General features: G+C 67.9%; 55 protein-coding genes (2 of these 55 running past the window's edge). 28 read left to right on the top strand and 27 right to left on the bottom strand.

What is annotated here, in order from left to right:
* The 5 genes from ACYQML_RS19825 to ACYQML_RS19805 all read right to left on the bottom strand — a co-directional run.
* Positions 1-7: the 5' portion of an HlyD family secretion protein gene (locus ACYQML_RS19825; protein WP_461233790.1), read on the bottom strand. Its footprint begins 1,229 nt before the window's first position; 7 of the gene's 1,236 nt are visible here — the first part of the coding sequence; the start codon lies at positions 5-7; the stop codon falls past the left edge of the window.
* 3 nt (positions 8-10) lie between these two features.
* Positions 11-400 carry a hypothetical protein gene (locus tag ACYQML_RS19820; protein ID WP_461233789.1) on the bottom strand — a complete coding sequence of 130 codons (390 nt, stop codon included), beginning with the start codon at positions 398-400 and terminating at the stop codon, positions 11-13.
* A 597-nt stretch (positions 401-997) separates the two neighbouring features.
* On the bottom strand, positions 998-2,122 hold the full coding sequence (locus ACYQML_RS19815; RefSeq protein WP_461233788.1) for a metallophosphoesterase: 1,125 nt from the start codon (positions 2,120-2,122) through the stop codon (positions 998-1,000).
* Positions 2,123-2,402: 280 nt separating this feature from the next.
* Complete coding sequence (locus tag ACYQML_RS19810) at positions 2,403-4,034, bottom strand: phospholipase D-like domain-containing protein (RefSeq protein ID WP_461233787.1); 1,632 nt, start codon at positions 4,032-4,034, stop codon at positions 2,403-2,405.
* 66 nt (positions 4,035-4,100) lie between these two features.
* Positions 4,101-4,751 (bottom strand): TVP38/TMEM64 family protein, encoded by a 651-nt coding sequence (locus ACYQML_RS19805; protein ID WP_461233786.1) that lies wholly within the window; start codon positions 4,749-4,751, stop codon positions 4,101-4,103.
* A 424-nt stretch (positions 4,752-5,175) separates the two neighbouring features.
* Between ACYQML_RS19805 and ACYQML_RS19800 the strand changes: the two genes are divergently transcribed.
* From ACYQML_RS19800 to ACYQML_RS19765, 8 genes are all read left to right on the top strand, one after another.
* Positions 5,176-5,388, top strand: a complete 213-nt coding sequence (locus ACYQML_RS19800) for a DUF2934 domain-containing protein (RefSeq protein ID WP_461233785.1) — start codon at positions 5,176-5,178, stop codon at positions 5,386-5,388.
* Between the two features lie 259 nt (positions 5,389-5,647).
* A complete protein-coding gene (locus tag ACYQML_RS19795) occupies positions 5,648-7,333 on the top strand; it encodes a methyl-accepting chemotaxis protein (protein WP_461227645.1) in 1,686 nt (561 codons plus the stop codon).
* 228 nt (positions 7,334-7,561) lie between these two features.
* Positions 7,562-8,812, top strand: coding sequence for an urea ABC transporter substrate-binding protein (locus ACYQML_RS19790; protein ID WP_461233784.1), 1,251 nt, complete (start codon positions 7,562-7,564; stop codon positions 8,810-8,812).
* Positions 8,813-8,823: 11 nt separating this feature from the next.
* Positions 8,824-9,690 (top strand): ABC transporter permease subunit, encoded by an 867-nt coding sequence (locus ACYQML_RS19785; RefSeq protein WP_311273805.1) that lies wholly within the window; start codon positions 8,824-8,826, stop codon positions 9,688-9,690.
* Positions 9,687-10,760: a branched-chain amino acid ABC transporter permease gene (locus tag ACYQML_RS19780; protein ID WP_461227643.1), complete on the top strand. Its 1,074-nt coding sequence runs from the start codon at positions 9,687-9,689 to the stop codon at positions 10,758-10,760. Before ACYQML_RS19785 ends, ACYQML_RS19780 begins: the two co-directional genes overlap by 4 nt.
* Entirely contained in the window at positions 10,757-11,524 is a 768-nt protein-coding gene (locus tag ACYQML_RS19775; protein ID WP_056425434.1) for an ATP-binding cassette domain-containing protein, read from the top strand. Before ACYQML_RS19780 ends, ACYQML_RS19775 begins: the two co-directional genes overlap by 4 nt.
* Before the next feature lie 8 nt (positions 11,525-11,532).
* Positions 11,533-12,300 carry an ABC transporter ATP-binding protein gene (locus ACYQML_RS19770; RefSeq protein ID WP_244477995.1) on the top strand — a complete coding sequence of 256 codons (768 nt, stop codon included), beginning with the start codon at positions 11,533-11,535 and terminating at the stop codon, positions 12,298-12,300.
* Positions 12,301-12,356: 56 nt separating this feature from the next.
* Entirely contained in the window at positions 12,357-13,913 is a 1,557-nt protein-coding gene (locus tag ACYQML_RS19765) for an amidase (protein WP_056425437.1), read from the top strand.
* A 200-nt stretch (positions 13,914-14,113) separates the two neighbouring features.
* Here ACYQML_RS19765 and ACYQML_RS19760 read toward each other — a convergent pair whose 3' ends face one another.
* Complete coding sequence (locus ACYQML_RS19760) at positions 14,114-14,887, bottom strand: MOSC domain-containing protein (RefSeq protein WP_056453071.1); 774 nt, start codon at positions 14,885-14,887, stop codon at positions 14,114-14,116.
* Positions 14,888-15,063: 176 nt separating this feature from the next.
* Complete coding sequence (locus ACYQML_RS19755; RefSeq protein WP_461229838.1) at positions 15,064-16,434, bottom strand: carbohydrate porin; 1,371 nt, start codon at positions 16,432-16,434, stop codon at positions 15,064-15,066.
* A gap of 814 nt (positions 16,435-17,248) precedes the next feature.
* Between ACYQML_RS19755 and ACYQML_RS19750 the strand changes: the two genes are divergently transcribed.
* From ACYQML_RS19750 to ACYQML_RS19715, 8 genes are all read left to right on the top strand, one after another.
* Positions 17,249-18,001, top strand: coding sequence for a DeoR/GlpR family DNA-binding transcription regulator (locus ACYQML_RS19750; protein WP_056427119.1), 753 nt, complete (start codon positions 17,249-17,251; stop codon positions 17,999-18,001).
* Positions 17,976-19,298, top strand: a complete 1,323-nt coding sequence (locus ACYQML_RS19745) for an allantoate amidohydrolase (RefSeq protein WP_461227642.1) — start codon at positions 17,976-17,978, stop codon at positions 19,296-19,298. The genes ACYQML_RS19750 and ACYQML_RS19745 overlap by 26 nt, the downstream gene beginning before the upstream one ends.
* On the top strand, positions 19,295-20,245 hold the full coding sequence (locus tag ACYQML_RS19740; protein ID WP_461233783.1) for a phosphotransferase family protein: 951 nt from the start codon (positions 19,295-19,297) through the stop codon (positions 20,243-20,245). The genes ACYQML_RS19745 and ACYQML_RS19740 overlap by 4 nt, the downstream gene beginning before the upstream one ends.
* 34 nt (positions 20,246-20,279) lie before the next feature.
* Positions 20,280-21,218: a phosphotransferase gene (locus ACYQML_RS19735; RefSeq protein WP_311273797.1), complete on the top strand. Its 939-nt coding sequence runs from the start codon at positions 20,280-20,282 to the stop codon at positions 21,216-21,218.
* Complete coding sequence (gene hisN / locus ACYQML_RS19730; RefSeq protein ID WP_311273796.1) at positions 21,218-22,018, top strand: histidinol-phosphatase; 801 nt, start codon at positions 21,218-21,220, stop codon at positions 22,016-22,018. The genes ACYQML_RS19735 and hisN overlap by 1 nt, the downstream gene beginning before the upstream one ends.
* Positions 22,019-22,085: 67 nt before the next feature.
* A complete protein-coding gene (locus ACYQML_RS19725; RefSeq protein WP_311273795.1) occupies positions 22,086-23,012 on the top strand; it encodes a histone deacetylase family protein in 927 nt (308 codons plus the stop codon).
* A gap of 402 nt (positions 23,013-23,414) precedes the next feature.
* Positions 23,415-25,613, top strand: a complete 2,199-nt coding sequence (locus ACYQML_RS19720; RefSeq protein WP_311273794.1) for a histidine kinase dimerization/phosphoacceptor domain -containing protein — start codon at positions 23,415-23,417, stop codon at positions 25,611-25,613.
* Positions 25,610-26,251 (top strand): biliverdin-producing heme oxygenase, encoded by a 642-nt coding sequence (locus tag ACYQML_RS19715; RefSeq protein WP_311273793.1) that lies wholly within the window; start codon positions 25,610-25,612, stop codon positions 26,249-26,251. Before ACYQML_RS19720 ends, ACYQML_RS19715 begins: the two co-directional genes overlap by 4 nt.
* 34 nt (positions 26,252-26,285) lie before the next feature.
* Here ACYQML_RS19715 and ACYQML_RS19710 read toward each other — a convergent pair whose 3' ends face one another.
* Positions 26,286-26,591, bottom strand: a complete 306-nt coding sequence (locus tag ACYQML_RS19710; protein ID WP_056427333.1) for a hypothetical protein — start codon at positions 26,589-26,591, stop codon at positions 26,286-26,288.
* A gap of 274 nt (positions 26,592-26,865) precedes the next feature.
* Between ACYQML_RS19710 and ACYQML_RS19705 the strand changes: the two genes are divergently transcribed.
* On the top strand, positions 26,866-27,045 hold the full coding sequence (locus ACYQML_RS19705; protein WP_056427336.1) for a hypothetical protein: 180 nt from the start codon (positions 26,866-26,868) through the stop codon (positions 27,043-27,045).
* A 58-nt stretch (positions 27,046-27,103) separates the two neighbouring features.
* Entirely contained in the window at positions 27,104-27,478 is a 375-nt protein-coding gene (locus ACYQML_RS19700; protein ID WP_056427136.1) for a hypothetical protein, read from the top strand.
* A gap of 13 nt (positions 27,479-27,491) precedes the next feature.
* On the opposite strand, the gene ACYQML_RS19695 is transcribed toward ACYQML_RS19700, so the two are convergent.
* From ACYQML_RS19695 to ACYQML_RS19675, 5 genes are all read right to left on the bottom strand, one after another.
* On the bottom strand, positions 27,492-29,102 hold the full coding sequence (locus ACYQML_RS19695) for an ABC transporter ATP-binding protein (RefSeq protein WP_461227638.1): 1,611 nt from the start codon (positions 29,100-29,102) through the stop codon (positions 27,492-27,494).
* Between the two features lie 2 nt (positions 29,103-29,104).
* Entirely contained in the window at positions 29,105-30,526 is a 1,422-nt protein-coding gene (locus ACYQML_RS19690) for a M20 family metallopeptidase (protein WP_461227637.1), read from the bottom strand.
* Positions 30,527-30,570: 44 nt separating this feature from the next.
* The gene (locus tag ACYQML_RS19685) at positions 30,571-31,536 is read right to left on the bottom strand and encodes an ABC transporter permease (RefSeq protein WP_419953683.1); all 966 of its coding nucleotides are present in this window, start codon (positions 31,534-31,536) and stop codon (positions 30,571-30,573) included.
* Positions 31,533-32,447, bottom strand: coding sequence for an ABC transporter permease (locus tag ACYQML_RS19680; RefSeq protein WP_461227636.1), 915 nt, complete (start codon positions 32,445-32,447; stop codon positions 31,533-31,535). The genes ACYQML_RS19685 and ACYQML_RS19680 overlap by 4 nt, the downstream gene beginning before the upstream one ends.
* 297 nt (positions 32,448-32,744) lie before the next feature.
* Entirely contained in the window at positions 32,745-34,280 is a 1,536-nt protein-coding gene (locus ACYQML_RS19675; RefSeq protein ID WP_461233782.1) for an ABC transporter substrate-binding protein, read from the bottom strand.
* Between the two features lie 143 nt (positions 34,281-34,423).
* Here ACYQML_RS19675 and ACYQML_RS19670 point away from each other — a divergent pair, with 143 nt between their 5' ends.
* On the top strand, positions 34,424-35,332 hold the full coding sequence (locus tag ACYQML_RS19670) for a LysR family transcriptional regulator (RefSeq protein WP_056427151.1): 909 nt from the start codon (positions 34,424-34,426) through the stop codon (positions 35,330-35,332).
* A gap of 10 nt (positions 35,333-35,342) precedes the next feature.
* On the opposite strand, the gene ACYQML_RS19665 is transcribed toward ACYQML_RS19670, so the two are convergent.
* Complete coding sequence (locus ACYQML_RS19665) at positions 35,343-36,353, bottom strand: 1-aminocyclopropane-1-carboxylate deaminase (protein WP_461227634.1); 1,011 nt, start codon at positions 36,351-36,353, stop codon at positions 35,343-35,345.
* A gap of 160 nt (positions 36,354-36,513) precedes the next feature.
* On the opposite strand from ACYQML_RS19665, the gene ACYQML_RS19660 reads away from it, so the two are divergent.
* Both ACYQML_RS19660 and ACYQML_RS19655 read left to right on the top strand, forming a co-directional pair.
* A complete protein-coding gene (locus ACYQML_RS19660; RefSeq protein ID WP_056146793.1) occupies positions 36,514-36,978 on the top strand; it encodes an Lrp/AsnC family transcriptional regulator in 465 nt (154 codons plus the stop codon).
* 58 nt (positions 36,979-37,036) lie between these two features.
* Positions 37,037-38,317, top strand: coding sequence for a D-serine ammonia-lyase (locus tag ACYQML_RS19655; protein WP_461233781.1), 1,281 nt, complete (start codon positions 37,037-37,039; stop codon positions 38,315-38,317).
* A gap of 64 nt (positions 38,318-38,381) precedes the next feature.
* Here the strand turns inward: ACYQML_RS19655 and ACYQML_RS19650 are convergent, their stop codons facing one another.
* Positions 38,382-39,554: a zinc-dependent alcohol dehydrogenase gene (locus tag ACYQML_RS19650; RefSeq protein WP_207411930.1), complete on the bottom strand. Its 1,173-nt coding sequence runs from the start codon at positions 39,552-39,554 to the stop codon at positions 38,382-38,384.
* A gap of 441 nt (positions 39,555-39,995) precedes the next feature.
* Between ACYQML_RS19650 and ACYQML_RS19645 the strand changes: the two genes are divergently transcribed.
* On the top strand, positions 39,996-40,322 hold the full coding sequence (locus ACYQML_RS19645; protein ID WP_461233780.1) for a four-helix bundle copper-binding protein: 327 nt from the start codon (positions 39,996-39,998) through the stop codon (positions 40,320-40,322).
* Positions 40,323-40,339: 17 nt separating this feature from the next.
* On the opposite strand, the gene ACYQML_RS19640 is transcribed toward ACYQML_RS19645, so the two are convergent.
* Both ACYQML_RS19640 and ACYQML_RS19635 read right to left on the bottom strand, forming a co-directional pair.
* The gene (locus ACYQML_RS19640) at positions 40,340-41,428 is read right to left on the bottom strand and encodes a DUF2778 domain-containing protein (RefSeq protein ID WP_461227631.1); all 1,089 of its coding nucleotides are present in this window, start codon (positions 41,426-41,428) and stop codon (positions 40,340-40,342) included.
* A 325-nt stretch (positions 41,429-41,753) separates the two neighbouring features.
* Complete coding sequence (locus ACYQML_RS19635) at positions 41,754-42,053, bottom strand: hypothetical protein (RefSeq protein ID WP_056427171.1); 300 nt, start codon at positions 42,051-42,053, stop codon at positions 41,754-41,756.
* Positions 42,054-42,311: 258 nt separating this feature from the next.
* On the opposite strand from ACYQML_RS19635, the gene ACYQML_RS19630 reads away from it, so the two are divergent.
* A complete protein-coding gene (locus ACYQML_RS19630; RefSeq protein WP_461233779.1) occupies positions 42,312-43,301 on the top strand; it encodes an Ldh family oxidoreductase in 990 nt (329 codons plus the stop codon).
* 87 nt (positions 43,302-43,388) lie between these two features.
* Positions 43,389-44,582 carry an App1 family protein gene (locus tag ACYQML_RS19625; protein WP_461233778.1) on the top strand — a complete coding sequence of 398 codons (1,194 nt, stop codon included), beginning with the start codon at positions 43,389-43,391 and terminating at the stop codon, positions 44,580-44,582.
* An 18-nt stretch (positions 44,583-44,600) separates the two neighbouring features.
* Here the strand turns inward: ACYQML_RS19625 and ACYQML_RS19620 are convergent, their stop codons facing one another.
* From ACYQML_RS19620 to mdcA, 10 genes are all read right to left on the bottom strand, one after another.
* A complete protein-coding gene (locus ACYQML_RS19620) occupies positions 44,601-44,894 on the bottom strand; it encodes a hypothetical protein (RefSeq protein WP_056427179.1) in 294 nt (97 codons plus the stop codon).
* Between the two features lie 78 nt (positions 44,895-44,972).
* Positions 44,973-45,422 carry a GNAT family N-acetyltransferase gene (locus tag ACYQML_RS19615; protein ID WP_461227628.1) on the bottom strand — a complete coding sequence of 150 codons (450 nt, stop codon included), beginning with the start codon at positions 45,420-45,422 and terminating at the stop codon, positions 44,973-44,975.
* A 236-nt stretch (positions 45,423-45,658) separates the two neighbouring features.
* The gene (locus ACYQML_RS19610; RefSeq protein ID WP_311276803.1) at positions 45,659-45,910 is read right to left on the bottom strand and encodes a hypothetical protein; all 252 of its coding nucleotides are present in this window, start codon (positions 45,908-45,910) and stop codon (positions 45,659-45,661) included.
* A 91-nt stretch (positions 45,911-46,001) separates the two neighbouring features.
* Entirely contained in the window at positions 46,002-46,949 is a 948-nt protein-coding gene (locus ACYQML_RS19605) for an ACP S-malonyltransferase (protein WP_461233777.1), read from the bottom strand.
* Positions 46,946-47,809 carry a triphosphoribosyl-dephospho-CoA synthase MdcB gene (gene mdcB / locus ACYQML_RS19600; RefSeq protein ID WP_461233776.1) on the bottom strand — a complete coding sequence of 288 codons (864 nt, stop codon included), beginning with the start codon at positions 47,807-47,809 and terminating at the stop codon, positions 46,946-46,948. Before mdcB ends, ACYQML_RS19605 begins: the two co-directional genes overlap by 4 nt.
* A complete protein-coding gene (mdcG, locus tag ACYQML_RS19595; protein ID WP_461233775.1) occupies positions 47,806-48,477 on the bottom strand; it encodes a malonate decarboxylase holo-[acyl-carrier-protein] synthase in 672 nt (223 codons plus the stop codon). Before mdcG ends, mdcB begins: the two co-directional genes overlap by 4 nt.
* Positions 48,470-49,201, bottom strand: coding sequence for a biotin-independent malonate decarboxylase subunit gamma (gene mdcE, locus ACYQML_RS19590; protein WP_461233774.1), 732 nt, complete (start codon positions 49,199-49,201; stop codon positions 48,470-48,472). Before mdcE ends, mdcG begins: the two co-directional genes overlap by 8 nt.
* A complete protein-coding gene (locus ACYQML_RS19585) occupies positions 49,188-50,120 on the bottom strand; it encodes a biotin-independent malonate decarboxylase subunit beta (RefSeq protein ID WP_461233773.1) in 933 nt (310 codons plus the stop codon). The genes mdcE and ACYQML_RS19585 overlap by 14 nt, the downstream gene beginning before the upstream one ends.
* Positions 50,120-50,431: a malonate decarboxylase acyl carrier protein gene (gene mdcC, locus ACYQML_RS19580; RefSeq protein ID WP_056427204.1), complete on the bottom strand. Its 312-nt coding sequence runs from the start codon at positions 50,429-50,431 to the stop codon at positions 50,120-50,122. The genes ACYQML_RS19585 and mdcC overlap by 1 nt, the downstream gene beginning before the upstream one ends.
* Positions 50,432-50,443: 12 nt before the next feature.
* Positions 50,444-52,090: a malonate decarboxylase subunit alpha gene (gene mdcA / locus ACYQML_RS19575; protein WP_207411943.1), complete on the bottom strand. Its 1,647-nt coding sequence runs from the start codon at positions 52,088-52,090 to the stop codon at positions 50,444-50,446.
* A gap of 299 nt (positions 52,091-52,389) precedes the next feature.
* On the opposite strand from mdcA, the gene ACYQML_RS19570 reads away from it, so the two are divergent.
* The 4 genes from ACYQML_RS19570 to ACYQML_RS19555 form a co-directional block, all read left to right on the top strand.
* Entirely contained in the window at positions 52,390-53,058 is a 669-nt protein-coding gene (locus tag ACYQML_RS19570) for a GntR family transcriptional regulator (RefSeq protein ID WP_207411974.1), read from the top strand.
* Between the two features lie 225 nt (positions 53,059-53,283).
* Positions 53,284-54,216 carry a S41 family peptidase gene (locus ACYQML_RS19565; protein ID WP_461233772.1) on the top strand — a complete coding sequence of 311 codons (933 nt, stop codon included), beginning with the start codon at positions 53,284-53,286 and terminating at the stop codon, positions 54,214-54,216.
* A gap of 152 nt (positions 54,217-54,368) precedes the next feature.
* Positions 54,369-54,731, top strand: a complete 363-nt coding sequence (locus ACYQML_RS19560; protein ID WP_056453094.1) for a hypothetical protein — start codon at positions 54,369-54,371, stop codon at positions 54,729-54,731.
* A gap of 42 nt (positions 54,732-54,773) precedes the next feature.
* Positions 54,774-55,644, top strand: the 5' portion of a protein-coding gene (locus tag ACYQML_RS19555) for a PepSY-associated TM helix domain-containing protein (RefSeq protein ID WP_461233771.1). It continues 518 nt past the right edge of the window; 871 of the gene's 1,389 nt are visible here — the first part of the coding sequence; the start codon lies at positions 54,774-54,776; the stop codon falls past the right edge of the window.

Raw genomic sequence — 55,644 nt, 5'->3', positions numbered from 1 at the left:
CGAGCATGGATCAGGTCCTCGTCGTGCTGACCGGGACGATCCTCGGGATGGGCCGTAAGACGGGCGAGACATCTTCCCGGGGGACGCTGGCCGGCCCGCTGTCCTCCGGCACTTCGGCAGCTCCCGTTCCTGGAGAGAGACCCGCGATCCGTTCGAGCGCCCCCGCCATGCGACCGAGCGTTCCTCCGAAGTTTGGGATGTCGATCAAGGCAAGCAGGAGGCCCATCACCCAAAACAGATGGATATGCGTGAAGAGGGCGAGCAGCCCCAGCACGGCGACGATCTCGAACTGCAGCTTGTGGCTCTTGTGGGCCATCCGTTCGGGCAAGGTATGCAGGCGCAGGAACAGAAGCCCCGCTGCCATCACCACGAGGACGAGGACCACGGCCATGACCGACATGAACACGTCAGTCCCGTCTGCCGCTGGCATGAATATTGGCAAATGATGCGGTGCAGCCGGGTGGATCGCGTCGGACATGTTGGCCCCCAATAGAAATGGTGACGCAATCGAATCACGGCCTCGCATAGTTCAACGGCGCATCAAACGCCTGAACCGCTCTCTGGATGGGTCAGGATACACAAACATATTACGTTTGTATCGTCTATAATTGATTTTTGCCGCTGGATACTGGTGTTCTGCAGGCAGCGGATTTTCGTTCCTCAGCTGCCGATAAGCATCCACCTGCTGCACGGCTGCACTCGAGACGCCATTCAGCCGGGACAAGGAGCGATGACCGTTCGCTCATGAGGACAGCTGAAAACCACCCTCCACGGCAAGGTTGGATCGACAGCGGAACGTCCGCTTCGGGACGAGGGACCAAAGTCCGGTTGCCGCCGCGAGCCGACGTTGCCGGCCCGCCAACAGATGACTGCTCGTAAGGAGTACCCATGGCGAACCAAGCGGCCGGGTTGGGTCGGAAACTCCCCCGACGGCGGGTACCGAACGTCGGATTTCTTCACCTCAGCTGAGCCGGACCCATTGTGGTCGGGCCCAGCTCTAGGATCGGGGCTTGCCCCGGAGCGTGATGCGCGTCAGCTCGGAGGATGTCCCGAGCCTCAAGGCGAAGCCGGGCCACAGCCCCGTGCCGTTGTTGACGTAGAGCGTCATCGCGCCGACCGCGTATGCGCCAGAGACGAAGCCAGCATTGGCGCGAGCGACCAGCCGGTCGAGGCCCCAGATCATCCCGCCATGCGTGTGCCCGGAGAGTTGCAGGGCCACACCTTTCGCGGCCGACCGCGCCGCGCCCCTCGGCTGATGGTCGAGCAGGACGATGGGGGCATTGGGCGGCGCACCGGCCAAAGCGGCGTCGAGGTCGTGCACCGGCCGTCCCGAATGCGAGGCCGACAGGTCGGTCACGCCCGCGAGGACCAAAGCATCGCCACCGCGCTTCAAGACCGTGTGCCGGTTCTCGAGCACGCCCATGCCCAGTTCGGCATAGCGGTGCATCCACCCCGCATAGTCGAAGAAGTATTCATGGTTGCCGGGGATCACCCAGACCCCGTCCGGGGCATGGAGACCACGTAGCGGTTCGACGTCGGCGCGGCGCGATGCGAGGGCCCCGTCGATCAGGTCGCCGGTCACCACCACGAGATCGACGCCGAGCGCGTTGGATCGCGTCACCACCTCCCGCGCCCATGCCGCCGGGAACAGGCGGCTGAGATGCAGGTCCGTCAGCTGGAGCAGGGTGAAGCCGTCGAAGCCGGCCGGAAGGTTCTCGATCTCGACGGTCACGTCCTTGAGCGGCGGCACCCGCACCGCCTGCTGCACCGCCACCGCCGACAGGAGCATGGCCAGCGCCGCCTCGGCATAGCGCCAGCCGGCCGGGATCGCCCAGCCGCTACCGGGCACGAGCCTGGAAGCCAACGCCACGACGTCGAGCGCCAGCTGCATCGCCGCCAGGAGGAAGATCGCCCCGAAGGCCCAGTTGAACAGCAGGATCAGCACCCGCGGAAACTCGGGCGCGAAGACCGAGCCGGACGAGAGGCGGCTCCACAGATGGTATTGCGACGCGACGAGCAGGAGGACGGCAATGCCGGCCTTCACAGCGAACGGCCATGGAAGCGGCCACAGGACCCTGGTGACGACGTACAGGCAGGGCAGACCGAAGATCAGGTGAAACATGCTCTCGTATCGGCGACGGTGGACGATCGGCACGGAGCCGATGCTGCGTCCGAACGGGACGAGGCCATATCACCGACCGCGCGACGAGGGACGCATCGATCCGCCTCGCAGGCTTCATCAGGTGCCGCCGAGCACACCGGCTATGCGCGAAGCGTTCCGTCCGTCGGATCTCGACCTCTCAGCGGGTTGAGCAAAAGCGGTCACCGGTTCTGCGTCTCGAAACCGCGACACGTCAAAAGCCTGAGCGAGGTGAAGCGTTGGCTGGCCGTTGCGAACCTGTTCAGGAAGCCTCGGCGGCCTGCGCCGCCCCGGCGCGTACCGGCTGCTGACCCGCGACCGCGTTGGCCCCCTCGCGGCGCCGGGCGAGGGCGCGGTGACGGCGCCAGGGCCGCCAGGCATCGACGAGACCGACGGGATCTCCGAGATGGAAGGCCTCGACGAGGCGCACGACGGGCCCGCGCCTTGAGGCCACGAGGGAGCACAGCCGGCGGGCCGGGACGAGGGCGGGATCGTCGATCGCCGCGAGCAGTCCCTTCTCCCGCACCGCCTCCTCGAAAGCGTCGCGCGGGCAGCCGGCATGATGGGCGATCAGGCCGTTCCTCACCCGCGCGATGGCGATGCGCCGCGCATCGCCCGCGTCGCCATCGAGTGCTTCGAGGGCGAGATCGCATTCGGTGTCGTAGCCCATGGACCTGTTGTTCAGGTTGGTCGACCCGACCCGGAGCATCCGGTCGTCGAAGATCGCGACCTTGGAATGGACGAGGATCGGACGGCCCTGGAGCGTATGCGGCGCGAGGATGCGCAGGCGGCCATACCGGTCCGCCGCGCGAAGCCGGGCGATGAGGCCGCGCCGCGCCCCGTCCATGGTGATCCGGTCGAAGCCGTTCGGGCTGCGTTCGGCGAGCACCACGACAATGTCGGGACCTTCCGGCTCGGCGAGGCGCGCGGCCAGGGCCTCGGCGATGAGCGGAGAGGTGAAATACTGGTTCTCGAGATAGATGTGACGGGACGCGCGGCGGATCGCCAGCAGATAGAGCGCCTCGTTCTCGCGGATCGCATCCCCCGATTCCCGTGCCGGTATCGTGCGGGCGAGCCCTACCGTCACGTCCTCGAAGAGCGGCGTCACCGAATCGGGCCAAGGATCGGGGAGGGAAGAATCGGACAGGGTAGAATGGGGGCGGGAAGGACCGCGTGCGTCCGTGCCGACCGGTCCGGACACGGCTGAGGCCGGGCGCCCGCTCGTCGCCTCCTGCCAGCGTTGACGCGCCAGATCGGACAACGCCGACGCGGCCGCACCGTCGACGAGCATCATGACGTCGTGGCGCGGCGGGTAATCCTCGCCGGTCGGCAGACGCCGGAGCGGGTCACGGTCCCGATGGGCGGGCGTGTCCCAGCGGTTCACCTCGAAATCGCTGCCGCCGCTGAAGGCGATGCGGTCGTCCACCACCAGCACCTTCTGGTGCTGGCAGGCCCCGAAGGGGAGGCGGGAATCGACGACGTACTCGATCCCCGGCCCGAGCAGGGCGCGGATGTCGTCGGGCTTGAGATCGGTGCCGGCGGAGATCGGCCACGGCATGTCCCAGATCAGGAGACGGATCTCGACCTCGGGCCGCGTCGCCTTCAGGCGCCGCAGCAGGTCGGCCATGGTCTCGCGGTCCGCCTCCCCCTGGGGGGTCAGCCGCACGCGCGGATCGAAGCTCCAGCCGATCAGCATCACGGAGGATCGGGCCTTGAGGATCGCCTCGCGCGACGCGGCGAAATAGGCGGCGCCGTCGTGCAGGATCGCCACGCGGGCCGCCCGCTCCTGGCGCCAGCAGGTCGCGCCGGGAACCAGCCAGGATGTCAGGGGGGCCGGCATGGCGGGCACGGCATGGCCGTGATCCAATGCTGCCGGCTGGGACGGGCCGCTCATATCAACTGTCTCGCTTCACTGGTTCGACGCCACTGCTCTCATGCCGTTGCCCTCATGCCGGTGCCCTCATGCAGCCGTCGCCGCCTGCCTGGCCTGCATCTTGTGCCGCACGCGGCGCCGGGTGAGGGCGACGGCGGCCACCGTGGCGGCAAAGCCGAGACCGAGAAAGAGCCAATGCTCGGTCGTATCGCTGCCGGCCGCGCGCCCGATGATTCCGAGATAAACGCAGACGATGGTGCCCGGCAGCATCCCGAGGATGGTCGAGACGAGATAGGCGCCCATGCCGACCTCGGTGAGACCGAGCGCGTAGTTCTGGGCATTGAAGGGGACGAAGGGGCTCAGCCGCATCAGGGTGAGAAGGCGCCACCCGCCATTCCCCACCGCCTCCATGGTGGCGACCATGGTCGGGCGGCGCGCGATGAGGCGGCGCAGCCGCTCGCGGAACAGGTAGCGGCTGGCGATGAAGGCGAGGACGGAGCCCGCCGTGGCCGAGACCAATGCGATGGGCATGGCCCACCATCCGAAGGCGACGGCCCCGGCGATGGTCAGCGGCGTACAGGGGATCACCAGCAGGGTCGCGAGAAAGAAGAGCCCACCGAAGGCGAGGGGGCCGAGCAGGCCGAGGCCCGCGGTCCATTCGGCGAAGCCACGCAGCCATTCGTCCATCGGCAGCAGCAGCCAGGCGCCCGCCAGTGCGAGGATCGCTAGGACAGTCACGCTCCAATATCGGATCTCCCCGCCCGTCACGCCTTCCCCTCACTCCTTACCCTGGTCCACCTCGCCCCGGTCATGGGTCGACCCATCCCCGCATCTTGCACTGCAGCACGAAACCGTGGCCAGATGCCGGAGCGGGTTCGGCGTCCTGGCCGGGGGCCTGTCCCGCCTTTTGCATGTGCGACAAAGGCATATGCGACAACGGCGCTGAAGCGCCCTGGTTCGCGGAGGATCGTTAGCATCGCATGACGCGGCGCAGAACCGCTCGGCCCCTGCCCTGTGTGAATGTTCAAGGGCGGGGAACATGCCATGGGCTCTGCGGCATGATGCGAGACCGTCGCGACGCGAGGCCGGCGGCCGATGCCGGGACGGGGTTCGGATGGAGCGGGATTTGGACGAAGCAGAATCTGGACGAGGCGAAGTTCCCATGAAGCAGACATCGACGGAACGCAGCGCCAGCCCGACATTCGATCAGATTCGCCGGCGCGCCTACGAACTCTGGGAGCGTAATCACCAGCCGATGGGATTCGAAATTGAATTCTGGCTGATGGCCGAGAAAGAGCTGAAGGCGGAGCGGGAACGCGCGGCGAAGGCGGAGGCAACCGGGACCGACGAGACCTCCCCGCCCATGCAATCGTGACCGGGCGTCGAGTCATCTCGCTCGTCGGCATCGTTGTTCCGCCACCTCACCGACAAACCGACCGAACAAGTGCATGCATCTTCTAGCCGACTACACGAGAAAGACCGGTTAAATTGCAGATGTAGGAACAAAAACCTTATCTATGTGGAAACAAAAGTCTCATCGCGTCGGTCTTTAGCTTTAGAAAATATTCAGACCTTCGGTGGATCTTGGGGGTGGATATTTTCCACACATCCCCCCTCTGTCGCGGAACGCCGTCATGCTGAGCCGTCTTTCCCTGCGCGCGCGCCTCATCGGCGCCTTCGCGGTCACGACGCTGTTTCTGCTCGGGATGGGGGCGGTCGCGCTGACCGCGACACGGACGATCAACGCACAACTGGTGGCGGTCCAGTCGGATTCCCTGCCGAGCGTCGCCAAGGCCGGTGAGATCTCCGGCTTGGTCGCGCGCTACGCGATCAGCATCTACCGCCATCTGGCCGCGATCGACCCCGATTCGAAGAAGCGCTACGATTCCGAGATCGTCGAGCGGCAGGGCAGGGTCACGCGCGTCCTCGCCGAATACGCCCCCCTCGCGACCTCCGCGCGCGAGCGAGCGATCTACGACCGCCTCAACGCGACCTGGCTCGACTACCTCAAGGAGAACAAGCCGATCCTCGACCTCTCGCGCAGCGGGATGAACGAGGATGCGCTCGAGCGGATGCAGGGCAGATCGACCGAGCTTCAGCGCCTGAGCACCTCGCTGGCCGACCAGCTCGTGACCGTCAACAACGAGGCCGCGGAAGCATCCCGGATCGAAGGACGGGAAGCCTTCGCCCACACAGAGACCATCGTCCTCGGCGCCGGCATCGGCGGCCTCGTGCTCTCGGCCCTGCTCGCGTTCTGGATCGTCCGCGGTGTCACCGGAGGCATCGCCTCGGTGGTCCAGCCCATGCAGGCGCTGGCCTCGGGCGACCTGTCTGTGGCGATCCCGCGCCAGGGGGAGGGAACCGAGATCGGCACGATCGCGGACGCGGTGCAGGTATTCAAGACACGCCTCATCGAGATGAGGGCGATGGAAGAGGAGACCGTGCTGGCACGGGCGGGCGCCGAAGCCCAGCGCCACGCCGCCATGCATCAGATGGCGGGGGATTTCGAACAGGCCGTGGGCGGCATCATCGGCACCGTGGCGGCGTCGGCGAACCAGCTCCAGGGCACGGCGCAATCGATGACGACGACGGCCACGCAGACCGCCTCGCAATCCCTGGCGGTCGCGGCGGCAGCCGAGCAAGCGGCCTACAACGTCAACACGGTGGCGGCCGCGACGGAGCAGCTCGGCTCCTCGGTGCAGGAAATCGGCCGTCAGGTCGATGGATCGGCCCGGCTCGCCACCCTCGCGGTGAACGAGGCGGCCCGGACCGCCTCCCTCGTCCAGGAGCTCAGCCTGGCGGCGGGCAAGATCGGTGACGTCGTCTCGATCATCTCGGAGATCGCCGGACAGACCAACCTGCTGGCGCTGAACGCCACCATCGAGGCGGCGCGGGCCGGTGAATCGGGCCGGGGCTTCGCCGTGGTCGCCGCCGAGGTGAAGCAGCTCGCCAGCCAGACGACGCGGGCCACCCAGGAGATCGGCGACCAGATCGGCCGCATCCAGACCTCCACGGGAGAGGCGGTCGCGGCGATCGGAACCATCGCCGCGCGGATCGGCGAGATCAGCACCGTCGCCACCTCCATCGCCGCCGCCGTCGAGGAACAGGGCGCCGCGACCCAGGAGATCGTCCGCAACGTCGCTCAGGCGGCCGTGGGGACGGGTGAGGTCACCACCAACATCTCCAGCGTGGCGAACGCGGCCGAGGAGACCGGCGCCGCCGCGAGCCAGGTCCTGGCCTCGGCCTCCGACCTGTCGCAGCAATCCGAGCATCTCAGTCTCCAGGTCGCCCGCTTCCTCGCCACCGTGCGAGCCGCCTGACCGACCACGCGGGACGCTCTCCGCGCCGATGCGGGACGTGCGTGATCTGTGGCTTTCGTGCCTTGAGGCGAGGCGAAACGGCCCCCGGCCTGCCTATGGAGGAGGCATCCGGCGCACTCGCCCGACCTTGCCCGTAATGTGAGTTTTGTTGGCATCGATCTTGTTACGTCACTCCCGCGCGGCCGGCGGCGATCGTCCGTGCAGACGGCACGAAGCGGAGTGATGTTGATGACCAAGGGCACGATGAACCGTCGCCATGCGCTCAAGCTCGGTTTGGCAGGGGCGGGCGGCGCGGTGGCGATGCCGTTCTTTGCCCGGAACGGGTTGGCGGCGGAGCCGATCAAGCTCGGCAGCCTCCTCGACGGGACCGGGGCGCTCGGGCTCGAAGGCAAGCGGATGATCGAGACCACCGAATACACGGTGGAACTGCTCAACAAGGCCGGCGGCCTGCTGGGCCGTCCGATCAAGCTGATCGCCTACGACACCCAGTCCAACATGCAGCTCTATACGCAATACGCCCAGACCCTCGCCCTGAAGGACAAGGTCGACGTCATCCAGGGCGGCATCACCTCGGCCTCGCGCGAGGCGATCCGGCCGATCTTCGGCCGTTCCAAGACCCTCTACTTCTACAACACCCAGTACGAGGGCGGTGTCTGCGACCGCAACGTCTTCTGCACCGGCTCGACCCCGGCCCAGACCGTCAACCACATCGTCGATTACGCCCTCAAGAACTGGGGTAAGAAGGCCTACATCATCGCCGCGGACTACAATTACGGCCACATCACCGCGAGCTGGATGACGAAGTTCATGAAGGATGGCGGCGGCTCCGTGGCCGGCACCGACTTCTTCCCCCTCGACGTCACCAACTTCTCCTCGGCCATCAGCCGCATCCAGCAGGCCCAGCCGGAGATCGTCCTCTCCGCCCTCGTCGGCGCCAACCATTCGGGCTTCTACCGGCAGTGGGACGCCGCCGGCATGAAGGGCAAGATCCCCATGGGCGCCAGCGTGTTCGGCCTCGGCGACGAGCTGACCACCATGGACACCTCCACCACCAACGGCATCCTCACCTGCTACGGCTGGTACAACGACCTCGACACGCCCGCGAGCAAGGCCTTCGTCGCCGGCATGCAGGGGAAGTTCGGCGCCGACGTCACCGATCTCAGCGAGCTCGACACCGCCACCTACGAAGGCATCATGTTCTGGGCGGAAGGGGTGAAGAAGGCAGGCTCGGTCGAGCGCGACGCCGTCGTGGCGGCGCTGGAGAGCGGCATCAGCATCGACTCGCCCACGGGCAAGGTGACGATGGATCCCGGCACCCACCACACCATCCGCAACACCTACCTCGCCCGGCCCAAGGACCGGAAATGGGAGCAGCTGGCGGCCTTCCCGGATTCGTTCCCGGCCGATACCGGCGGCGCCTGCGACCTCGTCAAGAATCCGCGCATGAACAAGCAGTTCACGCCCGACCTGAAGGGCTGAGGCGCCTCTTCATGGATCTCGCGGGGCTCCTGACCTTCAACGTCGCCACCGGCATCGCCACCCTGGTCCTGATCACCCTCGGTCTCGGGGTGATCTACGGCATGATGCGCATCATCAACCTCGCCCACGGCGAGTTCATGATGCTCGGCGCCTATACCGCCGTGATGGCGAACGGCGCCGGGGTGAACATCTGGATCGCCATGCTGGTCCTGCCGCCCCTGGTGGTGGGGGCGGTGGGGCTGATCCTCGAACGCACCGTCATCCGCTTCCTCTACGGGCGGATGATGGACACGATGCTGGCGACCTGGGGCATCAGCCTCGGGTTGATCGGCCTGATCACCACGCTCTACGGCAACGTCGTGCGGGGCGTCTCGACCCCGGTCGGGAGCTTCGAGATCGGCCGCTATGGCGCCAGCCTCTACAGCCTCGTCATCATCGCCACGGCGCTCGCCGTGCTGACGGGCATGTTCCTGTTGCTGCGGATGACGAAGTTCGGGCTGATCCTGCGCGCCACCATGCAGAACCCGCGCATGGCCGCCGCCATGGGCGTTTCGCCCGACCGCATCTACATGGCGACGTTCGGCCTCGGCGCGGCCCTCGCGGGGCTGGCCGGCGGCATCCTCGCGCCGATCTCCGGCGTCTCCCCATCCATGGGGGCGGCCTACATTTCCCGCGCCTTCATCACCGTGCTGGGCGGCGGCCCCGCCATCGTCACGGGCACGGGCCTCGCCTCCTCGGTGTTCGGCTTCATCAACGAACTGGTCTCGTTCAGGACCACGCCCGTCATCGGCGACGTCGCCCTCCTCGTCGCCGCGATCCTGCTGATCCGCGTGCTGCCGCAGGGCATCACCGGCCGCTACCTGAGGCGCAGCCTATGAATCCCGTCGACCGTCGCTCCTCAGGGGGCTTCCTCGCGACCCTCTGCGTCATGCTCGGCCTCCTATTCGGGGCGCCGCACATCCTCGACACGTTCGGCCTCGTCCAGGCCACGGGCTTTGCAGCACTCGCCATGTTCGCCCTGAGCCAGGGCTTCATCTGGGGCTATGGCGGGGTGATGTCGTTCGGGCAGGCCGCCTTCCTCGGGCTCGGCGGCTACGCCTACGCCGTCTCCATGATCAACATGGGCGACAGCACGCTGCCCATCCTCATCGCCATCCTGGTGCCGACCCTGTTCGCGGGGCTGCTCGGCTACTTCATGTTCTACGGCCGGATCTCCGACGCCTATATCGGCGTCATCACCCTCACCGTCTCGGTGATCCTGTTCCAACTCGTGAACACCACCTCCGGCAGCCAGTACCGGATCGGCGAGGCGGAACTCGGCGGGTTCAACGGCATCCCGGCGATCCCCGCCCTCAACAAGCTCGGCGACGCGGGCAACCCGCTCGACAATGACGGCATCTGGTACGCCGCCATGGGCGCGCTGATCCTGGTCTACGCATTGTTGCGCTGGGTGCTGGCCAGCCGCTTCGGCCGCGTCGTGGTAGCGATCCGCGAGAACGAGACCCGGGCGCAGCTCATCGGCTACGATCCGCGCCTCTACAAGCTCCTCGCCTTCATGATCTCGGGCGCGGTCGCCGGGCTCGCGGGCTGCCTCTACGCCAATTGGGGCGGCTTCATCAGCCCCACCGTGTTCGGCCTGTCGATGTCCGCGCAGGTCATCATCTTCGTGCTGGTGGGCGGCCTCGGCACCCTCGTCGGCCCGATGCTCGGCGCGGTGCTGATCCAGTGGCTCATCATCGAGGCCGGTTCGCAGAACGTGGTCGATTCCAATCTCGGCCTCGGCATCGTCCTCGTGGCGTTCGTCCTGCTGATCCCGCAGGGGCTCCTGCCGGTGGTGAGGAACCTGCTGATGCGGATCCCCGAACTCCTCGCCAAGGTCTTCAGGACCAAGGCGGGCAAACCCGCCGATCCCGCCCGCGAGGCACTGGCAGGGGAGGTCCGGCCATGAGCATCACCACGACAGCGACGGCGCCGGCTTCCTCAATCCGCCCGCCGCTTCGCCCGCTCGTCGAGGCCAAGGGCGTCACCATGCGCTTCGGCGGCGTGACGGCGGTGGGCAATGTCGACTTCACCCTCGGCGAGGTGGAGCTGCGCTGCCTCATCGGCCCCAACGGCGCGGGCAAGAGCACCTTCTTCAAGATGCTCACCGGACAGTTGACGCCCACCGAAGGCAGCATCCGCTTCCGCGACACGGACATCACGGGGGCCGAGCCGCACCGGATCGCGAGGCTCGGCGTCGGCATCAAGACCCAGGTGCCGAACGTCTTCAACGGCCTGTCGGTGCGCGAGAACGTGTTCGTGGCGGCAGGGCGGCGCAAGTCCATCGCCCGGACGCGGTCCATCGTCGACGAGACCCTGACGCGGCTCCAGCTCACGGCCATTGCCGAACGCAATGTCGGCCAGCTCGCCCACGGCCAGCGCCAATGGGTCGAGATCGCCACCGTGCTGGCCCAGGAACCGGAGCTGATCCTCCTCGACGAGCCCGCCGCCGGCATGACCCATGACGAGGTCCACCGCACCGCCGAGCTCATCCGCGAGATCAACCGCACCCATGCCCTCATCGTGGTGGAGCACGACATGCCCTTCATCCGGATGATCGCCAGGACCGTCACCGTCTTCAACCAGGGCCGCATCCTGATGGAGGACAGCGTGGAGCGCGTGCTGGCCGACCAGCGCGTCCGCGACGTCTATCTCGGCAAGCAGGCCGCATGAGCCCCGCGATGAATGCGATCGAACCGCTCCCGCTCTCCTCCGGCCCGGACGCCGTCCCGGCGGCGAAGCCCGCGCTCCTGTCCGTCGAGGGCCTGCATTCCGGCTACGGCCGCATCCCGATCCTCGGCGGCGTCTCGCTCACCGTGGGGGAGGGCGAGTTCGTGGGCATCCTCGGCCATAACGGCATGGGCAAGACGACCCTGCTGCGCACCCTGATGGGCTACCTGCCCGTCACCGCCGGCCGCATCCGCCTCGGGGGCGAGGACATCGCCCGGCGCTCGCCCACGGCGCGGGCGCGGCTCGGCATGGGGTTCGTGCCTCAGGGCCGGGAAATCTTCGCCACGTTGAGCGTGCGCGAGAACCTGCGCATGGGCTGCCTCCTCTCCGACAGGGACGAGGACGAGACCATCGCGGACATCCTCACCGTCTTCCCCCGGCTGAAGGCCTATCTCGACCGGCCGGGCGGGGCGCTGTCGGGGGGCGAGCAGCAATTGCTGGCGCTGGCCCGCTGCCTCTGTGGCAACCCCCGCATCCTCCTCCTCGACGAACCGACGGAGGGGATCCAGCCCTCGATCATCGAGGAGATCATCGAGACGCTGCAGGCGATCGGCCGGGCGCGCGGCCTGACGATCCTCCTCGTCGAGCAGAACCTCACCTTCATCGCCGGCCTCTCCGAGCGAGTGCTGATCCTGCAGAAGGGCGTCGTCACCCGTGAGATCCCGCCCGAGATCGCCCGCGACCGGGCGATGATCGAGGAATTCGTCGGCATGGAATGAGGCCGCCGGCCCCATCCCGTACGCCCTTTCCATTCCAACCAAGGAGACATCCAGCGATGGCTGCCGAACCGACGCTAAGCCCCGACCTCGACATCGTCGAGATGACCCTGGCCGACGTGGCCGACGCTTTCGCCAGCGGCGTCACCTCGGAGGCGCTGACGCTGGCCTTCCTCGACCGGATCGCCGCCTACAACCCGCATTACAACGCCATCATCGTCATGAACCCGCAGGCGCTGGACGACGCCCGCGCCATCGACGCGCGCCGCGCCGCCGGCGAAACGCTGGGACCGCTGGCCGGCGTGCCGGTGGTGATCAAGGACCCGATGGACATGGCCGGGCTACCGACCACGGCGGGCTGGCGCTTCCTCAGCGCGCAAGCCGGCGGCGTCGACCTGATCCCCGAGACCGACTCGCCCGTCGTGGCGCGGATGCGGGCGGCCGGCTGCGTCATGCTCGGCAAGACCAACGTCCCCGTTCTCAGCGCCACCGGCAGCCACGCCAACGACAGCTGGGCCGGACCGACCCTGAATTCGGCGGCGCCCGATTGCCTGCCGGGCGGCAGCAGCGCCGGCACGGCCACGGCGGTGGGCGCCAGCCTCGCGGTGCTCGGCCTCGCCGAGGAGACCGGTGGCTCGATCCAGAACCCGGCCTCGGCGCAGGGACTGGTCGGCATCAAGCCGACCTTCGCCCTCGTCCCCAATGCCGGCGTGGTGCCGCTGGCCGGCAGCACCCGCGATGTGGTCGGCCCCATCGCCCGCTGCGTGCGCGACGCCGCCCTGACCCTCGACGTGCTGGCCGGCTACACCGCCGCCGACCCCAAGACCGTGGCGGGCATCGGCAAGCGGCCCAAGGGCGGCTACACCTCGAAGCTCGACAGGAACGGGCTGCAGGGCAAGCGCCTCGGCCTGTTCGGTCCCGGCTGGCGCGACCTGCCGCTCTCGGCCGAGGCGACGGACCTCTACGCGCGGGCGCAGAGCGAGATCACCGCCTGCGGCGCGACGCTCGTCGCCGATCCGTTCGTCGGCACGGGCTTCGCCGCCCTCGCCGAGCCCACCGAAGGCCTGAACTATTTCGATGCCCGCGGCATGGAATCCGTGCCCTACGACCTGCATCTCTACCTGCAGCGCCTCGGGTCGAGCGCGGCGCTGCCGAGTGTCGCGGCCTTCGCCGAGGCGACGGCGGACGAGGATGCGTTCGGCCCCAAGGGCGTGCTGCGCTACCTGCACCAATATCCGGTCTTCGAGGCGATCCTGGCCGATCCGACGCGCCCGCCCGACCTGTCGGACTTCCTCGCTCTCAGAGAGGCTTATCTCGACATCTTCAACCGGGTCATGGACGAGAATGGGCTCGACGGGCTCGTCTTCCCGCAGATGCGCGATGAACTGCCGCCCCTGCATGGCGGCCTTGCCATCAACGAGACCACGGTCTGCGAGATCAACATCGCCGGCCTGCCCGGCGTGACGCTGCCGGCCGGGGCCTATGCCAGCGGCTCGCCGTTCAACTTGATCTTCGTGGGACGGATGTGGAGCGAGGCCGACCTCCTCGGCTTCGCCTATGCCTACGAGGCGGCCACCGGCTACCGCAAGGCGCCGAGCCTGGTGAGGCCAAGCTGAGGACGGAGCGCGCGATCGAGCCCTCCTCCCCCCTTGTGGGGAGGAGTTGGAGGTGGGGGTGGTCGAGCGACCCTCAGCTTACGGAGGCTGGCGGAGCCACCCCCACTCCTAACCTCTCCCCACAAGGGGGAGAGGGACGCGCTCTGCCTGCAGACGTGGATGAGCGGATCCAGAAGCCCACAAGAGAGATTGGACCTCCCTCAGCCGAGGGTGACACCATCCGCCGTGGCGATCGTCCCGCCCTCGACGACCTCGAGATAGATCCCGAGGTCCACATGCCCGAAATGCTTCATGATGGCTTTCGGCAGGTTCGCGTCGCGCTCGGCGGTCTTCGGGTTGACGTTGACGGCGCCGCACCGCGGCGTGCGGGCGAGGCCGCGCAGGCGCACCGGGCCGATGCTCAGTTCGCGCCCCACCCAATCGAGCTCCTGCCACGGCTCCAGCCCGTCGAGATGGATGTTGGCGCGGAAGCGCAGGGGATCGAGCTCCTGCCCCGTCGCCTCGGACAGCGCCCGCACCGAGGCGAGGTTCACCACCGAGATCGCCCGCATCATCACCGGTGAGAGCACGCTGGCATCGGTGAACTTGTGGTTCTCACTCCGCACGAGTCGGGGTCGCCCGCGCGTCTCCTCGCCGAGGTAATCGGCGAAGAAATCCTCCGTCCCGACGCGTCCGGTCTCGGTGGAGAGGTCGGCGGCGAACACCTCCTCCCCGCCGCGCCGGATCGTCAGGCGATGGCTTTCGGGGTCGAGCCGCGTCGCGAGGGAAGCCAGCGCCGTGTTGTTGCGCAGCATCAGGAAGAAGCCCTTGTCCAGGGGCTCCGGCCTCGCAGGGTCGAACCGGGTGGTCCCCAGCGCCAGGGCGTATTCCCGGTCATGGGCGAGCCCGTCCTGCGGGGTGACGCTCAGGCGTGTCAGGGCCTCGGCCGACAGACCCTTGATCGGATAGCGGTAGAGGGCGTCGACGGCGGGCATGGCGGGTTCCTCGAAGATGTGCCCCCTCGATGCCGGGGGCGGGGGCGATGCGCCATACGCTGTTTTGCGCAGGGGATTCGGGTCCGGCATCGACGATGCGCCGGAAACGAAAAAGCCGGCTCCGCGCGAACGGAGCCGGCTCTCTGACGATGTCGAAGCCGCAGGCCCCCGAGAGCCTAGCCCGGCGCGAGGCCGAGCAGGGTGCCGAGGGGAACGACGAGGGTGAAGCCGCCGTAGAAGCCATCCTTGGCGCGGCGGGCGGTGTAGGGGTTCCAGTACGAGTTCGGATTGACGACGTACTGCACCACCGGCTCGAGGATGACGCCCTTACCCAGGTCGAAATGGGCGTTGACCTCGAACACGAACTTGTCGCGCGAATAGGGTTCGCCGGTGCCGCCGGAGATGAAGTTCGCATCCGACAGGAAGGCGGCGTAGTTTTCGTTCAGCCGCTGCCAATTGGCCTTGATGCCGTAGGTGTCGTTGGGCCGGCTCTGGTCGGGGGCCTGCAGGAGTAGGCCGGCGAAGGAGTTGAAGCGGATCGGGATCGTCGGGTCGAAGGCGTAGCCGGTGCCGGTATAGGCCGAGATCGCGGTGGGATGCGGGTTGCTCGCATCGGCCCCGCCATCGGCCCGCCACAGGGTCTGCGTGCCCGTGAGGACGACGCCCGACGTGCCGGATTTCTGCAGCGACGGCGTGCCCGGGTTGAGGCCCTTCGAGGTGCCGGCAATGGTCTTGAAGTTATCGTCGTGGTCGGCGGTGTTGTAGAAGCCGGTGAGCGAGACGCGGCCGGGATAGGCCTCCATCGTATAGTCGGTCTTGCGGCCGATCTCGGTCATCACGACGGCGCCGGCCAGGCGCTCGTAGCCGAAATCGTAGCCCGAGAGGACGTTGGTGCCGGGGTTCACGCTGAAGGCGCCGGCCTGGACGTAGGTGGTCGGCGAGATCTTGTAGGCGATGTTGGCGCCCCAGACGGCGAAGAGCGGCGAGGTGAAGCCGGCATTGAAGTAGAACATGTCCTGAAAACAGGAATTGATCGAGTTGCACGGCGGCAGGCCGTAATAACGGTCCGGATGCGTGCGGCCGACCTCGACCACGAGGCGGTCGTCGAGGAGCTTCTGCTGGTAGGTCAGCAGCGAGAGGCGGGTGCTGTTGGGCGTGTAGGGCGGCTGGTAGCCCACCGTGGTGTCGCCGATGTCACCGGCCATGTTCAGGTTGCGCACGAGGCCGAAGAACGTCTGGGTGAAGTTGATCGAGCCTCCGGCGATGCCGGCGAGCTTCTGCATGTCGGCCGTCATGCTGAGCACGAAATAGGCCGAGTTCGATTGCTCACCGGTTCGCAGGCCGGCGCTCGGATTGGCCTGATAGAAATCGTAGATGTTGACGTCGAAGGTGAGCCCGCGCGCCGCCATATCGGTGGCCCAGGGCGCGAGCGGCCCGACGCGCACCGGATCGGCGGGTTTCTCCGCCACTTCGCGGGTGGTGCGCGGCTGCGTCTGGACGTTGAACTCTCCCACCGGGGACGCCGTCTGCGCCTCGGCGGAAAGCATGCCCGCCGCGAGGAACGCGCCGCCGAGGAGCACCGGAAGCCCGGGTCGGCGAGCCGGAGGCGCGAAGGGCGCGCGTCCGAGTGTCTCTGTCGCGTCTGTCGGCATCGTCGAGCGTCCCCATTCTGCTGTTCCCGCACCGCTCGATCACGTGCTCGTCGAAGGAGCCCAAGAGCGGGGAATTGTGAGATTGGGAGAGTTCAGCAAGGCCAATGCCACAGCGGAGAGCGAAACCGATAAAAGTTCCATTCCCCCTCCAAATTCTTCGAAATACACCGTGGGATTGAATCAGTGCGGTCACAAGACTGATATTCAACCAAGAGAGGCCGTCCTGACAGGCCCTTTAGCGTGAACTCCCCAGCATCTCGATGGACGAGGAGGGCACGGAAACGGGCAGTCGTGATCCTGAAGACGGCAAAAGGCAGAAAATTCAGGCAATCCCCCATAAATCCCACAAATCGGTCATTTTCAGATTGACAGAAACACCATGCCGGGGACTTTTCGCCAACCTCGTTCCAGCGCCCGTTTCGCTGAAAGCGACAGCGTCATTCCTCGTCATCCCGGTTCAGGCAGCGTGATCCAGGCGTCATGATCAATCGGACAGGACATGCCGGCATGTGGGATCTGCCCGACCCTGCCTCTCCACGGCTCGCCATTCGAGGCGGTTGTCCAGAGCCGGCATCGATGGCGGCCCTGGCCGGCACGGCCGGTGCGTCTGCAATCCCTGTGGGAAATACCGTGCGGGACACGCGTTTTCCTGCGGCCTCGCCCCATCAAAATCGCTACGCTTCGGCGAAATGGGGAGACGCCGAGGCCGATGCTGACCGACCACCGCTATCAGGAGATCCTGTCCCGTCTGAACGGAACGGGTCGGGTCGGCGTCTCCGACGTCGCCGCCTATCTCAGGGTTTCCGAGGAGACCATCCGGCGCGACCTGAAGGTCCTGGAGGAGCGCGGCGTCCTGCGCCGGATCCATGGCGGCGCGGTGCCGCCGCGCCTGGACCAGGACCGGCCTCTGCACGAGCGGGGCAAGACCAACCCGCGCGAGAAGGCGAAGGTGGCGGCCAATGCCGAGGGGCTGATCCGCGACGGGATGTCGGTCTTCATCGACACGGGCACCACGACGCTCGCTTTCGCCCGCCGCCTCAGCGGCCGCAACCTCACGGTGACGACGAATTCCATCGACGTTGCGCTCCATCTCGGCAACGGTCCCGCCCGGGTGAACCTGACGCCGGGAATGCTGCGGGCGCGGGACAACGCCCTCGTGGGCTACGAGACGGTGGCCTACGCGCAGCGGTTCTATTTCGACATCGCCTTCATGGGCATCGCGGCCTGCGACCTCACCCATGGCTGGATGGATTACGAGGAGCACGAATCCGCCCTGCGGAAGGTGCTTCGCGGCCAGGCACGCCAGAGCGTGCTTCTCGCCGATTCCCGCAAATTCGGCCGTCAGGCCAACCTCTGCACCTTCGGGCTCTCGGAACGGCTCACCCTCGTCACCGACCGGCCGCCGCCGCAGCCGTTCCTGGATCATTTCACCCAGCATGACATCGATCTCATCAGTTCCTGACGCAGCTGCGGCGGCCGGCGCGTTCCACGCGCTCTTCGAAGAGATTTCCGCCTGCGGCGCGACACCCGGCGGCGGCATCACTCGGCTCTGTGCTTCGGCCGAGGACGGACAGGCCCGTCGCGTTTTCGCCAATTCCGCCCGCGAGGCCGGCGCCGAGATCCTCCTCGACGCGGTGGGCAACCAATTCGCCATCTTCCCTCTCACCGACGGTCCCGGTGTCCCGCTGGTGATGATGGGCTCTCATCTCGACAGCCAGCCGAAGGCCGGCCGCTTCGACGGGACCTACGGGGTGGCAGCGGCCGCCGGCATCGGCGCCGCTCTGATGCGGGCGCGGCGCGCCGGCGAGACCTTCACGGCGGATTTCTGCGCGGTGAACTGGACCGGCGAGGAGGGCGCGCGCTTCCGGCCGAGCCTCCTCGGCAGCGGCGCCTATGCGGGTGCGCGACGGATTGAGGAGGCTTTGTCCAGCCGTGACGATGCCGGGATCACCCTGCGGGAGGCCCTGGGCGGGATCGGGTTCCTCGGCACGGACCGGCCGCCGCCGCTCCCGGCCTGCTACCTCGAACTCCACGTGGAACAGGGCCTCGTCCTGGAGAACGCGAAGGCGACCATCGGCGTCGTCACCCGCAACTGGGGGGCGGCGAAGATCGACGTGGTCTTCACCGGCGAGCAGGCCCATACCGGCCCGACCCCGATGCCGCGCCGGCGCGATGCGCTGCTCGCCGCCGCCTATCTGATCGCCGAAGTGAGGGAGATCGCCGAGCGCTGGCCCGGCCGCTTCCATACCTCGGTGGGACGCATCCTGGTGGAGCCGAACTCCCCCAACGTGGTGCCTGCCCGGGTGGAGCTCAGCGTCGAACTCCGCTCGGCCGATGATCGCCTGCTCACCGATGCGACCCTGATGGTGGAGGCGGCGATCACCGAGGCGGCGAGCCGCGCCGGCGTCGTGGCGGCAATTCCCGGCCGGACGCTGCGGCCGATCCGCAATCTGCCCGAAGCGGTGTGCGATCTCGTCTCCTCCTGCGCCGAGGAGACGGCCTTGCGGTCGCTGCGCATGGATACGGTGGCCGGCCACGACGCGATCAGCCTGCTCGGCCAATGCCCGACCGGCATCGTCTTCGTCCCCAGCGTCGACGGCATCGCGCATAACGAGGCCGAACTGTCGCGGCCGGCCGATCTCGAAGCCGGGCTCGCGGTGGCCTTACGCGCCGCATGGCGCTTGTGCCGTAGCGGCGGCTCGCCGGAACGGGCCTTGCTCGTCAAACGGCCGAACGAGGCGTTCGGAGCGGAGCGATGATACAATACGGTGAGGCAGGCACTCCTTTCGACCATCGCGTCGAGGCCATCATCGCCACGCGGCCAGACTGGATCGCGCGCCAGCCTCGCTATGGGCTGGCCGCAGCGCCGGTGGCATCCCCGACCCACCGGGCCGTGGCCTCGGACTGCGTCCAGGTCGCGTTCCGTGAGGGCGAGCCGGTCTTCCTCAAGCTGCGCCATGCCGATATGGCGGACGATCTGACGCCCGTGGCGGCGCAGGCGGCCCGCAAAGCCGCACGCCTCGGCATCGCCCCGGAGGTGGTCCACGAGGCGGACGGGGCGCTCGGCCTCGCCTACCTGCCCGAGCCCTGGCGCTATGGCCGGGTCGGCGACCTTCAGGACGGCACCATCCTCGGCAAGGTTCTGGATGCCAAGGCGCGGCTCCATAGCGACGGCCTACTCGGCCATCGATTCTGCCCCTTCGCGCGGATCGAACGCCTTGCCGCCGAGGCCCGTGCCGCCGACGCTCCGCTTCCCGACGGGACCGACCGGCTCGTGGCGGCGATGGCGCTCGTGCGCGAGGCGATCCATGCCTCGGGCATCGACCTCGCCTTCTGCCACAATGACGGCATCGCCTCGAACATCATGATCGGGGAGGGGGAAATCCGTCTCGTCGATTTCGACCTCGCCAGCGACAACGACCCCTGGTTCGATCTCGGCGCCCTCCTCAACGAGGCCTGCCTCTTCGAGCCGGAGCGGCGCGAGGCGGTGGAGCATTATGCCGGCCGCTTCGACGAGCGCCTCTACAACCGCTGCCGCCTCTACGGCGCGGTCGATGACGTGATGGGCGGCCTCTGGGGCGTCACCCGTGCGGTCACCTCGGCGCGGAGCGGGATCGAGTTCTACAAATACGGAACCTGGCGGCTCCTGCATGCGCGCACGACCATCGGTTCACGCGATTTCGAAAGCTGGCTGCGCCGGCTGTGACACGGGCGTTCGAAATGGGAGGCAGCGAACGGCGATGAGCTGGAAAGGCTTGGGCGACGGCATCAGCGAGGGCGAGCGCGCCCTGGAGGGCGTGCTGGCCGGCATCGCTGCCTGGCGGGGCCGGCCGATGCGCTACCGGCCGGTGGCGGGCGGGATCAGCAACACCAACTGGCGCGTCGCCATCGGGGACGCGCAGGATTATTTCGTGAAGATGCCCGGCCGTGGCACCGAGATGTTCATCGCCCGCGACTGCGCCAACGATGCCAGCCGGCGCGCGGAGGCCTGCGGCTACGGCGTCCAGGTCGTCGACTACCTGCCCGATGCCGGAGTCGAGATCTTCGCCTTCGTCGAGGGTTACCGCGCCTCCTCGAATCTCGACTTCCTGCGCCCCACTGTCCGCCACAACGCCGTGCGCGCCCTCAAGGCCTTCAACGATTCCGCGCCGCTCGGGCTGACGAAGACGATCTTCGAGATGATCGAGGAGCATGTCGAACAGGTCGCGGAGGTAGGCGGCCGGCTTCCCGCCGACCAGGCCCATCTGATGCGCTGCATGGCCGAGGCGAAAGCCGCGATGACGGCCTCCGGCCTCGATCTCGTGCCATGCATGAACGATACGCTCGCCGGCAATTTCATGATCGACGAGGCCGACAGGGTGCTGCTCGTCGACTTCGAATATGCCTCCAACAACGAGCGCGCCTACGAGCTCGCCCTCTGGTTCGACGAGATGGCGTTCCCGGACACGATCGAACGCGAGATGATCGAGGCCTATTTCGGCCGCTGGACCCCCGAAATCCATGCGCGCATCGCGGTCCTGAAGGCGCTTGGCGATCTCAAATGGGCGACCTGGGCGATGATCCAGGAGGCCGTCTCGACCCTCGATTTCGACTATTACAAATACGGAACCTGGAAGCACATGCGGGCCCGAACCCTGTTCCACCATCCCGACTGGCCACTCTGGCTGAGGCGCCTGTGATGGGTGTGGGTGCACCGCCGATCCGGTCCGGGGACGAGGCGACGAAAGCGGATTTCCTCGCCTTCGCCCATCGCCTCGCGGATTTCGCCGCTCCGCTCGCGCGGCACTATTTCCGCACCGAACTACCGGTGGAAGCCAAGGCCGATGCGAGCCCGGTCACCGCCGCCGACCGCGCCATCGAATCCCTGCTGCGCGCCGAGATCCGCAGCGTCTATCCCGACCACGGCATCCTCGGAGAGGAGGAGGGCGGTGATTTCGAGCGGCCGCTCACCTGGGTGATCGACCCGATCGACGGCACCAAGAGCTTCATCACCGGCATGCCGCTCTTCGGCACGCTCATCGCCCTGGTCTCCGGCGGACGGCCGATCGTCGGCGTCATCGATATGCCGGCACTCGGCGAGCGCTGGTGCGGAACCGGCGACGCGGCGTGGTTCGACGGCCGGCCCGCCCGGACGAGCGGCAGGCACCTTCACGAAGCCCGCCTGTTCGCGACCTCCCCGGACATTTTCGAGGGCACGGATGCGGAGGCCTTCGCACGGCTGAGCGGAGCGGTGGGCCTGCGCCGCTTCGGCGGCGATTGCTATGCCTACGGCCTTCTCGCCAGCGGTCATTGCGACCTCGTGGTGGAAGCCGGGCTCCAGGTCTACGACGTCATGGCCCTCGTGCCGGTGGTGGAAGGGGCGGGCGGGGTGATGACCGATTGGGACGGTCGCCCCCTGACCCCGGCTTTCGACGGACGGGTCGTGGCCGCGGCCAATGCCGGCCTCCACGCCGAGGCCCTCCGACACTTGCGAGCCTGATCCCCGCTCCTGTCATCCCTCGTTCAAACTGGTATACCCGATGCCAGATTCACGAGGGGAGATATCGATGACCGCTCTGTTCCATCATGCGGCCGCGTTCGAGCATCGCACACCGCACGGACATCCCGAGCGGCCGGAGCGCATGAAGGCGGTTCAGGAGGCCCTCGGGACGGCGGACTTCTCCGGCCTCGACCGTCGCGCACCCGAGGCGGCCGCCCTCGAATCGGTGTTCCTCGCCCATCCCGAGGAATGGGTCCGCGCCATCCTCCGTTCGGTGCCGAGCGAGGGGCTTGCCCATCTCGATTCCGATACGGTGCTCTCGCCGGGAACGATGGATTGCGTCCTGCGCGGTGTCGGGGCGGCGGTGCAAGGCGTCGACCTCGTGATGACGGGTGCCGCCCGCAACGCCTTCTCGGCCATGCGGCCGCCGGGGCATCATGCCGAACGCACCAAGGCGATGGGCTTCTGCGTCTTCAACAACGCGGCGATCGCCGCTCTTCACGCCAGGAAGGTCCACGGGGCGGAGCGCGTCGCCATCGTCGATTGGGACGTGCATCACGGCAACGGCACGCAGGACATCGTCTGGTCCGATCCATCCGTGCTGTTCTGCTCGACCCACCAGATGCCGCTCTATCCCGGCAGCGGAGCGGTGTCCGAGGAGGGCGAGCACGGCACCATCGTCAACGCGCCGCTCAAGCCCTTCGCCGACGGCGACGCCTTCAAGGAGGCGATGCGAAGCCGCATCCTCACCCGTCTCGAGGCGTTCAAGCCCGACCTGATCGTCATCTCCGCCGGGTTCGACGCCCATTGGCGCGACCCGCTGGCCAACCTCATGCTGGAGGCCGAGGATTTCGCCTGGGCGACCAGCCAAGTCATGGAAATCGCCGACCGCACCTGCGACGGCAGGATCGTGTCGCTGCTGGAAGGCGGCTACGACCTGAAGGGCCTCGGTGACTCGGTGGCCGCCCACGTATCGGTCCTGATGGGGGCGTGATCGGCATCGGGCAGGGCGGCAGCAAAGACTAGACAAGTCATTCCGGACAGTTGTTCATCCTCGATCAACGTACCATGCGATAAGACGACCTCCTGTGTATGAATACATACACAGTTCATCGAAAAACTATGCCCCGGCCGATATGGCAAAGCCGTCGATAGTGCCTAAGTAACTCTTCAGCCCGCCTCCTGGGGGGATCGGTTTTTTCCATGCAACCCTCCCGAGGGATTGCGGGTAAGTGCGAGCCGCCTTCTTCTCCCATGGACGGGGGAAGTGATTTCTTTCAGGAGGTGCGGGCCGGGTGATGCGGAAGGACGTCCTTCCGTGATGCCGACCGACTCGCGGGAATCGCCCAGCGGCATCGCCGTTGTCGAGGCTCACATCACGTTACCGAATGAACGCATGACGCAACTGAGTGCCACCCGGACGGCCGACCCTGCCCTGGATCCTCGCCAGGATGCCGACCCCTCGGATCTCGGTCCGGACCTGACCGTCTGCGACCGTGAGCCGATCCATATTCCGGGAGCGATCCAGCCGCACGGCCTCCTGCTGATCGCGAATGCGGAAGACCAGAGGGTGGTCGGCGGCGCGGGCGACATCGAAGGAATGCTCGCCGCGGAATGGACCGGGCGGACGTTGTCCGAGCTCCTCGGCGCCTCGCCGGCCTCCCTGCTGCTCGACGCGCCCCGCGACGAGACCGTCGTGATCGGTCACGTCATGGGGCTCCGCGCGGCAATGGATGCCACCGCGCGCTTTCAGGACGGCCAATGGCTGATCCAGCTCGAACCGCAGGCCTCCCTGTGGACCGATGCGGCCAGCCTTCTCGGCTGGCTCGACCGCGCCGGAAGCGCCCTGGAGCGGGCCACCGACCTCAAGGCCTTGTGCGACCGGGCGGCGACGTCGTTCCGCGAGCTCACCGGTTTCGACCGGGTGATGATCTATCGCTTCCTCGACGACGATGCCGGCGTCGTCATCGCGGAAAGCCGCGTTCCCGAGCTCGGCAGCTTCCTGCACCACCATTTCCCGGCCTCGGACATCCCGAAACAGGCGCGCGCCCTCTACATCCGCAACCGCGTCCGCGTGATCCCGGACGTCACCTATACGCCGCAGCCGCTTCGGCCCCGGCACCTGTCGCAGCTCGATCTGAGCGACATCGAACTGCGCAGCGTCTCGCCGATCCACCTTCAATATCTGCGCAACATGGATGTGGCGGCCTCCGCCTCGATCTCCATCGTCAAGGACGGCATTCTGTGGGGGCTCGTGGCCTGCCACAACCGGACGCCGCGCACCCTCGCCTTCGGACAGCGCATGGCCTGTCAGGCCCTGGCGGGAAGTCTCGCCCGTCAGGTCAGCTCGCGGGAGGAAGCCGAGAATTACCGTGAGCGGCTGCGGCTGCGCAGCGCCGAGGACGTGGTCTCAGGAAAGGTTCTGGGCGAAGCCCCCCTCGCCGAAATTCTGATCGAGACGAGCGAGGAGCTGCGCCGCATGCTCGGCGCCGACGGCTTCGCGCTGCTCCAGGGCAGGGACCTCCACCATACCGGACGCTGCGCCGAGGAAACCGACCTGCGCGAGATCGCGGCCTGGGTCCGGACGGTGGGCGGGGTACAGGCGCTTCACACCCACAGCCTCAGCAAGCGCTTCCCCCGCGCCGCCGCCTATCGTGCGCTGGCGAGCGGGCTCCTCGCCGTCGTCCTGTCGGGGGAGGAGCCGATCATCCTGATGTGGTTCCGGGCCGAGCGGGTCGAACTCGTCAACTGGGCCGGCAACCCTCACAAGGCCGCCAACGTCGTCGGCGATACCTTGAGCCCCCGCGCCTCCTTCGAAGCCTGGACCGAGGAGGTCCATGGCCATGCCAAACCCTGGTCGCTCCCCGAGATCGAGGCGGCGCAGCGCATCGTGCGCGAGCTCTACGAGGCTCGTCAGACCCGGCGCATCCGCGAGCTCAACCGCGAGCTCGCCGCCACGGTGGCGGACAGGGAAAGCCTGCTGGTCCAGAAGGATTACCTGATCAAGGAAGTGAATCACCGCGTCCAGAACAGCCTGCAGCTGGTCTCGGCTTTCCTCGCCCTGCAGGCGAGGGCGGAAGGCAATGCGGGGCTCAGCGAGGCATTGAGCGAGGCGCAGCGCCGGCTCGCTGCCGTGGCCCTGGTGCACCGACGGCTCTACAGCGACGACAACGTCGAAATGATCGATCTGGCCCGCTACCTCGACGATCTCGTCTCCGAAATGAAATCGTCGATGGGCCCTGAATGGGCCGAGCAGTTCAGCACCGATTTCGCCCCGATCATCATACCCACCGACGCTGCGGTGAATATCGGACTGATCCTGACCGAGCTCGTCATCAACGCCAACAAATACGCCTATTCCGGCGCGGTCGGTCCCATCGCCATCAGCCTCGAACAGCATCGCAACCGCTTCCGCCTGATCGTCGCCGATCAGGGACAGGGCATGTCGGGTACACGGAGCGGATTCGGGACGCGGATGCTCAACGCCATGGTCGACCGCCTCGGCGGGACGATCGAGAACACCAACAATCGGCCGGGATTGAGGGTGATCCTGACCGCCTCCATCGGTGCGCCCGATCCGGCATCCCTGCCATGACCCGTACTGCGCTGGCGATTGGCGGCCCGGAAGCGCCTCTGGCCGAACGGCTGCGCGAAGGCACGCAGGATCTGCACGAGGAACTGGAGCGCTGCCTCGATTGGCGCCAGCGGATGGCGACGCGGGACGGATACCTGACCCTGCTCGCCCGCTGGTGGGGCTTCCATCGTGTGTTCGAGCCCATCGTCGGCCAAGCCTTCGGGCGCGACGTCGCATGGCCGCGCCGCAAACTGCACCTGATCGAGCGGGACCTCGTCCATTTCGGCATGAATCGCGACGCCATTGAGGCCTTGCCCCGTTTCGCCGCCGGAACGGGTTTCGACGACCGCCCCGCGATCCTCGGCGCCCTGTACGTCACCGAAGGCTCTACGCTCGGCGGACAGGTCATCGCCCACCACATCCGCCGTAGCCTCGGAGATGCGATCGCCTCGGGCGGCTGCGCCTATTACGAAGGCTACGGAAAGCGGGACACGGCGACGATGTGGACCTCGTTCCGGACCTTCCTAGACCGCTCGGGCGAAGAGGGCCGATCCGAGAGCGTCATCGAAGGCGCGCGGTGGACCTTCGACGCGCTGCGGCTATGGCTCACCGCCAGCAACCCACCCCGACCCGCTTTGGGCGAAGCCGCCCGGCGCTGAATGCCGGGCCGACCTGTCGAATCAGCCAACCTGCTCAGCCGGCATCGACGGCGCGTCCGCCATAGGTCTCGAAGGAGGTCATCACCTTCTCGGTCAGCCCGTCATCGAGTTCGACGGTGACGCGGATCGCCCCCTCAAGCGCAGGCTCGCCCTCGGTGCCTTCCTTCAGGCGACCATCCTCGATATCGGCCCGCGCCGCCTCGGTCCCCGCGCTGTTCTCGTCCCCCGCTGGCGCGATGGTGACGGCGCTCCGGTCGATCCCGTGTTCCTGGACGAGATGCTCGACCGCCGTCTCGGCATCGCGGCGGCTCTTGAACTCGGCGGACATCGTCTTCGACATGATCACGGTTCCGGGGTTGGTCTTCAGGCTGTGTGAACCCTCCACCGGGGGAAAGGTTCAGCGGCGCCTCGGAGCCGCCGCGATTCGCAGCGTCGGGTGCATGCTCGCGTCAGGTACAGGCTCGAATCAGGCAAGTGAAAATACGTAGTCGGCATTTCATCTTCGCCACACTCCCGTACAATCGTGTTCCTCGCTGGTGGCTAGGTTCAACACATCGGTGTTTTTACCGGAAACAAATGTTGTCCATTGGGTGAGGCCCGGTTAAGTGCGGCTCATGCCTAAGCTCGAATCTCTCCTGGACCGTCTCAAAGCCCGCCAGCGCGCCCTCATCATGGAAGCGGCGGAGCACGAAACGATGCCGGCCGACAGCACGTTGCGCCGCATCGCGGAGCTGGAAAATGCGATCGCCGCGGTGGAAGCCATCCTCGACGAGACGCGGGCGCTTGCCCGCTAGCCCAGCCGGGCCGACGACGTATCCTCGATCAGGACGCCGAACGAGGCCTCATGCCCTGATGACCGCTGCGATCATGGCGGGCATCGCGGCATCGTCGGGTGCCATGGTTCAGGAAGTGACGGCGCAGGACGTGCCGACCGCCGGAGCCGATCTCGATCTCCTCGAACGGCGCTGGCACAAATGCGTGCGGCAGGCCTTTTCCGGGCAACCCGCCGGCCTGCCGACCCATGCCGCGCAGAAGGCGGCTCTGGCCGAGTGCAAACACCTGGAGAACAGTTACGTCTCGGCGATGCTGGTGGCCCAGGCGACCGAGGCCGAGGCCCGTCGGCAGGGCAAGCCATCGATCGGCGCGAGGGCGAGGGGCTGGGCCACCTCGCTTCTGTCCTACGTGGTCGAGCCGGTAACCTCCTTGATCGACGCCTGGCGCAAGTAACCCCTCTCGCGCCTCAGGCCCGCTCCATCTGCAATCCCGGCACGGCCGAGAGGAGGTCGCGCGTATAGGGATGGTCCGGCCGGCGGAACAGGTCGGCGGTCGGCCGCTGTTCCACGATCTCCCCCCGATGCATCACCGCGATCCGGTCGCAGATCTTGGCCGCGACGCGCAGGTCGTGGGTGATGAACAACATCGCGAGGTTCAGGCGCTGCTTCAGATCCTCGAGAAGGTCGAGCACCTGTGCCTGGACCGACACGTCGAGGGCCGAGACGGCCTCGTCGGCGACCAGCACGTCGGGCTCCATGGCCAGCGCGCGGGCGATGCCGATGCGCTGGCGCTGGCCGCCGGAGAAGGCATTGGGATAGCGCTCGGCGGCGCTGGGCGACAACCCGACGAGATCGAGCAGGTCGCGCGCCCGCGCCCTGGCCTCGCGGGCCGGAACACCATGGGCGATCGGCCCGGCGGTGATGATCTGCTCCACGGTCCGGCGCGGGTTGAGGGAGGCGAAGGGGTCCTGGAAGATCATCTGGATGCGCTTGCGCTCGGCGCGGAGCGCCCGCGGCCCCAGCGCTGTGTAATCGAGCGTGCCGAGGCGGACGGTGCCCTGGTCGGGGTCGATGAGCCGGATGGCGAGGCGCGCCGTGGTGGATTTGCCCGAGCCCGATTCACCGACGAGGCCCAGGGTCTCGCCGCGGCGGACGTCGAACGCCACCTCCTTGACCGCGTGGACGATGCGCGGCGGCCCGAACAGACCCCGGCGCGATGTGTAGGTCTTGGTGAGGCCGATGGCAGACAGAGCGATGGGCGCGCCTTCCCGTGATTCGCGCTCCGGCGGCACGATGCTGGGCACCGCCGCCAGCAGAGCCTTGGTGTAGGGATGCTGGGGTTTCCGCAAAACCTCGTCGGCGGAGCCCGATTCCACCAGCTTGCCGCGCTGGAGCACCGCCACATGGTCGGCGATATCCGCGACCACGCCGAAATCGTGGGTGATGAACAGGACGCTCATGCCCCGCCGCCGCTGCAGGTCGCGGACGAGTTTCAGGATCTGCGCCTGGGTGGTGACATCCAGCGCCGTGGTCGGCTCGTCGGCGACGAGGATCGAGGGCTCCAATGCCAGAGCCATGGCGATCATCGCGCGCTGGCGCTGTCCGCCCGACAGCTGATGCGGATAGGCACGCACGATCTGCGCCGGGTCGGGCAGGCCGACCTCGGTGGCGAGCGCGATGGCCTTGGCCCGCCGCTCGGCCTTGGTGAGAAGGCCGTGCGCCTCGAACATCTCGGCGATCTGGTCGCCGATCCGCATGACCGGGTTGAGCGCCGTCATGGGCTCCTGGAACACCATGGCGATGCGGCGCCCGCGCAAAGCACGCCAGTCGCGCTCGCCGAGGGTGAGCAGGTCCCGCCCCTCGAACACGATGCTGCCGCCGACGGGCGTGAGGGCACGCGGCAGCAGACCGGTGAGCGCATAGGCGCTCATGGATTTTCCCGAGCCCGATTCGCCGACGACGCAGAGGATCTTGCCCGGCATCAGGTCGAGGGAGAGATCCTCCACCGCATGCGGTCGGTCCGCCCCCTTCGGCAGGGCCAAGGTGAGGTTGCGGATGCTGACGACAGGCTCGCTCATGGTCAGGTCTCCGGTTTCGCGTCGCGCTGGCCCAGGATGACGGGTCCGGTCTCCCCGAGATCCCAGAACAGGCCCGCCATCAGCATCAGCGCCTCCCGGCTCATCGGCCCGAGCAGGTGCTCGTCCGGACCGTGCTGGAGGCAGGCCGGGTAGGAATGCGGCACCCACAGGGTCGGCAGGCCGAGGATCTCGGAAAAGGCGTCGTTGGGCAGCGAGCCACCGAGATTGGGCAGCAATGCCGGGCGCTTGCCCGTGCTGGCCTCGATGGAGGCCAGCGCCCAGCCGACCCAGGGATCTTCCACGGGAAGGCGGGTGGCGCGGAACACTTCCGAACGGGCCGCCCGCACTTCGACCATGGGGAAACCGTTGGCGTCGAGATGGGCGCGCACGGCCGGGATCAGGCCCTCCCAGTCGGTGCCGACGACGAAGCGCAGCTGCAGCGTCGCCTTGGCGTGGGGCGGCACCGCATTGAGCGGGCCGTCGGGGTCGCCGGTCTTGAAGGCCAGCACTTCGAGGGTGTTCCAGCCGAAGACGCGCTCGGCCGCATTGAGGCCGGGCTCGCCCCAATCCTCGTCGATCCTCGGCGCGGTGGGGTCGGTGCCCACCGCGATGTCGGCGAGCGCCGCCCGCACGCCCTCGGGGATCGCGGGTGGCCGCAGGGCATCGAGGAGGATCTTGCCGCGCCCGTCGACCAGGGTCGCGATGGCGTTGGCCAGCACCGTGCCGGGATTGCGCAGCAGGCCGCCCCAATTGCCCGAATGGTGGCTGCCCTCGCGCAGGTTCACGATGAGCTCGAACGTGTAACCGCCGCGCGAGCCGAGGAAGAGGGTGGGGCGCTCCGCGCTCACCCGTGGCCCGTCGGAGGCGATGAGCACATCGGCGGCGAGGGCGCGCGCCTCGGCCCGGCACAGGTCGCGCAGGCCCGGCGAGCCGGATTCCTCGCCCATTTCGATGAGGAGCTTGGTGTTGAAGCCGAGGCGTCCGCCTCTCGCCGCCATCACCGCCTCGAGCGCGCCGAGATTGATGATGTGCTGGCCCTTGTTGTCGGCGGTGCCGCGGCCGTACCAGCGGTCCCCCTCGACGACGATCGCCCATGGGTCGAGGCCGGCGCGCCATTGTTCGGGGTAGCCGCGCACGGTGTCGCCATGGCCGTAGATCAGCACGGTGGGCAGGTCGTCGCCCTCGTGCCGCTCGGCGATGAGGAAGGGGCCGTGCTCGCCGTCGGGATTGTCGAGGATGCGGCCGGTGAAACCCAGCGGCGCGATGGCGGGCATGAGGAAGTCGGACAGGTAGGCATGGAGCGCCGGCAATTGCCCTGTCGTCTGGCTCTCGGTGGGGCGGGCGACGGCATCCTGCAGGACGGCGCGGAACCCGCCTCCGTCGTAGTGGCGCGCGGCATGCGCGATCGCATCGTGTCGGGACATGGATCCACTCTGTGTCGGGTGAGAATGGGAGCCGAGGGAAGCGCTCAGCGCCGCCCCTCGGGTGCCGTGACGTCGCGCAATCCGTCGCCGAGGAGGTTGATGGCGAGAACGAGGACGAGGAGGGCGACGCCCGGGATGGTGATGACCCAGGGCTGGAAGAACATGTACGGCTTGCCCTCGGCGATCATCAGCCCCCAGGAGGGCAGGGGCGGCTGGACGCCGAGACCGAGGAACGACAGGGCCGCTTCCAGCAGGATCGCGTGCGCCATCTCCAGGGTCGCCACGACGATGAGCGCGTTGAAGATGTTGGGCAGGATTTCCTGGAACAGGATCCGAGCGTTCGAGAAGCCGGCGGCGCGGGCCGCCGCGACGAAATCCTGGTCCCGGATCTGACGGGTGGCGGCACGCGTCACCACGGCGAAGCGGTCCCAAAGCAGCAGGCCCAGCACCAGGACCACCACCTTCAGCGAGCCGCCCACCAGGGAGGCCATGGCCAAAGCCACCAGCACCACCGGCATGGCGAGGCGCGTGGTGACGACGTAGCTCACCACCGCGTCGACCTTGCCGCCGAAATAGCCGGCGCAGATGCCGAGGACGGTGCCGATCAGGCCGGAGATGCAGGCCGCCGCGATCCCGATGAGAAGGGAGATCTGGCTGCCGTAGATCAGGCGGCTGAGATAGTCGCGCCCGAGCTTGTCGGTGCCGAGCACATGGTCCCACGTCCCCTTCGCGTTCCAGATCGGCGGGATCAGGCGGCGCGAGACGTCCTGGGCATAGGGGTCGTGCGGGGCGATCAGGGGCGCGGCCAGGGCCGCGAGGACGATCCCGCCGAGGATCACGGCCCCGATCATGAAGCCGCCGTGATGGAGGCCGCGCCGGAGGGCCAGCGCCGTGGGCGAGCGCGACGCCGGCAGCGGCGCGTTCGCGTCGGGCACAGGACCGGCCTGAACCAGCAGATCGGTCGAGGGAAGGGTGGGAGCCACCGGGGAGGAGGACGGCTGAAGGGTCATTGGCGCAGCCGGGGATCGAGGAAAGCGTTGAGAAGGTCGGCCGCCAGCGTCAGGGCGATGTAGATCATCGCCAGGACGAGGACGATCGCCTGCACCACGGGGAAGTCGTTGCGGGCGATGCTCTCCCAGGCGAGCTGCCCGAGCCCCTGGAGCGAGAACACAGCCTCGATGACGATGGAGCCGCCGAGCATGAAGCCGAACTGCACGGCGGCGAGTGCGATCACCGGGATCACGGCGTTGCGGAGCGCATGCCGGATCAGGATTTTTCGCGGGGGCAGGCCCTTGGCCCGGGCGGTGCGGACATAGTCCGAGGCCAGCACTTCGAGCATGCCGTTGCGGGTGAGCCGCATCACGGCGGGCATGGCGTAATAGCCGAGCGCGATGGCCGGCAGCACGAAGTGCTTCCAGGTCGTGTTGCCCGAGACCGGCAGCCAACGCAGGTTCACTGAGAAGATCATGATCAGCGTCAGGCCGAACCAGAAGCTCGGCATCGCCTGACCCAGCACCGAGACCGACAAAGCGAGCCGGTCGATCCAGGTGTCTCGCTTCACCGCCGCCAGCACGCCGAGCGGGATCGCCACGAACAGGGCGACGGCCAGCGCCACCACGCCGAGGAACAGGGTGATCGGCATGCGGGAGGCGAGGAGGTCGACCACGCTTTCCCGGAAGTAGAAGGAATTGCCGAAATCGAAATGCAGCGCCTTCCACGCCCAGGCGGTGAATTGCGCCAGCATCGGCTGGTTCAGCCCGTACTGGACGCGGATCGCTTCGACCTGGGCGGAGGTGGCCTCGGGACCGGCAATGGCGGCGGCGAGGTCGCCGGAGAGGTGCAGCAGCATGAAGCTCGCCACCGACACCGTCACGGCAACCGCGATGGCGACGAAAATGCGTTGCAGCATGAACCTGAGCATGGGCCGGTTCCTTTGGTCCGTTACGGGTCGTGACGTTCGTCGTCCGGACGATTGTTCGGCTCTGCCGAGAGCGATCCGCGGGCTTCTCCCTCCCCCCTCTGCGGGGGAGGGTGGCCCTCGCGTCAGCGAGGGTCGGGAGAGGGGAGCGCGCTATCCGGAAGCGTCGCTCCCCTCTCCCGACCCGCTTCGCGGGCCACCCTCTCCCGCAAAGGGGAGAGGGGACGGCGCGGGCTGCATCCGCGATGAGTGAACGGGTACGCCTTCCATGAGCCGCGCTTCGCGCCTCGGATGCGACCCTTACTTCCAGCTCGCCGCGTAGAAGCGCGGCAGCTCGTCGGGCTGCGCCGTGAAGGTGAGGTCCGAGGTGAAGGCGTAGTTGGTCGAGTAGGAGAACAGCGGCAGGATGTAGGCCTGGGCCGCGATGCGCTTGAGCGCCTCGGCGTATTTCACCTTGCGCGCAGCCGGATCGGTGGCGCCGTCGCCGGCCTGGAGCGCCGCGATGGTCTCGGGATCCTTGGTCAGGTCCTCGTCACCGCCCTTGAGGTAGACGCCGGTGAAGGCCGAGACGTCGAGGACCGAGAACGAGCCCCAGGTCTGGAAGGCGATGGAGACCTTGCCGCTCCGGATCATGTCGCGCAGCGCCGCGTAGCGCAGGTAGTTGAGCCGGGCGGTGATGCCGACGGCGCGGAGATACCCGATGACGGCCTCGGCGTAGTCGCGCTCACGATAGGCGCCGAGATCGATCTCGAACCCGTCGGGATAGCCGGCCTCCTTCAGGAGCGCCTTGGCCTTGGCCGGATCGTAGGCGTAGCGCGGCACGCCCTCGTCGGTACAGCCGAACTGGTCGATGAAACAGGCCGCGTTCATGACGCGGCTGCCGCCGCGGACGAGGTTGTCGACCATCGCCTTGCGGTCGATGGCATAGGAGATCGCCTGGCGGACGCGGGGATCCTTCAGCGGCGAGTTTTCCTTCGCGCGGCCGAGCGTGTCGAATTGCAGGAAGCCGACTCGCATGGTCTCGGCGCTGAGCACGGTGACGTTGGGCGCGGCCTTGAGCTGGTCCGCCTGGTCGCTCGGCACGCGCCAGATCCAGTCGATGCCGCCGGTGACGAGTTCGGCCATGCGGCTGTCGGCATCGGGAATGACACGGAATTCGAGCTTGCCGATCTTTGGCGTGCCGATCGGGCTGCCGGGCCAATATTTGTCGTTCCGCTCCATCTTCACCCCACGTCCGTTCTCGACGCTGGTGATGCGATAGGGGCCGGTGCCGATGGGGGCCTTGGCAAAACCGTCGAGGCCGACCTTTTTGAAGTAAGCGGCCGGGAAGATCGGGGTCGGTCCGGCGAGGTATTCGAGAGCGGCCGGGAAGGCGGTCTTGAGGTGGATGCGGACGGTCTTGGCGTCCACCACCTCCGTCGACTTCATCCAGTCCACATTCTGCTTCGTCACCGTGCGCGCCTCGGGCGTCAGCACGTAGTTAAAGGTGAAGGCCACGTCCTCGGGGCCGAAGACATCGCCGTTATGGAAGGTCACGCCCTCGCGCAGGATCAGTTCGAGGGTGGTCGGGTCGACCCATTTCCAGGCGGTGGCCAGCATCGGCTGATACGCGCCGGTCTTCGGATCGCGGTAGAGCAGGGTGTCCCAGACGTTGCGGGCGAGCACGACGCCCTCGCGGGCGCTGTTGTGATACGGGCTCACGTTTTCCGGCTCGGTATCCGAGGCATAGACCAGGGTATCGTTGGCCTTGCTGGCCAGCGCCGGAACGCTGAACGTCCCCAGCAGGAGAGCGAGCGCGGCGCCTGCCGCGGGAACATGTCTGCCCATGATCCGCATTCCTTCCGCTACCGGCTGCTCGGCGGCCCGTAGCCGATCTGCACTGCCGCTTTTTTCCTCGTGCCATGGTGTTGTGCATTCCACATCGCAACAAGTAGAATTTATCGATGGTTGCCGTGCCGTTTCGGCAATGGAACATGCCTATGCAGATGTCGGGCCTGCGCTACTTCCTCGCCGTCGCCAGGACCGGGTCCATCGCGGCGGCGTCGGCGCAACTCAACGTCGCCGCCTCCGCGATCAGCCGCCAGATCGCCAATCTCGAAGCGGAGCTCGATTGCGTCCTGTTCGAGCGCCGGCCGCGCGGCATGGTCCTGAGCCCGTCCGGCGAGTTGCTGGCCCAGCATGCGCGGCAGACTCTGGCGCGGGCCGAGCAGGTCGCCGCCGAAATCCAGGAACTGCGCGGGCTGGCGCGGGGCTTCATCCGCGTCGCCACCGCGGAGGGATTCGCCCTCGACCTGCTGCCGAACGCCATCGCCGAGTTCCATGCGCGCTATCCCGGCATCCGCTTCGAAATCCAGGTTCTCCCCCCGGCACAGGTCACGCAGGTCGTGGCCGCGGGCGACGCCGATATCGGCATCACCTTCGCGCTCGCGCCGACGAACCTCGTCACGGTGTTCTACGAGGCCGTGGTGGAGATGGTCGCGCTGGCCGCCCCCGACCATCCGCTCGCCGGCCGGGCGTCGATCCGGATCGGCGAACTCCAGGCCTACCCGATCGCGATGCCGCCCCTCGACACCACGGCGCGCCTCGTCTTCGACGCGGCTTGCCGGGCGGAAGGCATCGTCATCGAGCCGACGCTGACCTCCAACATCCTCACGGCGCTGCTTCCCTTCGTCCGAAGGACGAGGGGGATCGCGCTGATGTCGCCGCTTTCGGTGCAGACGCCGGTTCGGCTCGGGGAACTGGTCTGCATCCCGATCCAATCGCAGGCGAGCCTGCGGCGCGGCATTCAGGTCCAGCTGATGCGGGACCGCAAGCTGCCGCATGCGGCGCAGGCGTTCCTGCGCCAGCTCGTGGCCGCCCTGCCGCCGGCGGAGGCCGGCGGCGCATGAACCGTCCCGATCAGCCGTTCCGGAACGTGTAGCTGTAGCCGTTCAGGGCCGGCGCGCCGCCGAGATGGGCGTAGAGCACCTTCGAGCCCTTGGGGAAGAACCCCTTCCGGGTCAGATCGATCATCCCCTGCATCGACTTCCCCTCGTAGACCGGGTCGGTGATCATGGCTTCGAGCCGCGCCGAGAGGCGGATCGCCTCCACCGTCTCCTTCGAGGGCACGCCGTAGACCGGATAGGCGTAATCCTCGTTGAGGACCACGTCGTCCTCGGTGATGTCGGGGGCACCGATCAGCGCAGCGGTATTCTTTGCGATGTCGAGCACCTGCGCCTTGGTCTGGGCCGGGGTGCAGGAGGCGTCGATGCCGATGACGTTGCGGGCACGTCCATCGGCGGCGAAGCCCACCACCATGCCGGCATGGGTCGAGCCGGTGACGGTGCAGACGACGATGTAGTCGAAGCGCAGGCCCATCTCGGCCTCCTGGGCGCGCACCTCTTCGGCGAAGCCGACATAGCCGAGGCCGCCGAACTTGTGCACCGAGGCGCCGGCGGGGATGGCGTAGGGCTTGCCGCCCTTGGCCTTCACATCCTCCAAAGCCGCCTTCCAGCTCTCGCGGATGCCGATGTCGAACCCGTCATCCACGAGTTGCGTCTCCGCGCCCATGATGCGCGACAGCAGGATGTTGCCGACCCGGTCATAGACCGCATCCTCGTGCGGCACCCAGGCTTCCTGGATCAGCCGACACTTCATCCCGATCTTGGCAGCCACCGCCGCCACCATGCGGGTGTGGTTGGATTGCACGCCGCCGATGGAGACCAGCGTATCGGCTCCGCTCGCGATGGCATCGGGCACGATGTATTCGAGCTTGCGCAGCTTGTTACCGCCATAAGCCAGGCCGGAATTGCAATCCTCGCGCTTGGCGTAGATCTCGACATCGCCGCCGAGATGGTCGGTGAGACGCGACAGCTTCTCGATCGGGCTCGGGCCGAAGGTGAGGGGATAGCGCTCGAATTTCGACAGCATGGCTTGGCAACGTCCTCGCATCAGTGAGACCCGAACGCTAGCAAAACTCCCGTGAAAGGTGCTCTCGAATGACGATGAGATGTGCCACGAAATTTCATGGTTTTCCCGGTCAAGCTTGGTATGAACCATCGTTCCTGCTGGAAATACGGAAGGTTCTTCCATGTCGCCATCGCTCGATCGGATCGATCTCAAGATCCTGCGCCTGCTCCAGGCCGATGGGCGCATGAACAATGCCGAGATCGCCAAGCGGGTGAATACCAGCGCCGCCACCTGTCACCGCCGCACGCAGCGCCTGTTCGACGAGGGCTACATCCGCGGCGTCCATGCGCGGATCGCGCCGGAGAAGGTCGGGCGGGGGTCCCTCGTCATCGTCGGCGTCGTGCTCGACCGCTCGACGCCGGAGAGCTTCGCCGCGTTCGAGGCTGCCGCCCAGGCGATGCCAACCATGCTCGATTGCCATCTGGTGGCCGGGGATTTCGACTATTTCCTCAAGATCCGCGTCTCCGACATGGCGGATTTCAACCGCCTGCACAGCGAGACCCTGATCGCGCTGCCGGGGGTGCGGCAGACGCGGACCTTCTTCGTCATGAAGGAGGTGGTGGACAATGCGCCGATGGATCTCTGACGACGAGGCTTGCGCGAAGACCTCTCGCCGCCATCGCGATCACAGCAGAGTGGAATGCATGAGCATGAATGCCGACACGTCGCCCGCCCGGGCGCTCGATACCATCCCGACGAGCGTGCGGGAGGCGCGGCTCACCACCTGGCTCAATCCCCATCTCCGGCCGGCCGCCGAATTCCTGCCGAGCCTAGCTTTCTCCCTGGCCGATGTGGAGGCGGCGGAGGCACGCTGGCGCCGCTTCGATCCGCTTTTGCGCCATCTCTTCGAGGATCTCGACACCGGGCGCATCGATTCGCCCCTGTTGCCCCTCTCCGACCCTGTGGCGCAGGCCATCACGGGTCCGACGGGCGGCGCGGTCTGGGTGAAGGCCGACCATGATCTGCCGGTCACCGGCTGCATCAAGGCGCGGGGCGGCGTCTACGAGGTGCTGGTCTATGCCGAGCGGCTCGGGCTCGAGAAGGGCCTGCTACGGCCGGGGGATTCCTATGCCCGGCTTGCGGAGCCGCAAGCCCGCGACGCGTTCGGTGCCCATACCGTCGCGGTCGGTAGCACCGGCAATCTCGGCTTCAGCGTCGGCGTCATGGCGCGGGCGCTGGGCTTCGCGGTCGAGGTCCACATGTCCCATGACGCCAAGGCGTGGAAGAAGCAGCGCCTGCGGGATATCGGCGCCCGGGTGGTCGAGCATCTGGGCGATTACGGCAGCGCGGTCGCGGCGGCACGCTCGGCCTTCGAGGGGCGGGCCGACGCCCATTTCGTCGATGACGAGAGCTCCGTCGACCTGTTCCTCGGCTATGCGGCAGCGGCCTTCGACCTGCGCCGCCAACTGGACGAGGCCGGGATCAGGGTCGATCCGGCCCACCCGCTCTGCGTCTATCTTCCCTGCGGCGTCGGCGGCGCGCCCGGCGGCGTCACGCTCGGCCTGAAGCTGCTGTTCGGCGACGCCATCCGCTGCATCTTCGTGGAGCCGGTCGCCTCGCCCTGCATGCTGGTGCAGCTCGCTGCCGGCCTGTCGCGCCCGGTGGACGTCTACGAGATCGGCCTCGACAATCGCACCGCCGCCGATGGGCTGGCGGTGGCGGGCGCCTCGATGCTGGTGGCGGGCACTGTGGGCCCGCTCATCGAGGCGGTGGTCACGGTCGCCGATGCCGACCTGTTTGCCTGGGTGAAACGCCTCTGGTCCGATCCGGGCCTGCGGCTCGAACCCTCGGCAGCGGCGGGGTTCGCCGCAATCCGGCCCTATCTCGACGCCGCCGCACCTGCGCAGGCGACGCATGTGGTCTGGACCACGGGCGGGGCGCTTCTGCCGGAGGCGGAGTTTCAGGACGCCCTGGCACGGGGATAGCGATGCAGGCCGAGGCCTATGACGGGACATGGCCTCGTTCCGGGCCATATCCCTGCCGATGCCGTCAGTTCGGGTGGAAGACCACCTTCACGCACCCGTCCTTCTTGTCCCGGAACGTCTTGTAGAGGTCGGGGCCGTCCGCGAGATTGGTGGAGCGGTGGGTGATCATCGAGGTCATGTCGATCTTCCCCTCCTGGATCAGCTTCGTCAGCGTCTCCAGGTAGCGTTTCACATGGGTCTGGCCGCTCTTCAGGGTCAGCCCCTTCTGCACGATCGAGCCCATATTGATGGGAAGCGGGCCACCATAGACACCGGGGATCGAGACGATCCCGCAGGGGCGCACGGCCTTGATCGCCTCCATGAGGACGTAGGGGCGCTCGGTCGAGGTCAGTTTCTCCTGCAGGGTGCTGATAATCCCTGCGACGCCGTGGCCGGCGGTGGCCTCCATGCCGACGCAATCGATCACGCCGTCGGCGCCCTCACCCTTGCTGATCTCCTTGATCCGCTCGAACACATCCTCCTTCATGAAATCGATGATGTCGGTGGCACCGTACTTCCGGGCGAGTTCGATCCGCTCCGGCACCGTCTCGATGGCGATGATGCGCTCGGCACCCATGATCTTGGCGGATTGGATCGCGAACAACCCCACCGGACCGGCACCCCAGATCGCGATGATCTCGCCGCCCTTGATCTCGCAATGCTCGGCACCCTGCCATCCGGTGGGCAGGATATCGGTGAGGAACAGCAGCGACTCGTCGTCGACGCCTTCCGGCGCCAGCATCGGCCCCACATCGGCCATGGGTACGCGCACATATTCCGCCTGGCCGCCGGCATAGCCGCCGGTGAGGTGCGAATAGCCGAACAGGCCGGCGGTGGTGTAGCCGAACTGCGCGGCCGCCATCTCGGCATTGCGGTTCGAGCGCTGACAGACCGACCAGTTGCCGAGCTTGCACTGGCGGCACTCGCCGCAATTGATGTTGAAGGGCACGACGATGCGGTCGCCCTTCTTGAACTTGGTGAAGCCCTGGCCGACCTCGACCACCTCGCCCATGAATTCATGGCCGAGGACGTCGCCGCTCTCCATGGTCGGCATCTGGCCGTCCATCAGGTGGAGGTCCGAGCCGCAGATGGCGCAGGACGTCACCTTGATGATGACGTCGCGCGAATCCTCGATCCGGGGATCGGGCACCGTATCGCAGCGGATGTCACCCTTGCCGTGCCAACACAGTGCTTTCATTGCGCTCTTTCGAAACCGGAATGTCAGGACGAGCCCTGGACGCGCGTGGCGCAGCAGGGCAGCGGGGTCGAACCCCGAAGCAAGGGCTCCGATCGGAAACACCCCCCGAGTCCATGAGTTCCAGAGTTCCGAGCGCGTCATCTCAAGCACAATCAAGCTTGAGCTTACACTTCAGCGAACGCCGCCGATTAAATCAGGCTATTAACATCGGCGAACGCGAGCGACGAACATAAGTTATCTCTAAATCCGGCCTCCAAAGCCAGAACCCATGCGCCAGAGAATGCGTTGTCGTCGCTGATGTCCAAGCGGCGCCGGATCGACAACATCGGATCGGCATTCCGATCATCCGGGTTGGGCCACGAGCAGCGGCGGCACGATCGCCCGACGGCACCTTCGGCCGGGATGCACTGTCTTGCATGACCTCAACGGAGGAAGCTCTCGATGACGTCCCACGACATGAAGGCCTGTATCGACGAATGCCTGACCTGCTACCGGACTTGCCTCGGCATGGTGTCGGAGCATTGCCTTCCGGCCGGCGGCAAGCATGTCGAGCCGGAGCATGTCCGCCTCATGCTGGCCTGCGCGGAACTATGCCGGACGTCCGCGCACATGATGCTCCTCGGGGTCGCGGAGCACCGTCAGACGTGTCGGGCCTGCGCCGAGATCTGCGAGGCCTGCGCGGCGAGTTGCGAGGCGGTCGGCGACATGGAGACTTGTGTCGCCGGATGCCGCCGCTGCGCCGAGTCCTGCCGGGCGATGGCGGCCTGACCGGAGCCGCGACGGCTTCAGCGGCCGAACAGCTTCGCCGTGAGCGAGGCCGGTGCATCGCCCTTATAGCCGGCCACCACCACGAGGCGGCGGATGTCGCCCCGGAGATAGGCCTGCAGGAAGCGGTTGTAATCCTTGAACACCACGCAGCCATTGGACGCGCCGCTCGGTCCGAGCATGTAGGTATGGGCGAGGATGCCATCGCGGCCGTGGATGGCGGCGCTGCCGCCCACGGGGTTGAGGCGGATGGCGCGCACTCCGTGGAACAGGGCCTCGCGCTCGGTCAGATCGTAGGTGCCGGGCGGCGTCGCCCCACGCATGCGGACATGGACGAGACGCGGGTTGTCCATGTGCTGGCCGAGGCCGGAATGGGCCTCCAGCTGCTCCCCGCTCGGCAGGGTCACCGTGCTGGTGCTGATGTCGTAGATCGCGGTCCCGCCGCCCGCCGTCGCAGGCACGCGATCCAGGGCCCGGCGCTGGCTCAGATCGATGGCGCCCGTATCGGCGGAGGCATAGGCGAGGGCGAGAGCGGGGCTGCGCTCGGGATCACGCCGGCCGAACACCGTCTCGAAGAACGACCGCTCGGCTTCCACATCCTGCCGGGCCGCGACGACATTCCGCGACGAAGGCCGGCGGGTGGCGAGGCGCGGCTCGCGGGAAAGGGGCTTCAGGTCGATGGGGCGAGGAACCGGCGCGGGCATCGGCTGGACGAGGCGAGCGGTCTGCTGGAGCGGCCGTGCCGCTGGGACCGGCGCCACGGCGGCAAGCGCGATCCCGGGTGCGATCTCGACGGGGGAGGCCTTCGGCGTCTCGAACCCGGCCACCTGCATCGGCTCCGAGGCGCGCCAGTCCGGCGTCCAGACACCCAGGGCGGGGGAGGGGTCGAGCATCCACGCGAAGCTGCGGGCGACAGCGGCGGGCTGTGCCTCGGGGACAATCTGGCGGCTCGCGAGCGGTGCCGTCGCAGCGGGAACAGGCGCGTCCAACCCGGTCAGCCGGGGAAACGTCGCGACGAACAGCGCGACGACGGCCGTCTTCAAAAGGACACGGCTGCGCGGCCGGGAACGGCGGGGACGGCGGCGATAGGTGGACGCGTCGTCGATCATGCGGGCTGTACTCGGATACGCGTACCCTGCCCGCACGCCCCTCGAAGGACCTCACCAAGCTCATGCAAGAGCCCCGCAAAGGTCACGTCGACCGGCCATGTCGTTTTAGGGAACCATCAACCTCGATGCCTCCCATTCAGCGCGAAGTTGGTTAATCACCGATAAATCGCGCGCATATTTTTTGAAGGGATGTACTGGCTGCCCGGGTCATTCCCGGTCACCCCACATGAGATCGCCCCGCCTGCCTTTCGGCGGACGGGGCGACTTCCACTAATCAGACTATCCAGTTCCGGAGGCCCACGCCTCGAAACCTTACCCCCGCGCTTTACTTGCCGCTGGGAGCGGCTCCGCTGCCGGTGGCGGCGTTACCGCCATTCGAGCCGGCCGGCGCGCCCGGCGTCGCATTGGAGGGCACGTCGCGCGTCATGCCGGGTGCGGCAGTGGAACCGGTGGTGCTGGCGCCACCACCCATGCGCTCCATGCCCTTCTCGCTGTTGCTCTTCACGCTGCCGGGATTGTTCATGTTGCCCTCGGCGCTGGCACCACCAGCAGCAGTCTGAGCGAAAGCTGCGCCGCTCAGAGAAACGGCAAGGGCGGCCGCGACTGCGAATGTCTTGATCTGCATAGTATATTTCCTCATGTCGTACGGACTTGCTCAACAACGTCCCACGCCAAGCATGGTTCACAAAATAATCATTCGCCGTTGATCGAGGATAAATACAAGATTCCCGCGAGCCGAGAGCCACGGCTCAGCTTGTACGTGCGATCGCTCGTCTTTGTCCGATGGTCCTTGCGCCATCCAAACCATTACGGCTTGGCCATGCCCCGCGGCGAGGGGACTTCGCTCTCGACAGGTGACGGAGAGCTGGCTTAAGGCCACGCCATGCCGATCCTTCGCCTCGACGCCGCCCATCGCCTCGCCACGGACACCCTGGTCCGCTGCGGGACCGCGCTCATCCAGGCGGAGAGCGTCGCCAGGGCCCTGGTGGGCGCGGAGGCCGACGGGCTGAAGACCCACGGTCTCATGCGGCTCCTCGCCTATGGCGAACAGGTGCGGGCGGGCAAAGTCGTCGGCGATGCCGTCGTCACCACCGCGCGGCCGAAGCCGGGACTGCTCGCCATCGATGCGGCCCACGGCTTCGCCTATCCGGCCCTCGACACGGCCATCGCCCTCCTGCCCGAGATCGCCCGCGAACAGGGGATCGCCGCCGCCGCCATCCGCCGTTCGCATCATTGCGGGGCCGCGGGCCGGCCGGTGGAAGCTTTGGCCGAGCAGGGCCTCGTCGCCATCCTGTTCGCCAACGCCCCCGCCTCCATGGCGCCCTGGGGCGGAACCCGGCCGGTCTTCGGCACCAACCCGATCGCCTTCGCCTGCCCGTTGCCGGGGGCAGAGCCGATCGTCGTCGATCTCTCCCTGTCGAAGGTGGCGCGGGGCAACATCATCACCGCCAAGCAGCGCGGCGAGACGATCCCCGAGGGCTGGGCCCTCGATGCCGAGGGCAACCCGACCACGGACCCCGTCGCGGCGCTCGCCGGCACCATGGTGCCGTTGGGCGACGCCAAGGGCACGGCCCTCGCCCTGATGGTGGAGCTTCTCGCCGCCGGCCTCACCGGAGCGCGGTTCGCCAGCGAAGCCACGTCCTTCCTCGATGCCGAGGGCGAGCCTCCCGCCACCGGCCAGCTCATCCTCGCCATCGATGCCACGGCCTTTGCCGGCAACGCGCTGGAACGCTTCGCCGTGATGGCCCGCTCGGTGGCGGAACAGGACGGCGCGCGGCTGCCCGGAACCCGCCGCTTCGCCGCCCGCGCCCGCGCCGCCGAGGAGGGGATCACCCTCTCCGACACGTTGCTGGCAGAGATCGAGCGGCTGTGACGCCCCTCGATCCGACCCGTCCCGCGCAACCTTCGGCCCTGACGACGGCTTGACCGCGATCACGATCGTATCGCGTCAGGCCGACTCATGACCTCACCTCCTCCGACCCCCGAACGGGCGACGCCGCGCTGGCGCAAGGCGGGCGGTCGCCTGCTGGCCCTCGTCGCCCGCCCGGTACGCCGGGCGCAGGGGACGGGCGGGACGGTGATCGAGGCCTATCGGGGCTACGGCTCGAGCAAGGAAATCTTCCTGATCGGCCGGGTCTTCCGGCAGGCGCGCCGCGACCCGGACCTCAAGGCCGACGATATCGCCGCCGACCTGCGTGACATCGCCCGGCGCATCCGCAGGCGCAAGGTCGCCGATGCGTCCGTCGTCGCGCGTTTCGGCGGAGCCGAGACGACCGCCGTGACCGACCGCGACGGCTATTTCCGGGTGAGCCTCAACCCCCCGAACGTGCCCACCGGCGAGGGCCATTGGCACGTCGTGGATCTCGAACTCGCAGCCGATCCGCCGGTGCGGGCGCAGGGGCGGGTGTTCATTCCGCCGGAGAAGTGCCGCTTCGTCGTCATCAGCGATATCGACGACACGATCATGCATACGGGCGTGGCCAACAAGCTGAAGATGCTGTGGCGTCTGTTCGTGGCCGATGCGGAGGACCGCGTCGCCTTCCCGGGTGCGGCGTCCCTGAGCCGGGCGCTGCATGCGGGCGCCACCGGCGATCAGTCGAACCCGATGCTCTACGTCTCTCGCGCCCCCTGGGGCATCTACGACATGCTGAGCGAGTTCTTCCGGCAGCACGGGATTCCGGCGGGGCCGGTGCTGTTCCTGCGGGAATGGGGCCTGTCCTGGCGCCATCCGCTGCCGCGCCGCGCCGAGGACCACAAGCGCGACCTGATCCGCCACATGCTGGCGCTCTACGGCGACCTGCCTTTCGTCCTCATCGGCGATAGCGGCCAGCACGACCCGGAAGTCTATGCCAAGATCGTCTCGGAGAATCCCGGACGGGTGCTCGCCGTCTACATCCGCAACGTCTCGCGCGATTCCTCCCGGGCCGAGCAGATCGAGCGCCTGTCGCAGGCGATCCTCGAGGCCGGCAGCAGCCTGGTGCTGGCCGGGGACACCACCATCATGGCCGAGCATGCCCTTTCGCTCGGGCTGATCGGCAAGGAAGGAGCGGACGCGATCCTGGCGGAATGCCGGTCACAGGTCATGCCGGAGACGGTGGAGCCGATCGTCATTGAGCCGGGCGACGACGCCGCCGCCCGTAAGGCTCCGGCCTGAGAGCGGGGCCGCGCCCCGTCAGTACCCGTATCCGTCATAGCCCCGGCGCGACGGGCGATAGCCGTATTCGCCCGCGCCGCCATAGGGACGGGGCGCGACGTAGCGCCGGCCGTAGGTCTGCAGATAGGGATCGAGCCGGGGATCGCGGTAATTGCCGTTGTTCACGCCGGCCGAGCGGTCGTTGCCGCTCAATGCCGAATAAGGCGAGAGTCCATCGCCACCACCACCGGTGCCGCCGCGCGCCAGGGCGGCATCGGTGAGGCCGAGGATCAATGCCGAGGCGAGCGCCGCGCGAATGAGAGTCCGAGTCATGCCGGTCTCCTGATCGGGTCAAAGTGATCACTGGAGGCAACGACGCGGTGAATCCCACGGTTCCCGGAGTGACCGGCATCAGCTCTTCTTGCGCAGCGGCCGGGTGAACAGCGATCCGGCCGGCTCGAACCCCGTCCTGGCGCAGAATGCCCGCAGGCTCTCCTCGCCGGGCGAGGCGGCGAGTTCGAGGGTCGCGCATCCAGCCGAGCGAGCGGCCTGCGAGGCCGCCTTCAGCAGGAGACGGCCGATCCCGCGCCGGCGCTCGTCCGGTCCGACCATGAGGCCGGTGATCTGGGCGACGGGCTGAGCCGCCGTCAGGGAGCGATACCAGTGCAGGACGACAAGACCGCTCGGCGGCCCCCATTCGACGGCGATGAGGGCGGTCCCGCTCCCGAGGCGCAGGGAATCCAGCCGCTCGGCCAGATCGCTCGCCGCAATGGACTGTCCCGATGCCTGAAACAGGGAGGCAAGGCCCGCCGCGTCGGCAGCGGTAGCAGCCCGGATCTCGAGCCCATAGCGGCTAGCCAAACGCGTCTCCGGTGGATGTCACTCGGACATCCATAGACCACCGGCGGAAAACTCGGGACATCCCGTCTCGTCGCGCGACCCGTCCGCGCGGTCATGAAGACGGACGGAGCGGCGCACCATCGGCGCACCGCTCCGTCCATCCGCCACGCCTCGCTTGGGGGCAGTCGGAGCGCAGCGGATCCGTTTCGCGCCGCTCTGTTTCTGGATGATGTCCGGCCCTCGCCCGACCCGCCGATTCAGCGGTCGCAGCCGATGCAGATGTCGCGGACCACACGGTTGCGCATCGGGCCGGTCCTCTGGTTCGGAAGCTCGCCGCTGAAAGCATGGAGCTGCGGTCGCGCAGGAGGCTCGGGATGTCGGACGGGCTCACTCGGGCTGGCGTTCGCCGGCGGCGCGGGCGGTGTGAGCGCCATGTTCTGAGCGGCACAGGGGCCCGACGATGCGAGCGCGGCCCCCAGGATACCGGCCCCGTAGATCCATCTCGACATGGTCAAGCCTCCCCTACCACCGTCAACGCAGCGGCGGGGCTTGGGGTTCACACGGATGATGGCGCAACGAGGCAAAAGAGAACCGGGCGGGTCAGCCCGTGCCGGCATTCGCCGCGAGCCAGTCCATGAGCCCGGACAGGGAGCGGAAATCGGCGACGGCATGGACGGCCGCGTCCGGCATGGCGTCCCGCCCCATGGTCGCCAGGGCATGGCCGGGGCCGAGTTCGAGCACGGCCCGCGCCCCGGCCTCGCGGATGCCGTCGAGACAGGCCGCCCAATCGATGGTCCGCGAGATCGCTTCGGCCAGCTTGTCGAGCCCTTTGGCGGCGTCGAAGACCGGGGCACCATCGAGACCGCTGAGGAGGCGAGGCGGCGGCGACGGGCCGAGGCGAGACGGCGTCAGGATCTCGGCCCGCGCCACCTCCGCGTGAAACCGCGCACTGGCCGCCGCCAGGAGCGGCGTATGCGAGGGTGTATGGACCGGCAGAACCACCGCCCGCGCCGCCCCCGAGGCGAGAGCCCGAGCACAGAGCGATTCGAGATCGGCCACCGCCCCGCCGGCGACGACGCTGTCGGCGGCGTTGAGGATGGCGAGATGGCAGCCATGCTCCTCGACCAGGGCCGTCACGCGCGCGCGCGACAGGCCGCGAAGGCCCGCGAGCCCGTAGCCCGGCCCGCTGGCCTCATCCATCGCCTCGGCCCGTGCGGCGGCCAGATGCAGGATCGAAGCGGGCGAGAACCGCCCCGCGCAGCCCCAGGCAGCGAGATCGCCGATACTGTAGCCGGCAAGGACCACACGACCGGGATACCTCTCCCGTAGGACGCTCCATGCGGTGAGGCCGGCGACGCAGCACAGGATCTGACCGGTGCGGTTCCCGTGCAGGGCCGGGCCGCCCGTCCGGGCGAAGTCGCGCGGGTCGGCGCCGAGGAGGGGCGTCGCCGCCGCGAAGATGTCCTGCGCGGCGGGATGATCGGCCATGAGATCGAACATGGCGGGATTCTGCCCGCCCTGGCCCGAGAGCAGGACCGCGAAACTCATGCCGCCTCCATTCCGTCGACGAACAGGGTCATGGCGAGGAGGTCGGCGCTGCCGCCGGGGCTTAGGTTTCGGGCGACGAAGGCCCGGTGGACGGCCTCCGCTTGTGCCCGCCAATCGTCCCGCGCGACGCCTCCCCCGGCGAAGAAGGCGGTGGCCGTGGCGCGGGCGAAGGCATAGCCCGCCTCGCCGCCGCGATGGAGCAGGTTGGTATCCTCGAGATGGGCGATCAGGGCGAAGCAGGTCTCGACGCGAGCCGCCTCCTCATCGCCGAGGCGGAGATGCCGCGCCCGGCGCAGGGCGGGCAGCCCAATGGCGTAGAGGGTCGGAAATCCGGCCGCAGCCTCGGCGGGCGCGCCGCCGATTCCGTAGCGCCGCCGCGCCGCCGCTCCCGGCGCATGGAGCAGGACGGGTCCGGCGAGGATCGCGTCGCCGTAGCGCTCGCTCACGTGACGCCCGAGCGCTCCCGGCGGCAAGCGGCAGGCCGTGTGGGCGAGGGCGCCCGCGGCAGCGGTGAGCAGGCCGAGGCCGAAGATGGCGCCGCGATGGGTGTTCACCCCGCCCGTCGCCTCCCGCATGGCGGTTTCGGCCTCGATGCCGATCTGGCGCAGGGTGGGCATGCCGGCCCCTGCGGCTCCGGCATCCGCCAACTCGGCGAAGTAGGGCAGGAGGGCCGTGGCACTGGCGCGAAAGGTGCCGGCATCCATGTCGGTATGGCTGCCGCGATCCACATGGCTGACGAGGCCCGGCTTCGGATAGGTCTCGACTTCGAGGCGCAGGGACTCGACCGCGCATTCCGCGATGTCGCCGGGGCTGAGCGGAATCCGGGCGTCCCTGACCGGAGAGCGGGCGTGGGCGATCATGACGCCGCCTCCCGGAGGAACGACGCGGCGGGGCGCAGGGCGAGGCTCTCACGCCCCTTGCACAGGACGGTTCCCCCCTCGGGCGCATCGAGCAGTTCGCGCCAGTTGATGCCGGCCCGGTCGGGCAGGACGATCTCGCCATCGAGACGCATCGGCGCGCCCGCCTCGATCCGTGCGAGGCCCTGCAGAAAGCGAGGATCGACCCGGCCAGAGACCGGCCAGAGCAGGTCGAGATCGGAGCCCGACCCGAGATAGGACAAGCCGGTCAGTGCCTGCCACAGCAGGCTTCCGAACACATTTGGCACGAGGCGGCACTCGCGCCCGAGGGCTAGCACCTCATCGACCACCGGCCACCACGCCTCCGGCGCGGTCATGCGCGCCCGCTCCAAGGCGACCGGTGCAAGCCGGCTCGCGGCGGCGGCCGGCAAGGCGAGGCCGATCCGGCGCTTGCCGGCGGAAGGCGGCAGCGGCAGGCCGGCGGGGATGTGATCCGCAGGCTCGCCGGGATCGCGGCGGCGGACGATGACCGGCCAGCCGCGACGGGCCCATTCGGCGAGATGGGGAACGCCGTCGAGATCCTGGCGGCCGGCAAGGAGGCGCGCCCAGGATGCCGGGTCGACGCGCAGGAGGTCGTGGCGGGCCAGACCCGACGCCTCGTCCTCAGTCACGGCGTGCCACGTCGCCCGTCGCCGCGCGTACCACACGCCTGGCGATGTCCTGCGCCATGAGCCGCCCGCCGCGCTCCTGGCCGAGGGCATCGCGGCCATCCGTTGTGGAACTCCCGGCGATGAGGGCTTCGATCTGGGGACCGAGCGGTGCCGTGGGGTCGAGCACGGCATGGACCGCCCCGGCCTTCACCATGTTGTCGAGGCCGGGCGCGAAGACGGAGGTGGATGTCGCCATCTCTTCCAGCCGTTCGAGGGGGAGCTTCGTGACCCGCGCCACCGAGGCCAGGTCCATCACGCTCGGATGGGCGCCGGGCAGGGCGGCGAGCACCCGTGTCGCCAGGGCGGTGGCGATGAAGGCACCGGCCGCCGTGTGCCCGTAGACCAGGCCGATCGTGGGGTGGCCGCTGGCATCGGCGAGGAGCAGCGCCTTGGCGAGATGGGCGAGATATTCGTTGAGGCCGAGCAGCTCGTCGCGGCGACTCATGCGCTGGCTGTCGGAATCCACGGCGACGAGGATCGGCGTCTCGCCGCCCCGGCGCACCACATCGAGAACGCGCCCGGCTAGAAGACAGGCCCCCTCGATCCCGAGCGGCGTGTTGCCGTCGATCCCGACGACCGCGAGACGACCTGCTCCGAAAGGCCCGTCGCCGCCGATGAGGCCGTCCACGACCTCGACACCATGCCCCTCGGGAAACAGCGAGGCCAGGATTTCAGCGAGCGTCATGGGGCGCCTCCGGCAGTCGGGCGAGAAGGGCGTCGAACCGGTCCGTGTCCAAGCCCGGCACGGCGGCCGGATCGTTCACCCCGAGGCGGCCCCAGATCTCGGTGGCGTCGCGGGCATCGCCGAACCGGTCGAGGCGAGCCTCGAGGCGGGCCTGTTCGGCCTCCAGGGTGGCGAGATCGAAGGCCGGCGCCTTGCCGATCTGTTGGCGGGCGGCATCGCGAAACGCGCGGATCGTATCGTCCGCGAAAGCGTCCGCTCCGCCGATGAGGCGGCGGTGCTTTCCGCCCATGGTGCGCCAGACCAGCGCCCGGTCGCGGGAATCGAACTCCTCGGCTCCCCTGTTGGTCTCGATCACCTCCGGGCCGGAGACGCTGATGCGCCCGCCCTCCGAGACCACGAGGCGCGAGCAGGTGCCGGCGATGAGGCCGCCGCCGCCGTAGCAGCCGGCGCGCCCGCCGATCAGCCCGATCACCGGCACGCCGGCCCGGCGCAGATCGGCGATGGCCCGCATGATCTCGGCGATGGCGGTCTCGCCGGCATTGGCCTCCTGCAGCCGGACGCCGCCGGTATCGAACAGGATCAACACCGCCGCCGGCTTCACCTGGAGGGCCGCCCGCAGCAGGCCGACGAGCTTCGCGCCATGGATCTCGCCGAAGGCCCCGCCCATGAACCGGCCCTCCTGCGCGGCCAGGAGGACGAGCGAACCGTCGAACCTCCCGCGTCCCACCACGATGCCGTCGTCGAAGGCGCGCGGCAGGTCGAAGGCGGGCAGGTGCGGGCTCATCACCCGCTGTTCGGGGCCGAGGAACTCCTCGAACGTGCCGGGATCGACGAGGGCGTCGAGGCGGGCGCGGGCGCTGGCCTCGTACCAGCTCTGGTCGAGGGGATCGGCGGAGAGGGAGACGGGGCTCATCGCCATCACACGGCCTCCATCAGCCGGGCGCCCTGGAGCAGGCGCAGGGTCACGGTGTCGGGCCGTGCCCCGCCATCGTTGATGGTGATGCGCAGGCCGCCGGGCTGTCGGCGCGCCACGAAATCGGAGACCACCGCCTCCCAGACCGGTCCGTAGCCGTTGATCGCGGTATCGATCTCGACGGTGCATTCGTCGGGCGCGAGACTGCGCTCCATCAGCACTTCGAGGTTGCCCGAGGCGACCACGCCGGTGATCGCCTGGGCCTTGGTGCCAGGCAGGGGCTTTGCCGTCCGATGCCGGAAGGTCAGCTTTTCCATGGGGGCGCTCCCTCACCAGTTCCGGAACTTGGCCGGCGGCTCGTAGAGGCCGCCCGACCAATGCACGAGGTCCTTGATGGACCGTGCCGCAAGCAGAGAGCGGTCGGCGTCCAGGGGATCGATGCCGAGATCCTCCGGCCGGCGAATGATGCCGCGCGCCCGCAGCGCCTCGACCATGGCTTGGTCGCGGCCCCGCCCGACATCGGTGTAGCCGGCGACCCCGCGGATCGCCTGCTCGCGCTCGTCCAGGGTCCGGCACAGGAGCAGGTTGGCGATGCCCTCTTCCGTGACGATGTGGGTCACGTCGTCGGCGTAGACCATGACGGGAGCGAGTTCGAGATCGAGCTTGCGCGCCAGTTCGAGAGCGTCGAGCCGCTCCACAAAGGCCGGGACCAGCTTGTCGCCGAAGGTCTCGACCAGCTGCACCACGAGCTTGCGGCCCCGGCGTAGCGCCGGATCGCCGGTGCCGCCGGCCTCCTCGCCGGCCTTCATCCAGGGGTCCGAGGGGTGACGCCTGCCATGGGGATCGGAGCCCATATTCGGCGCGCCGCCGAACCCCGCCACCCGGTTGGTGGTGACGGTGGAGGAATTACCCTGGAGATCGATCTGCAGGGTCGAACCGATGAAGAGATCGCAGGCATAGAGCCCCGCCGTCTGGCAGAAGGCGCGGTTGGAGCGCAGGCTTCCGTCGGAGCCGGTGAAGAACACGTCCGGCCGCTCGCGGATGTAGCGGTCCATCCCGACTTCCGAGCCGAAACAGTGGATCTGCTCGACCCAGCCCGATTCGATGGCCGGGATCAGGCTCGGATGCGGGTTGAGTGCCCAGTGGGTGGCGATCTTGCCCTTCAGGCCGAGCCGCTCGGCGAAGGTCGGCAGCAGCAATTCGATGGCGGCGGTGCCAAAGCCGATGCCGTGGTTGAGCCGGCGGATGCCGTATTCGGCGTAGATCCCCTTGATCGCCATCATGGCCATCAGGATCTGCGTCTCGGTGACCGCCGCCGGATCACGGGTGAAGAGCGGCTCCACGTAGAACGGCCTGTCGGCCTCTACTACGAAATCCACCCGGTCGCCGGGGATGTCGACACGGGGGACCCGGTCGACGATTGCGTTCACCTGCGCGATCACGACGCCGTTCTTGAAGGCGGTCGCCTCCACCACCGTCGGCGTGTCCTCGGTGTTGGGGCCGGTATAGAGGTTGCCGTCACGATCCGCCGAGACGCCCGCGATGAGGGCGACGTTGGGTGTGAGATCGATGAAGTAGCGCGCGAAGAGTTCGAGATAGGTGTGCACCGCGCCGAGCGCGATCTGCCCGCCATAGAGCATCCGGGCGATGCGAGCGCCCTGCGGCCCGGAATAGGAATAGTCCAGGCGCCGGGCGATGCCCTGCTCGAAAATATCGAGATGCTCGGGCAGCACGATCCCGGACTGGACCATGTGCAGGTCGTGGACGCGCGCCGGGTCGCAGGCGCTCAAGCCCCTCGCGAGACAATCCGCCTGTTTCTGGTTGTCGCCTTCGAGGCAGACCCGGTCGCCCGGCAGCAGCACCGCTTCCAGCAGGTCGACCACCGCCGAAGCGGACACGACCTTGCCCTCGGCATGGGCGCGGCCGCGCTCGATCCGCGCGTCCCTGGCATTCCGCTGCACCCGCCAATCGGCCATCCGATCCGCCTCTCGTCATCCGGCCCCGCATCGGCGGCGACCGTGGGAACGCGCGGCCAGCGACAGGTCGCGGACCGTCTCGTATCGCGCCATGCGTACCCCGTCTGGCGACCAAGTCAATTCTGGGTATACCGATATGGGTTATCGGCGAGGTAAAGAATACGAGATGGCGATAAGACGAGGCCTCGGCATTCCGGGCGTGCTAGGATCCTCCCTCTCCCGCTTGACGATCCGCCCCATCTGGGATGAGGGACATCGTAAGGCGGTCCGGCAACGCAAGCGGGGAGGGGACGACGATCATGGACGGCATCGCCGAGGAGCGGGGGCTTCTCTCCGACCTGATCCGCAACGCCCTGACCGACGAGATCGCCGCCGGCACCCTGAGCGCGGGCACGGCCCTCGACGAACAGGACCTCGCCGACCGCTTCGGCGCCTCCCGGACGCCGGTGCGGGAGGCGTTGCGCCAGCTCGCCTTCAACGGGCTCGTGGAGTTGCGCCCGCGCCGGGGCGTCGTCGTCACCCGGATGACGCCGGAGCGAATCATGGACATGTTCGAGGCCACCGCCGAGTTCGAGGCGATGTGCGTGCGTCTCGCCACCTACCGGATGACACCGCTCGAGCGCAGCCACCTCATGGACCTGCATGCCCAGTCGGAGGCGATGGTGGAGGCGGGCGATGTGGACGCCTACGACACGCTGAACCGCGGCTTCCACGAGGCCCTCTACGGCGCCACCCATAACGGCTTCCTGCTGGAACAGGCGCTCGCCTTGCGCACCCGCCTATCGGGGTTTCGCCGCACGCAGCTGCGCCATGGCGAGCGGATCAGGACCTCCCGCGCCGAGCACGGCGAGATCCTGGCCGCCATCGCCGAGGGCGACGGCGACGCCGCCGCGAGGCGGATGCGCGCCCACATGCTCAACGCCGCCAGTGCCATCGGCCATTACATCGCCGAACATGCCGGCGCGTGAGGCGATCAATCGCGACGGCGGACGGGATAGGTTCCGCCGGTCGTGCTTTGGTTTGGAATTTGCTCCGGGCCAGCGGCGGCCTTCGACCCTTACGAGAAGTCGGGCGACCTCGCTGGCCATTGTCCAAGGCGGACAATATGGTTGCCGGGAGTAGTTGGAGGTTTAGCCATGCGCCGTCGTCGATCCGTTGTCGCAGCAGTATTTTGCACAACTGTACTGGCGAACATGGCGGCACCCTCCATTTCCAAAGCCGCTATCTCAACGGAAAGCTTGAAGCGTGCGCCCCTCGCCCAGGACACGGTCAGGAAAGTCGTGAACGGCATCGCCGCCGAGCTGAGAGAAGGATACGTATTCCCCGATCTGGGAAAGCAGGCCGCGGATGCAATCCAACGTGATCTGGATGCCCATGCCTATGCGAAGGCGAGCGATCCCGGCGAGTTCGCCACGCAACTCACCGAACGCCTGCGGTCGCTTACCAGCGACAACCACGTGAGGGTGATCCATGGCGATCCCTTCGCGAACCGGCCCAAGCCTTTGGACATGCGAGGGACCGGCTTTCAGGTGAAGCGGTTGGCTGGCAATGTCGGATACATCCACCTCGCCAGCTTCATTCCGCCCGGGGATTTCAAGCCGGCCGGCGACAAGGCGATGCAGGACCTATCGGACACCGCTGCGCTCATCGTCGACATGCGCGACAATGGCGGCGGCCATCCGGCTTCCGTCGCCTACCTCGTCAGCTTCTTTCTCGATCCAAGCCAGCGCGTTCACATCAATGATCTGATCTGGCGCAATCGCGGGACGACGAGTTTCCGAACGGAGTCGTTCTGGAGTTCGCCCACCCGCGTGAGCTACCTCGGCAAGCCGGTCTACGTGTTGGTCGGTCCCAAGACATATTCGGCAGGCGAGGAGTTCGCTTACGATCTACAGGCCCTGAAGCGCGCGACCATCGTCGGTGAGAAAACGCGCGGGGGCGCCAATCCGGGTGGCCTCAACGAGCTCGGCTCGGATTTCTTCGTCGTCGTGCCGACCGGCAGGGCAGCGAATCCGATAACGGGCGGCAACTGGGGCGGTGTCGGCGTGAGCCCGAATGTGGCGGCCACCTCCGAGGTCACGCAAGAAGCGGCGCTGGCTTTGGCGACGCGCGACAGCAAGTTGTAGGGCCGGCACGTGCACTTTCAGCTCGTCCTTTCGGGAAAGCAGAAAGGAAAGACATCACCCGCTCCGTCGCCCACAGCCATACCGCACACCGAGACACCACCGATCCGCGCGCCACGTTGACGGCGCGCGAACCCGTGCCGTAAGGCCTCATCATGCGGAAGCTCTCGCCAGGGACGGTCGGCCTGCGCGCGATCATCGCCATGATCGCGCTCTACGGCCTGTGCCTCCAGGCCTTCCTCGGCACGATGACGCCACCGGCCCCGGCGGGATGGGGAAGCGCCCTCTGCGGGCATGACGCGCCGGGCGATCCCGCCGATGCGAGCCCGGCCTGCGCGCATGCGTGCTGCACGGCGGCCCATGCGGGACCGCAGGCGCCGGGACCGGACACGGCCTTCGCGACGGTGGTCTGGCAGGCTCGCCCCACCCCGCTTCCGCCACGTCCGGATGTGGTGGTCCCCGCCGCGCGGGCACCGCCCGACCAATCCATCGGATCGCGAGGTCCGCCTTCCGCCTGAGAGATCAGACCGTTTCGATCGCTCAGACCCGGATTGTTCCCGATGACCCCATCGTCCCAGGGCGGCACCCACGCATTTCGCGGGGCCGACGCCATGCGCGTATCCCGCGACGGCATCTATCGCGCCGTCTGGCGCTGGCACTTTTACGCCGGCCTGCTGTGCCTGCCCTTCCTCGTCCTGCTCTCGACGACCGGCGCGATCTACCTGTTCAAGGACGAGATCAACGCCACGCTCTTCGCCCACCGGACCGAGGTGGCGGCGCAGAACCGGGCGCCCGTGAGCGCGAGCCGCCTCGTCTACACCGCCTCCGAAGCGGTTCCGGGCGGTGTGCCGGTCTCCTTCACCGGCCCGGCCTCCGCGACCGCCTCCACCCTCGTGACCATGAGGGAGGGCGGCAGCCGGATTCAGGTCTACCTCAACCCCTACAACGCCGATGTCCTCGACGTCGTGAACACCGAGAACGACCCGATGATGGTGGTGAGGCGCCTGCACAGCCTCAGCTATTTCGGCACGGTCGCCAACGGGATCGTGGAGGTGGTGGCAGGCTTCGCGATCATCCTCGTCGTCACCGGCACCTATCTGTGGTGGCCGCGCGGGCAGGGGGGTGGTGTCGTGACAGTCCGGGCGAGGCCGTCCAAGCGCGTCTGGTGGCGGGACCTCCACGCGGTGACCGGGCTCGTGGCCGGCGCCGGCCTGTTCTTCCTCGCGATCACCGGCCTGCCCTGGTCGGTCTGGTGGGGCCAACAGGTCCGCGCCCTGTCGAACGAGGCGGGGCTCGGCCAGCCGCGCGCCCTGTGGGCGGGGAAGGCGGTGTCCGCCGTGCCGATGAAGGACCGGCTGACCCAGGCGGGCTGGACCATGGAGGACGCGCCGATGCCGGTCTCGCAACCGGCGGACGCGCCCGCCATCGGCC

The organism is Methylobacterium sp. CM6244 (assembly GCF_054817885.1).
This window is presented reverse-complemented; position numbering and strand designations above follow the sequence as displayed.

Coding starts and splice junctions, on each gene's coding strand:
- ACYQML_RS19780 (WP_461227643.1), top strand. CDS start 9,687: ATGAATCCCGTCGACCGTCGCTCCTCAGGGGGCTTCCTCGCGACCCTC.
- ACYQML_RS19790 (WP_461233784.1), top strand. CDS start 7,562: ATGACCAAGGGCACGATGAACCGTCGCCATGCGCTCAAGCTCGGTTTG.
- ACYQML_RS19585 (WP_461233773.1), bottom strand. CDS start 50,120: ATGGCGATGAGCCCCGTCTCCCTCTCCGCCGATCCCCTCGACCAGAGC.
- ACYQML_RS19800 (WP_461233785.1), top strand. CDS start 5,176: ATGAAGCAGACATCGACGGAACGCAGCGCCAGCCCGACATTCGATCAG.
- ACYQML_RS19700 (WP_056427136.1), top strand. CDS start 27,104: ATGACCGCTGCGATCATGGCGGGCATCGCGGCATCGTCGGGTGCCATG.
- ACYQML_RS19720 (WP_311273794.1), top strand. CDS start 23,415: ATGACGCAACTGAGTGCCACCCGGACGGCCGACCCTGCCCTGGATCCT.
- ACYQML_RS19695 (WP_461227638.1), bottom strand. CDS start 29,102: ATGAGCGAGCCTGTCGTCAGCATCCGCAACCTCACCTTGGCCCTGCCG.
- ACYQML_RS19815 (WP_461233788.1), bottom strand. CDS start 2,122: ATGTTTCACCTGATCTTCGGTCTGCCCTGCCTGTACGTCGTCACCAGG.
- ACYQML_RS19610 (WP_311276803.1), bottom strand. CDS start 45,910: ATGTCGAGATGGATCTACGGGGCCGGTATCCTGGGGGCCGCGCTCGCA.
- ACYQML_RS19760 (WP_056453071.1), bottom strand. CDS start 14,887: ATGCCCGCCGTCGACGCCCTCTACCGCTATCCGATCAAGGGTCTGTCG.
- ACYQML_RS19690 (WP_461227637.1), bottom strand. CDS start 30,526: ATGTCCCGACACGATGCGATCGCGCATGCCGCGCGCCACTACGACGGA.
- ACYQML_RS19735 (WP_311273797.1), top strand. CDS start 20,280: ATGAGCTGGAAAGGCTTGGGCGACGGCATCAGCGAGGGCGAGCGCGCC.
- mdcC (WP_056427204.1), bottom strand. CDS start 50,431: ATGGAAAAGCTGACCTTCCGGCATCGGACGGCAAAGCCCCTGCCTGGC.
- ACYQML_RS19810 (WP_461233787.1), bottom strand. CDS start 4,034: ATGAGCGGCCCGTCCCAGCCGGCAGCATTGGATCACGGCCATGCCGTG.
- ACYQML_RS19670 (WP_056427151.1), top strand. CDS start 34,424: ATGCAGATGTCGGGCCTGCGCTACTTCCTCGCCGTCGCCAGGACCGGG.
- ACYQML_RS19705 (WP_056427336.1), top strand. CDS start 26,866: ATGCCTAAGCTCGAATCTCTCCTGGACCGTCTCAAAGCCCGCCAGCGC.
- ACYQML_RS19635 (WP_056427171.1), bottom strand. CDS start 42,053: ATGCAGATCAAGACATTCGCAGTCGCGGCCGCCCTTGCCGTTTCTCTG.
- ACYQML_RS19620 (WP_056427179.1), bottom strand. CDS start 44,894: ATGACTCGGACTCTCATTCGCGCGGCGCTCGCCTCGGCATTGATCCTC.
- ACYQML_RS19770 (WP_244477995.1), top strand. CDS start 11,533: ATGAATGCGATCGAACCGCTCCCGCTCTCCTCCGGCCCGGACGCCGTC.
- ACYQML_RS19655 (WP_461233781.1), top strand. CDS start 37,037: ATGAGCATGAATGCCGACACGTCGCCCGCCCGGGCGCTCGATACCATC.
- ACYQML_RS19750 (WP_056427119.1), top strand. CDS start 17,249: ATGCTGACCGACCACCGCTATCAGGAGATCCTGTCCCGTCTGAACGGA.
- ACYQML_RS19725 (WP_311273795.1), top strand. CDS start 22,086: ATGACCGCTCTGTTCCATCATGCGGCCGCGTTCGAGCATCGCACACCG.
- ACYQML_RS19775 (WP_056425434.1), top strand. CDS start 10,757: ATGAGCATCACCACGACAGCGACGGCGCCGGCTTCCTCAATCCGCCCG.
- ACYQML_RS19630 (WP_461233779.1), top strand. CDS start 42,312: ATGCCGATCCTTCGCCTCGACGCCGCCCATCGCCTCGCCACGGACACC.
- hisN (WP_311273796.1), top strand. CDS start 21,218: ATGGGTGTGGGTGCACCGCCGATCCGGTCCGGGGACGAGGCGACGAAA.
- ACYQML_RS19665 (WP_461227634.1), bottom strand. CDS start 36,353: ATGCTGTCGAAATTCGAGCGCTATCCCCTCACCTTCGGCCCGAGCCCG.
- ACYQML_RS19645 (WP_461233780.1), top strand. CDS start 39,996: ATGACGTCCCACGACATGAAGGCCTGTATCGACGAATGCCTGACCTGC.
- ACYQML_RS19565 (WP_461233772.1), top strand. CDS start 53,284: ATGGCGGCACCCTCCATTTCCAAAGCCGCTATCTCAACGGAAAGCTTG.
- ACYQML_RS19745 (WP_461227642.1), top strand. CDS start 17,976: ATGACATCGATCTCATCAGTTCCTGACGCAGCTGCGGCGGCCGGCGCG.
- ACYQML_RS19740 (WP_461233783.1), top strand. CDS start 19,295: ATGATACAATACGGTGAGGCAGGCACTCCTTTCGACCATCGCGTCGAG.
- ACYQML_RS19640 (WP_461227631.1), bottom strand. CDS start 41,428: ATGATCGACGACGCGTCCACCTATCGCCGCCGTCCCCGCCGTTCCCGG.
- ACYQML_RS19710 (WP_056427333.1), bottom strand. CDS start 26,591: ATGTCGAAGACGATGTCCGCCGAGTTCAAGAGCCGCCGCGATGCCGAG.
- ACYQML_RS19785 (WP_311273805.1), top strand. CDS start 8,824: ATGGATCTCGCGGGGCTCCTGACCTTCAACGTCGCCACCGGCATCGCC.
- mdcE (WP_461233774.1), bottom strand. CDS start 49,201: ATGACGCTCGCTGAAATCCTGGCCTCGCTGTTTCCCGAGGGGCATGGT.
- ACYQML_RS19625 (WP_461233778.1), top strand. CDS start 43,389: ATGACCTCACCTCCTCCGACCCCCGAACGGGCGACGCCGCGCTGGCGC.
- mdcA (WP_207411943.1), bottom strand. CDS start 52,090: ATGGCCGATTGGCGGGTGCAGCGGAATGCCAGGGACGCGCGGATCGAG.
- ACYQML_RS19765 (WP_056425437.1), top strand. CDS start 12,357: ATGGCTGCCGAACCGACGCTAAGCCCCGACCTCGACATCGTCGAGATG.
- ACYQML_RS19675 (WP_461233782.1), bottom strand. CDS start 34,280: ATGCGGATCATGGGCAGACATGTTCCCGCGGCAGGCGCCGCGCTCGCT.
- ACYQML_RS19605 (WP_461233777.1), bottom strand. CDS start 46,949: ATGAGTTTCGCGGTCCTGCTCTCGGGCCAGGGCGGGCAGAATCCCGCC.
- ACYQML_RS19660 (WP_056146793.1), top strand. CDS start 36,514: ATGTCGCCATCGCTCGATCGGATCGATCTCAAGATCCTGCGCCTGCTC.
- ACYQML_RS19570 (WP_207411974.1), top strand. CDS start 52,390: ATGGACGGCATCGCCGAGGAGCGGGGGCTTCTCTCCGACCTGATCCGC.
- ACYQML_RS19680 (WP_461227636.1), bottom strand. CDS start 32,447: ATGCTCAGGTTCATGCTGCAACGCATTTTCGTCGCCATCGCGGTTGCC.
- ACYQML_RS19715 (WP_311273793.1), top strand. CDS start 25,610: ATGACCCGTACTGCGCTGGCGATTGGCGGCCCGGAAGCGCCTCTGGCC.
- ACYQML_RS19685 (WP_419953683.1), bottom strand. CDS start 31,536: ATGACCCTTCAGCCGTCCTCCTCCCCGGTGGCTCCCACCCTTCCCTCG.
- ACYQML_RS19650 (WP_207411930.1), bottom strand. CDS start 39,554: ATGAAAGCACTGTGTTGGCACGGCAAGGGTGACATCCGCTGCGATACG.
- ACYQML_RS19795 (WP_461227645.1), top strand. CDS start 5,648: ATGCTGAGCCGTCTTTCCCTGCGCGCGCGCCTCATCGGCGCCTTCGCG.
- ACYQML_RS19820 (WP_461233789.1), bottom strand. CDS start 400: ATGTCGGTCATGGCCGTGGTCCTCGTCCTCGTGGTGATGGCAGCGGGG.
- mdcB (WP_461233776.1), bottom strand. CDS start 47,809: ATGATCGCCCACGCCCGCTCTCCGGTCAGGGACGCCCGGATTCCGCTC.
- ACYQML_RS19755 (WP_461229838.1), bottom strand. CDS start 16,434: ATGCTTTCCGCCGAGGCGCAGACGGCGTCCCCGGTGGGAGAGTTCAAC.
- ACYQML_RS19560 (WP_056453094.1), top strand. CDS start 54,369: ATGCGGAAGCTCTCGCCAGGGACGGTCGGCCTGCGCGCGATCATCGCC.